The following is a 53,034-nucleotide window of genomic DNA, read 5'->3' as shown; positions in this document are numbered from 1 at the left end:
ATGGCCTCGCCGGAAGCGTTCGGATTGCGCCGCAGCACCACGTTCGAGGAATCGATGTCGCCGAACCCGTCGGCGGCCGTAAGCTCGCGGCAGCCGGCCGGGATGTTGCTGCGCGAGATCGGCGCAATCGCCAACCCGGAGGTGACGGCGAGCCGCAGGCCGCCATTGGTATCGCTGGTGTAGGCGACACGATAGGCGAGACCGCGCTGTTCCAGCGACTTTATAGCGAAATCCTTGCACCAACCGGCACGGTTGTAGAGCGCGATCGGCACCGGCCGCTCCTCATGCATGTGATGCAGCTCCGACGTCACCCATACGGTCGGGTCATGCATCAGCACCTCACCGCCTGACAGATCCTGCCATTCGAACACCACCGCCAGATCGAGCTCGCCGGCGGCGAGCGCCGCGATCTGCGCACCGGAATGCGCGTAGCGGACGGTGATGTCGACCTGAGGATGGCGCTTGGCAAAGGCGCCGAGTGCCCGCGACAGGATCGCGTGGCCATATTCCTCCGGGATACCGATGCGCACCGGCCCGCCAAGCGGCGCCGCGACCATCGATGCCGCCGTCTCGTCGAGCAGTGAAACGATGCGCCTGGCGTTGGCGATGAGTTCGCCGCCGCGCTGCGTCAACGCTACACCGCGCGACCCGCGCTCGAACAGGCTGTCGCCGATCATGCCTTCGAGCCTCTTCATCTGCATCGAGACCGCCGACTGGGTGCGGCCGGCCCGCTCCGCCGCTTTGGTGAAATTGCCGGTGTCGGCGACCGCCACGAAGGTGCGCAACAGGTCGCTGTCGAGATTGGGTCGCATGTGCCCGCCATAAGAAAATCTGATTGCTGGCATCATTCCAATTCGTTTGCAACATGTCAAACGGCGGACGATAGTCGCCTTACCCATTGGATATGCGGCCGCGAAATCGGCTGCGGACCAATCAAAAGTCCTCACTCGTACCCGCTGCCCGAAACGGTGGCGGGTTCTTTTTACCCGGATGCAGGCCTGCTTTCGGCCGCGCACGCGGGAGACAGGAGCGCCTATGCAGAATCGGCTTGTGCTCGGCATCCTCAGCCTCTGTCTCGGCGTGCTGGTCTTTTCGCTGCAGGACCCGCTGGTCAAGGCGGTGTCGAGCCACTATCCGGTCACCGAGGTGATGGCGATCCGCTCGATCGTCGCCCTGCCGATCCTGGTTTTCCTTGTCCACGCCGATGTCGGATTGCAGGCAATCCTGTCGAAGCGGTTCGGCATGCTGACGATGCGCGCCTTCATCCAGTTCACCTCCTATACGGCCTACTACCTGGCAATCGCCGCCCTGCCGCTGGCTGACGCGGTGGCGCTCTATTTCATGGCGCCGCTGTTCATCATGGCGTTGGCCGGCCCCTATCTCGGCGAACGCGTGTCCTGGCAGGCGCTCGCCACCGTCCTGGTCGGCATGCTCGGCGTGCTGGTGATGGTGCGCCCGGGCGCCGGCTTGTTCGACTGGGCAGCGCTGCTGTCGCTAGGTTCGGCTCTGCTCTACGGTTTCTCGCAGCTGATGGCACGCAAGATCGGCGACACCGAATCCTCGACTGTCATGGCTTTCTATCAGAACGGCGCTTATCTGGTCGGCGCCGCATTTGTGGCGGCATTGTTTTGGCTGGCAGGCATTGACCACGCCGTGCATCCGAGTCTCGAATTCCTCGTCCGGCCATGGGTCTGGCCGGCGACGCCGGATCTCCTCAAGATGGGGGCATGCGGCTTCGTTGCCTCGGCCGGCATGATCCTGTTGTCGCAGGCCTACCGGCTGGCGCCCGCCAACAGCGTCGCCACCTTCGAATACACCGGTATCATCTGGTCGCCGCTATGGGGTTTTCTGTTCTTTGCCGAAGTGCCGCGACCAGCGACGGCGGCGGGCGCAGCCCTCATCATCGGCGCCGGCCTGTTTGCCCTCAATGCCAGCCGGCGCCTGAGCGGCGCGCCAGCCATTACGGCGACCTGCGACCCTGCCTGAAGGCGGTCGGCCTTGGGCTTTAGGCGAAGCAGGCGAGCGCCTGTTCGACGCGGGCGCGGATTTCAGCCAGCGTGAACGGCTTTTGCACGACGTCGAGAATAATGCCGTCCAATTCCTCGGCGCGCTCGCGCTGGTCGGCATAGCCGGTCATCAGCATGATCTTCATCGCCGGGAACAGCGCCGCTGCCGCCTTGGCCATCTTGATGCCGTCCATCTCCGGCATGCGGATGTCGGACAGCACAAGGTCATAGCTCCCTTGCGCCGCCCGGATCAGAGAAAGGCCATATGCGCCGTCGGCGGCAACAGTGACATTATGCCCGGCACGTTCGAGCGCACGAGCGGCGAGAGTGCGGACGGATTCATCGTCCTCGACGATCAGGAGCTTTGCCATGGGCAGCATATTTGGCGGGGAAAAGTTGATGTTTCCTGAAGGCGCCAAGGATCGATGAGGCCTTTTCAGAATTCGCTCCGCCGAGTCAGATGGCGTGGTTTTCGAGAACCGGAGCGGAGCGGACGTTCGAGTCCGCGAGCACCGACAGGTGGCCGCCGGAGTAGAACTATCAAAAGGCCTCAGGCGTCGCCCTTGACGATGCCGACGAACGGCAATTCGCGAAACGCGTGGGCGACGTCCATGCCATAACCGACGACGAAATAATCGGGGCAGTCAAAGCCGACATAGTCGGCGTTGAGCGTGGTCTGGCGGCGCATGCGCTTGTCGAGCAGCACGGCGATGGCACAGCTCCTCGCGCCGCGCGACAGCATGAGGTCGCGGGTGAAACTCAGTGTCTTGCCGGATTCCAGAATGTCGTCGATCAAAAGCACATCGCGGCCGGCGACCTCGTTGTCGATGTCGCGCAGCACCCTCACCTCACCGCTGGTCATGCCGGCGCCATAGCTGGAGATGAAGATGAACTCGACCTCCGGCGACAGGCCGACATCGTGCATGGCACGGATAAGATCGGCGGCGAAGATGAACGATCCCTTCAGCACCGAGATTACCAGAAGGTCGTGGTAGTCGTGCCCGGCGATCTCCTTGGCAAGTTCCAGGTTCCGCCGCGCGATGGCGGACGCCGAAAACAGGACTTCGATGTCCTTGCCGCGCACAACTGGCATTGGCTGCCCTTCCAGAAATGATCGCCTTGTAGGCGAAGCCGACCGAAACGGTCTTCAACCTGTTTCTAGGCATGTCGAGCCGGCTGGCAAGGCCAAATCTTTCGCAGGACGCCCGCGAACGGTCGGGTGTCCGCAGCGCGTAGCGGATCGTTTATCTGGTGACCTGTTGATTTTCTGGCGCCGCTCTAACGAACCAGCGCATGGCCGCCCGAAATCCAGAAGGCGGCAAAGGCGGCACCGACGCCGACAATCCAGAAGATCGGCCCACCATGCACCCACAACGGCCGTTCGACGGCGGTTTCGGGCTTGCGCAACATGTCCATGCCTTCGATCGAAGGCATGGACATCATGCGCGCAGGCGGCGGCGCAAAGTCTGGACGTGTAAAATGGCGGGGCAGCACCTCATAATCGGCATCGATAACCTCGGCGGTCAGGTCGCGCATGATGCGTTCCGGCTCGGCGGCCGGATCGGTCATGATTTCGCCGGAAACCGGGCGCGCGGTTCGATCCTCAGCCATCATGGCCCAACACTACCGCACCTGTTCGCTTTTCGTTTCTTTTGGGTAAACGGAAATGGTTAACGCTTCCCCACCGGAACCCCTGTGACTCGCTCGAAAAGCCCCCAAATTAACCGTCGGTTAACCATGCCGGCCGATGGTCTTTCCACAGAAAGGGCTGGCATCTTGCCGCCGAGAATTTCAGGTCGTCGAAAGTGATCCGCTTCGAAAATGTCGGCCTCCGCTATGGCATGGGTCCGGAGATTCTCCGCGACATCTCCTTGCACATTCCGGAGCGCTCCTTTCAGTTCCTGAGCGGACCTTCAGGCGCCGGCAAGACGACGTTGCTGCGGCTTTTGTTCATGTCGCTGAAGCCGACGCGCGGCCTGATCACCATTTTCGGCAAGGACCGCTCGCGCATCTCGCGTACCGAATTGCCGCATCTGAGACGTCGCATCGGCGTGGTGTTCCAGGATTTTCGCCTGCTCGACCATATGACTACCTACGAGAACGTGGCCTTGCCGCTGCGCGTGCGCGGCCGCGAGGAGGCGACCTATCGCACTGACGTCACCGAGCTGCTGAAATGGGTCGGCCTCGGCGAGCGCATGCATGTGCTGCCGCCGGTGCTGTCTGGCGGCGAGAAGCAGCGCGCCGCCATCGCCCGGGCGTTGATCGAGCAGCCCGAGATCCTCCTCGCCGACGAGCCGACCGGCAATGTCGACCCGCCGCTGGCACGACGCTTGCTGCGGTTGTTCATCGAGCTCAACCGGCTGGGCACCGCCGTGGTGATCGCCACACACGACCTCGGCCTGATGGAACAGGTCGACGCACGGCGAATGATCCTGGCCGGCGGAAGGCTGGACATCTATGACTGAGCTCTCCGTCGAACATTTCGAGGGTCAGGACGCCGCGGCGGCAAAGCCCCGCGTCCAGCGCAAAATGGCGCCGATCGTGCCGGCGCAGAACATCGCCGGCCGGGCGCTGGTGCTGGTCATCGCCATCATGACGTTTCTGTCCTGCCTGACGTTTGGCGCCGTCACGCTGGTGCGTGACACCGCCTCCGTCTGGGAGAACCAGATCTCGCGCGAAGCGACAATCCAGATCAAGCCGGTCGACGGCCTCGACATGGAGGCCGCACTTGCGCTGGCCTCGCAGATCGCCGGCGAATTCCCTGGCGTGAAAAGCGCCCGGATCGTCGACCACGAAGCGACGGCCCGGCTGCTCGAGCCTTGGCTGGGCTCGGGCCTGAACATCGATGAGCTGCCGGTGCCGCGCTTGATCATCATCACCATCGACGAGAATAGTCCGCCCGATTTCGCCGCACTGCGCGCGGCGATCACGCCGAAGCTGCCGAGTGCCTCGCTCGACGATCATCGCACCTGGGTCGACCGGCTGGTTGCCATGGCCCGCACCACGGTAACGATCGGTGTCGCAGTGCTGGCGCTGATGCTGTCGGCGACGGTGCTGACCGTTGTGTTCGCAACGCGCGGCGCCATGGCCGGCAATGGCCACATCATCGAGGTGCTGCATTTTGTCGGCGCCGAGGCGCGCTTCATCGCGCGCGAATTCCGCCGGCATTTTCTGGTCACCGGCATGAAGGGCGCCGCGGCAGGCGGCGCCGCGGCGATCCTGGTCTTCATCGTCTTCTCCTGGTGGTCGTCACGCAACATGGCAACGCCGCAGGCCGACCAGGCGACCGCCCTGTTCGGCAATTTCGCCATCGGCTCGGCGGGTTATCTCGGGGTCGCTGTCATGGTGCTGGTGATCGGCGCGCTGACGGCGGCAACCTCCCATTTCACCGTGGTTACCTATCTCAGCGACATCGACATTCGCCAGCCGGACGCCGGCTAAAGGAAAGATCGATCACGGATGGAAACGCATCGTCACGAAAATTGCATTTTTTTCCTACCAAAGGCCGTATTTCGGGATTAACCATTTCATGATGGACGTTCGGGACTCGACCGATACCGCTGGATGCATGCCAGTGCTGGTTGCGCGCCCGCCTGTATTCGCCGAGCCTGATGAATTTGCCAAGCCGGATCAGTTCGCCAAACATGGGCGGCTGCTGGCAGCCCGCTCCTTGCGCATCTCGGCTCTCCTTCTGCTCGCCTTTATGGCGCTGTTTGTCGCCGGCTTCGGCTGGTTCGCCAATACCGTCAGCCGCCTGACTACGCCCGCCAATCCGGCAAGGGCCGACGCTATCATCGTGCTGACCGGCGGCCAGTCGCGCCTCGACGCTGCGATGGGCCTGCTTGCGTTAGGCAAGGGCGAGCGGCTGCTGATCAGCGGCGTCCATCCCTCCGCCAGCCGCCGCCAGCTTCAGGCCGCGACCGGCGGCGACAAGAGGCTGTTTTCCTGCTGCGTCGACATCGACCGCGCCGCGCTCGACACGATCGGCAATGCCGAGGAAAGTGCCAAATGGGTCGAGGACCATGCCTACGGCACGGTCATTCTCGTCACCAATAATTATCATATGCCGCGTAGCTTGCTGGAAATGGGCCGGCTGCTGCACGGCGCCAGGCTCGAGCCCTATCCGGTGGTCAACACCAACCTCGAGAATGGCGGCTGGCTGACCAAGCCGGAAGCGCTGCGCGTGCTGTTCACCGAATACAACAAATACCTGCTGGCGCTGGCGCGCGGCATCATGCCGGTGAAGCAATCGCCCAACGGCGTCACGCTGGCCGACGCCGCGGGCGGAAACTGAACGGCACCGGCACTTTTATTCCCTAGCTCTTATTCCCTGGCTGCTGCATCTGATCGCAAGCGTGCGATCTCCTGTTCGAGCCGTTCGATGCGCTTGTCGCGTTCGCCCAGCGCCGCCGCCACGCCGGCAGCTTCGAAACGCTGCGGGATGTGCTGCGAGCAATTTGAATCCCAAGCCGAAACCGTAAACAGGATAACCTGCTCGGGTCGCGCCTTATAGTCTTGCGGCATCAGCTTTGCCGTCAGCTCGGCATCGCCCTCGACGACGCGCGCCCTGCCCCAGATCTTGATGCGCTGCCGGTGCGCATAATCGATCAGGAATAGGAAAGCCTGTGGGTTGTCGCTGAGGTTGCCCTGGGTGATGAACTGCCTGTTGCCGGAAAAATCGGCAAAGCCGATCGTCCGTTCGTCGAGCACCTTGAGGAAACCGGCAGGCCCGCCGCGATGCTGGATGTAAGGCTGCCCGTCCGCATTGGCGGTCGACAGAAAGACGCTGGTCTGCGCCTCGATGAAGGCGGCGAGATCGGGCGTGATTACCGCCTGCCAGCCGCCACGCTCCTCGACACGGGCATAGGCCTGGCGCGAGCCCTTGCGCGCCTGAATCGCCTTCACCGTCGGGGTGAAAGCAACATCGCTGGTGTGAGCGTTCATGGAAGCCTCCTCAAGCGCCGAGCTGCGCTGCATTGCTAGTAAGGAAATAGGTCCTTCCATCTTCGAGATGCAGATGCCATATCTGCAATCTATCCTTCCGTTTTTCGGGAGGGCAAATTTTCGGGAGAGCTATGGATCGCCTCCAGTCCATGTCGCTTTTCGTTGCCGCGGCGGAGACAGGCAGCCTCTCGGCTGCCGGGCGCCGCTTCGGCATTCCGCTGACGACGGTCAGCCGCAAGGTTTCGGACCTGGAGCGGCATCTGAAGACACGGCTGTTGAACCGCACGGCGCGGCAGCTGTCGCTGACCGATGCGGGCCATGCCTATCTCGCCGCGTGTCGTCGCATTCTCGACGAGGTCGGCGAGGCCGAGCGAATAGCCGCCGGCGAATACAGCGCCCCGACCGGCGAACTGATCGTCACTGCGCCGATCGTCTTCGGCCGCCTGCATGTGCTGCCGGTCATCACCAGCTTCCTCTCCGTCTATCCTGAGGTAGGTGTGCGGCTGACACTCGCCGACCGGATAACCCAGTTGGTCGAAGAGCACATCGACCTCGCCGTCCGCATCGGCGAGCTTGCCGATTCGAGCCTGATCGCCACCCGCCTGGGTTCGATCCGCCGCGTCGTTTGCGCGAGCCCGGCCTATCTCGCCGAGCACGGCACGCCGAAAACGCCGCAGGAGCTTGCAGCACACAGTGCAATCGCCTTTGAAGGGCTCACCGCCGCAGCCTGGAGCTTCGCCACCGGCAAGACCGAAGTCAGCGTGCCGGTCCGCTCCAGGTTACGGGTCAACACGGCTGAGGCAGCGATCGATGCGGCGATTGCCGGCGTCGGCGTGACGAGGCTGCTTTCCTACCAGATCGCCGCCGCAGTCCGGTCGGGTAGGCTGCGCCCGGTGCTTCAAGAGTTTGAGCCAGACCCATGGCCGGTGAGCCTCGTCCATGCCGGCCAGGGGCTACTGCCGGTGAAGCTGCGCGCATTCCTCGACTTCGCCGCCCCGCGCCTGAGACAGCGCCTGCTGCAGGCGGCGTGGCAAACGTGACGAAGACGGCCCATCGCAAGGCCGGGCCGATCGCCCGCCTCGCAGCGTTTCCTTTTTGCCGGCGCTTGGTGTAACCAACGCACACCTCCTCACCGGGCACTTGCTGTATGCTGTATTTCCGCTCGCTGGCGTTCAATCTCGCCTTCTACCTCAATTTGATCGTCCAGATGATCCTCTGGACCCCGTATTATTTCCTGTCGCCACGCCATCGCGCCTGGTTCGTGCCGAAATTCTGGTCGCGCACCAGCATGTGGCTCTACGACAAGATCGCCGGCACCAGAAGTGAGATCACCGGCCAGGAAAACCTGCCTGACGGCTCCTTCATCCTGGCGCCGAAGCACCAGTCCTTCTGGGACACGATCGCTTTCCTGCCTTATCTCGACGATCCCGTTTACATATTGAAACGGGAGCTGACCTGGATCCCGTTCTTCGGCTGGTACATTTTGAAGATGCGGATGATTCCTGTCGACCGCGGCAGCCGCTCGAAGGCATTGAAGACGGTGATCGCCGCGACCAAACAGGAATTGGCGCGCAATCCGCGCCAGCTGATCATCTATCCCGAGGGCACCCGCCGCGCGCCGGGCGACGAACCGGTCTACAAATACGGCATCGTCGAACTCTACGCGCAACTTGGCATTCCGGTGGTGCCGGTCGCTCACGTCGCCGGCCTCTATTGGCCGCGCCGCAAATTCCTGCGCTATCCCGGCACGATCAAGGCGCGCTTCCTGCCACCGATCCCGCCCGGCCTCGGCAAGGACGAATTCATGCAACGGCTGATCGGCGAGACGGAGGCCGCCTGCGACCAGCTCCTCGTCGAAGCGGCGCAGACACCGAACCCGCCGCCGATGCCGCCGACGGCGGTGAAACGGCTTGGTGAGCTGGACGCGAAACCTGAATTGAAAGACTGAGACACCCACCGCGGATGCCAGAAAGGCTCACGGCAAGGCAGCCAGGGCGGCTGTTGCAACCAGCGTCACGGCAAACACCAGATTGATGATCCGCGACGCCAGCGGTTTGCGCAGCAAACGTGCAAAAGCCGCGCCGGCGAGAAGCCACAAGAGATGAATGGCAACAATCATCAAGGCGAGGACCGCCAGCTTGGCTGAAATAGCAAGACCGCCGGCGCCGGAAGACGCGCCGGCAAACACGGCGGCAATCGCCACATAGGCTTTCGGATTGGCAACGGCCAGAAGGAACCCGCCCAGGAAAGTGGGAAGCGCCGCCCCACCAATGCGTGCCGCCAGTGGCGGCGGCGTCGCAATCTTGAACGCCAGATAGAGGATGTAGGCTGCTGACGCGACCGCCAACAGCGCTGCGAGCTTCGGCAGCGCGGTGAGAACGGCCATGATGCCCGTCGCCACGACCAAAAGCACGAGGACCGTCCCGACAACGATTCCCGAGGCATAACGGAGCGAATCGCGCAGGCCGAACGCGGCGCCGATCGCGGTGACACTTATCGTCGCCGGCCCTGGGCTGCCCATAACGATGGCCGATGCCAGCACAAGCGCCAGCAATCGCTCCCATAGCTGCTGATCGAGAAGACCCTGTCCGGCCATGCGGCGTCCCTGCATCCTGTGACGAGGCAGGGACGGTAGGGTAAGGCAGCGGCGCCGGTCTTGAACGATCGTGCGCGGCTATGCGCTGGCCTTGTCGAGCTCGACGATATCGTCCGGACTGAGCTGCAACGATGCGGCACGCACCAGGCTGTCGAGCTGGTCGAGCGTCGTCGCGCTGGCGATCGGAGCGGTGACGCCGGGCCGCGCCATGACCCAGGCAAGCGCCACTTCCGCCGGCTTGGCCGAATGTCTGGCCGACACCGCGTCGAGCGCTGAGAGAATGCGCATGCCGCGCGCGTTGAGATACCCTTTCACACCACTGCCGCGCGGGCTTTTGCCGAGATCGGCTTCGCTCCGGTACTTGCCGCTCAGAAACCCCTTGGCGAGGCTGAAATAGGTGATGACGCCGATGTCCTCGGCCGCGCACAGATCGCGCAGCGGACCATCGAAGGACGAGCGGTCGTAGAGATTGTATTCCGGCTGCAGCACCTCGTAGCGCGGCAGACCGCGCAGGCTTGCTACGTCAAGTGCGGCCCGCAACTGGGCGGCGTCGAGGTTGGAAGCGCCGGCATAACGGATTTTGCCCTTGTCGAGCAGTTTCTGGTAGGCGCCGAACGTTTCCTCATAAGGGGTCGCCGGGTCGGGCCAGTGCGACAGATAGAGATCGACGCTATCGACCTGCAGCCGCTTCAGCGAGGCGTCGATGGCCTTTTCGATGTAGGCGGCGGACAGATCCCTCTTGCCCTGCCCCATATCCGAACCGACCTTGGTGACAACGACAACCTTGTCGCGGTTGCCGCGGCTTTTCATCCATTTGCCGATAATGGTTTCGGATTCGCCGCCCTCGTGGCCGGGAATCCAGCGCGAATAGGAATCGGCCGTGTCGATGGCGTTGAGGCCAGCGTCGACAAAGCGGTCGAGTAGGTCGAACGAGGTTTTCTCATCGGCGGTCCAGCCGAACACATTGCCGCCCAGAACCAATGGCGCGATGGATAGGTCGGTGCGACCGAGACGACGTTTCTGCAAGGCTGATCTCCATGGTGATTCATGCTGGGGCGGGTGGGAGCCGCCGACCGGGCTAACCTATGTCGCACCGTGGCAACGTCAAACGCATAGCCTCTTTTCCAGCCCGCCGCCGCTTCACAAAACCGCGACCCGCCGCGCCGTGTCGGGCTTCAAGACGCTGTCCCGAATTTCCAAACCAGTACCCTCTGAGGAAACAATCTGGCAAGTTTAGCACATAGATTGTCAAATCTGCCAATTCAGACCTTTGCCGGCCGGCCATAGGTTCCGCGGCGCCGACGCAAATCTCGGCCAAGCCGGGACTGTTTGCCCCGGATCGTTTGTTGTGGAGATCGGAATGAAAGCAATTGTATTTGACGCCATCGGCTCGCCGCGCGACGTGCTCTATATGGACGACCTGCCGATGCCGCGGATCGGCGACGGCGAGGTGCTGGTCAGGATGGTCTCGGCCTCGATCAATCCGGGCGACTTCCTGTTTATCCAGAACCTCTATCCCGAACCGAAGAGGCCGCATTTTCCCCGGCAGATCGCGGGAAACCATGGCGCCGGCATCGTCGAAGCCGTTGGCGCGGACGTTTTGCTGGAACCGGGCACGCTTGTCGCATTCAGCTATTATGGCAGTTGGGCCGAGTACGCGGCCATTCCCGCCGAATGGCTGATCCCGTTGCTTGCCGGCTATCCGGTCGAACGCGCCGGGCAGATGGTGAACCCCATTACCGCGTGGGATCTGCTGGTGGATTCCCGTGTGCGGCCTGGCCAGTGGCTGGCTGTCACGGCCGGCTATTCGTCAATTTCGACAATGGTGATGCAGTTCGCCCAACGACGCGGTATCAACGTCATCGCGCTGGTGCGGCGCTCGCACCAAAGCTTCGATCTGAAGACGCTTGGCGCCGCCGCCATTCTTGACCTTTCTGACTTGAAGGCAAGTATCCGGGAAGCGGTGATGGATATCACCGGTGGCGCCGGATTGAACGGGATTATCGACAATGTCGGCGGACCTGTCAGCGGCGAATTGATCCGCACCCTGGCGCTCGGCGGGCAGATGGTGATCAATGGCGGCATGAGTGCCGAGCGCTTCGAACTGCACAATTTCGATGTGTTGCTGAGCGGCGTCGAGATCAGGGCGAATATCTATCGCTATTTCTTTTCGCCGCCGGTCGAAGCCGACCGGCCTGTGCTACGCGAGATCATCGACATCTTCGGCCAGCCCGGCTTCCACGTTCCTGTCGGCGGTCTCCACCCGCTGACCGAGTTCAAGCTGGCCGTGGCAAACAGCCTGGATCGCGCCGATCTTGGCAAACAGATTTTCGGGATGTAGCCCGCATCACGACACCGAAATCATCATCGTCAACGGTAAAAGAAGCTACGTCGCGACCCGTCTTGTCACTTCTTCCAGCCAGTGGTCGCTTATACCCAGTGCTTCGAGGTGCTCCAGCGTGCTGAGCACGTAATCCTCATTCCTCCCCGACTGGCCGACGGCGCCGCGGACGACAGCCGCCGCCTCGGCAGCGTCGAGCGCACCGGCATATTGCTCATGGCTGCGGTCGACAACGTAGGCCACGGCTTCCACCGTCTCGCCCCCATTGGTGCCGCGCCTGTCCGTCTCCTCGTTATCGAGGCGGATGCGGAGCACACGTTCGAGATAGACGTTGGTGACCAGCTCGCGTTCGCGCAGATAGGTGATGACCTCGTTGCGCAGCTCGCCTGGAACCCGGAACGCCAGCCCAATGCAGGAGCCGCCGCGGTCGAGGCCGAGCACCAGGCCCGGCCGTTCGCGCGTGCCGCGATGCACGAAAGAATAGACGCAGAGCGAACGGCGGTAGCCATGCAGGCGGGCGCGCCGCGTCTCGACATGCGCGAATCCCGGCCGCCAGATCAGTGAGCCGTAGCCAAAAACCCAAAAATCGCCCATATCGCCAAGCCTGATTGTGACGACCACCTCACCGGTGGTGTTTCAGTCCGTCTACCTGTTGTTGCCGCAAGCGACAGCCCGCCCCTGCCACCCGCGTTAACGAAAGCCGCAGCATGACGTCAAGTGACGAGCGCCCGCCGCCCAGCCAACGTCGCCGCCTGTTGTGGCTTGCCGCTTTCATTCTCGTGCTGTTCGGCATCTACAGCGCGGGCTGGTTCTACCTGGCGGACCTGGTCGAGAGCGCGACCGACAAGGCGGTCGCCGATCTCGACGACAAAGGCATCAGGGCCGACTGCGCCAATCTCGCGGTCAGCGGCTATCCCTTCAGCTTCACCCTTTCCTGCGACAGCCTGGCTTACGAGGACGACAGCCGCAACGTCGCGGCATCGACAGGCAAGATCAACGCCGCCACGCAGATCACCCGGCTTTTGTCGCCTGCCGCCGAGATCAGGGGGCCGCTCAGGACCTCAGTTCCCGGCATGACCCCGCTCTGGATCGACTGGGATGATCTGCGGGCCGACATGAAGCTGTCCTGGCCGCTGCCGAGGCGCCTCTCGCTGCAGGCAGAAGGCCTGTCCGGCCAGACCGATCCGGCAGACGACACCGATCCCGTCTCGCTGTTCAGCGCCGGAACTGCCATCGGGCAATTGCGCCCAAACGGCCCGGACATCGACTATGCCGGCAATTTCACCGATCTCGAAATCGACGCGGCGGCCATCGACGGGCGCGTCTTGCCGCCGCTCGACGGCAGCGGCGACGTGACGCTGAAGAACGGCGTGACGCTGATCAAGGCAAATCCGAAGAGCCTGCGCGGCCAGGCGGCCGAAATCCACAAGCTCGATCTGTCGTCCGGAACTGCGCGCATCACCGTTTCCGGACCGCTGTCGGTCGATGACGACGGTCTCATAAATGCCGACCTGACGATCAGGCTCAATGATCCAAAGGCCGTGGCGGCAATCCTCGCCACCGCCATCCCCGAGCAGAAGAAACAGATCCAAACCGGCTTTGCCGGACTGGCGCTGCTCGGCAACCAGCCGTCGATGCCGCTGAAGATCGTCAGGGGCAAGGCCTCGCTCGGCTTCATCCCGCTCGGCAAGATCAAGCCGCTCGACTAAAGTATCCGCGTTGGTCAAGGGACAGATGGTGTCCAGGTCCGATTGTCCCTGAGTAGTGCGTTTGCGAGGATGATGAGCTTTCGCATGATGGCTGTGATGGCGAGTTTTGAGGCTTTGCCGTCGGCCGTGAGCTGGTGGTATTTTGCCTTTAGATCGGGATTGAAGCGTTTCTGTGAAACGATGAACCGCTCTAAGCCGGGCCGGTCTGCGATCGGCTTACCGCGGCCTATCCCTTCGGCGGATGTTCGATCGCCTGGCGGCCGAAATCCGGTACGTCGATGTCCTGGCCGGCCTCGATAATCGAGCGGCGGACGGCGCGGGTGCGGGTGAACAGGTCGAACAGTTTTTCGCCGTCGCCCCAGCGGATCGCCCGCTGCAGCGAGGACAGATCCTCGGAAAACCGCGCCAGCATTTCGAGAATGGCGTCCTTGTTGTGCAGGCAGACGTCGCGCCACATGGTCGGGTCGGACGCCGCGAGACGGGTGAAGTCGCGAAAGCCGGAAGCCGAGTATTTGATGACCTCGGACTTGGTCACCGACTCCAGATCGTCGGCGGTACCGACGATGTTGTAAGCGATGATATGCGGCAGGTGCGAAACGATGGCCAGCGTCATGTCGTGATGCTGCGGGTCCATCGTATCGATGTTGGAGCCGCAGCGGCGCCAGAATTCCGAGAGCTTTTCCAGTGCTGCGGGATCGGTGCCGGGCAGCGGCGTGAAAATGCACCAGCGGTTCTCGAACAGTTCGGCAAAACCGGCGTCCGGTCCCGATTTTTCGGTGCCGGCCAAAGGATGGGCAGGGATGAAGTGCACGCCATCAGGCACGTGCGGCTGCATCTGCGCGATCACCGACGCCTTGGTCGAGCCGACATCGGTGAGGATGGCGCCCTTCTTCAGCGCCGGCGCGATCTCTGCGGCGACCGTGCCTGAAGAGCCGACCGGCACCGAAACGATAACCAGATCAGCATCGCGAACCGCCTCTTTCGCATCCGTCGTATAGGTGTCGCCAAGGCCGAGTTGGCTCGCGCGTGCCAGCGTCGCGTCGCTGCGCGTCGAAATCGCGACTTGGCCGGCGAGTCCCTCGCGGCGGATGACGCGGGCCAGCGACGAGCCGATCAGGCCGATGCCGACCAGCGCGATCTTTTCGAACATCGGTGAGGTCATGGTGTTCTAGCTTTTCAGGAATGTCGCGAGTGCTGCGACAACGCCGCGATTGGCCTCTTCGGTGCCGATGCTCATGCGCAGCGCGTTCGGAAAACCGTAGCCGGAAACGCGCCGCAATATGTAGCCGCGCGCACTGAGGTAGTCGTCGGCGGCCGCCGCCGAATGCTTTTTGTCCTCGGGAAAGTGGATGAGGATGAAATTGCCGACGCTCGGCGTCACCCGCAGCCCGAGCCCGCTTAGTTGCTCGCTCAGCCAGGCTAGCCAGGTCTCGTTGTGCGCGACGCTGCGTTCGATATGGGCGCGGTCGTGGATCGCCGCGATGCCGGCCTCGATCGCCGTCGCATTGACGTTGAAAGGCCCGCGCACGCGGTTGATCGCGTCGATGACGTGCATTGGCGCATACATCCAGCCGATCCGCGCCCCGCCCAGGCCTAATTTGGAGAAAGTGCGGGTCATGACCACGTTTTCCGCGCTGCCCACCAACTCGACGCCGGCTTCATAGTCGTTGCGCCGGACATATTCGGCGTAAGCTGCATCCAGCACCAGAAGCACGTTTCGCGGCAGGCCGGCATGCAGGCGGCGCACCTCCTGGAACGGCACGTAGGTGCCGGTTGGATTATTTGGATTGGCAAGGAAGATGATCCGGGTAGCCGGCGTCACCGCGGCGAGGATCGCATCGATGTCGGCGCGTTCATCGGTCTCCTTGACCGTTACCGGGACGGCACCGGCCGACTGTATGTAGATCTTGTAGACCATGAAGCCGTGTTCGGTGATGATGGCTTCGTCGGCGGGTGCGAGATAGGTCTGCGCCAGCAGGCCCAGAATCTCGTCGGAGCCGTTCGAGCAGACGATGTTCGCCGGGTTGAGCCCGTGCACCTCGGCGATCGCTTCCCTCAGGCGCCTGGCGCTGCCGTCGGGATAGACCGCGAGCTTGTCGGCGACCGCGCGCGCGGCCTCTATCGCCTTTGGCGAAGGACCGAGCGGGTTCTCGTTCGCCGACAATTTATGGACCTTGGCGGCACCTTCAGGCGCCGCGCTCTTGCCGGGCACATAGGCTTCGATGTCCATGATGCCGGCGCGGGGCCTTGGACGTGTCTGATCCGGGGTCTGGCTCATTTCATGAAATCCGTCGAGAGTGCCTCCATCGGGAGGCCGCAGCGGAAATACAAGCCGTGGCCCGGAATGTCGAGGGGCGGCAATTCGGGATCAAGAACTTGCCGTTGACGAACCCACGCGCGAGTCATAGAAGAGCATCGACAGTTCCGTGGTGATTTGGCCGGTCGGCTTGCAGCCACGTTAAACAACTTGCTAAAGGGCCGTTTGCATCTTGTAACCGGCTTTGCGAAGGCATGGCCGGTTTTTTGTTGCCCTGACTGGCTGTTGCCCGGACCGGCGGACAACGGAAGGCCGGGCAAGGAGATGTAATGGTCGTTTTGCGCGCTCGAAAAACCAACAACGAGGCCGACCAGCCGTCGAGCCCGGTGTTGCGTTTCGGCGCCGACAAGCCGCTCAAGCTCGACGCCGGCACGCTGCTGTCGCCGTTCCAGATCGCCTACCAGACCTATGGCACGCTCAACGACGCGCGTTCCAACGCCATCCTCGTCTGCCATGCGCTGACCGGCGACCAGCATGTCGCCAACACCAATCCGGTGACCGGCAAGCCGGGCTGGTGGGAGGTGCTGATCGGCCCCGGCAAGATCATCGACACCGACCGTTTCTTCGTCATCTCGTCAAACGTCATCGGCGGCTGCCTCGGCTCCACCGGCCCCGCCTCGACAAGTCCCGCCACAGCCAAGCCTTACGGGCTCGACCTGCCGATCCTCACCATCCGCGACATGGTGCGGGCGCAGTTGATGCTGGTCGAGCATTTCGGCATCGAACAGCTGTTCAGCGTGCTGGGCGGCTCGATGGGCGGCATGCAGGTGCTGCAATGGGCCTCCAGCTATCCCGAGCGCGTCTTCTCGGCGCTGCCGATCGCCACCGGCGCCCGTCATTCCTCGCAGAACATCGCTTTCCACGAGGTCGGCAGGCAGGCAGTGATGGCCGACCCGGACTGGCACGGTGGCAAATATTTCGAGCATGGCAAGCGGCCGGAAAAAGGGCTGGCGGTGGCGCGCATGGCCGCCCACATCACCTATCTGTCGGAAGCAGCGCTGCACCGCAAGTTCGGCCGCAACCTGCAGGACCGCGAAGCGCTGACCTTCGGTTTCGATGCCGACTTCCAGATCGAGAGCTATCTGCGCCATCAGGGCATGACCTTCGTCGATCGCTTCGATGCCAACTCCTATCTCTACATGACGCGGGCGATGGATTATTTCGATCTCGCCGCCGACCATGGCGGCCGGCTGGCCGATGCCTTCGCCGGCACCAAGACGCGCTTCTGCCTGGTTTCGTTCACTAGCGATTGGCTGTTCCCGACCGAGGAGAGCCGCTCGGTCGTGCACGCGCTGAACGCGGCCGGCGCCTCGGTATCGTTCGTCGAGATCGAGACCGACCGCGGCCACGACGCCTTCCTGCTCGACGAACCGGAACTGTTCGCCGCCATCAAGGGCTTCATCGCCTCGGCCGCTCGGGCGAGAGGGCTCGGCGCATGACCCCGAAAAGTTGCGGACCGTTCGGATCAGGACCATGCGCCAGGCATCAGCGCATGACCCCGAAAAGTTGCAGACTTTTCGGATCAGGATCATGCGCCAGGCAAGAGCCGAAGGCATGAGCGTCAACCGCGCCCAGCGCGTCGACCTCGAAGTCGTCGCCGATCTCATCCCGCCGCAGTCGCGGGTGCTGGACGTCGGTTCCGGCGACGGCCTGCTGCTCGAATTGCTGCAGGAGACCAAGAAGGTCGATGGCCGCGGGCTGGAACTGTCGCAGCGCGGCGTCAACGAATGCGTGGCGCGCGGCCTGTCGGTTATTCAAGGCGATGCCGACAAGGATCTCCAATTCTATCCCGACAAGGGTTTCGACTTCGTCGTTCTGTCGCAGACCTTGCAGGCGACCCGCAATCCGAAGCTGGTGCTCGACGAACTGCTCCGGATCGGCAACCGCGCCATCGTCTCATTCCCGAATTTCGGCCACTGGCGGGTGCGCCTTTCGCTGCTCTTCAACGGCCGCATGCCGGTGACCAAGGACCTGCCCTATTCCTGGTACGACACGCCCAACATCCATTTCTGCACCATTCGCGACTTCGTCAATCTGTGCGACGAGCTTGGCGCGACGGTGGAAAAGGCAACCGCGCTCGACGCCAACGGCCAGCGGATCGGCTTCTCGATGCCGTGGTGGTTCTGGAACTTTTTCGGCCAGCAAGCGGTATTTCTGCTGAAACGATAAGAGCCAATCGTGGCAGATCGTCCCCCTATTCAAGCACGTCCGTGGCCTTGTGCGGGTGCTGGACGCCATCAACGAAGACCACGTCGGACCGGGAATTGCCGGTACGCAGCGGCAATATCTCCTGATAGGCGGGCGAGTCGTACCATGCGCGCGCCTGCTGCCTGTCGGGAAATTCGATGATTATGAGATAGCCGGGCCAGGTGTTTTCAACGATTTCCACCTCGCCTCCGTGCACCACGAAGCGGCCGCCAAACGGTTCCAGCGTGGCATCGATCTTGTGCAGGTACTCGACGATCTGCGGTCCCGGCGTGACCTGGCGCATATGGGCGACGGCGTAGGCGGTCATGGCGTATCTCCTTGTGGTCGAAGGCCGGACAACCGGCTTGATGGGAGCAGTTTGCCGAGACGTAATGCGCTGGTCGATTACCCCAGAGGTAATGACACTGAATACAAAAACGAAGCGCGGCTGCCGTCACCTGAAAGATATTTCCGCCTGGCACCGATGATTTCCACCCACCTGCGCTGTCCTTATCGATGAGCGCGCCTGGATGGTCCGGCGGCCGGAAACGAGAGGTGATCCATGGGATCGTTGCAAAATCAGAATGTCGTCGTCGTCGGAGGCAGCCGTGGTGTCGGCCGCTCGATCGCGGAGGCCGCTCTCAAGGAGAAAGCGACGGTGCTGGCCGTTGCCCGCGGAAAACAGGCCCTGGCGCAATTTGCCTGGGAGGTCTCGGGCGTGAAGACGCTCGCGGTCGATGCTACGGTGGACTCCGCCCCGGATAAGGTCTTCGCCGCGCTTGAGCCGGACGTGCTGGTGATCTGCGCAGGTGCGCTGGCGCCTTCTGCGCCGGTGCATGAACAGAACTGGAAGGCGTTCTCGGCAAATTGGGACACGGACGTCAAGGCGTCGTTCCTGTTTTGCCGGGCCGCTCTGCGGCGTCCGCTCAAGCCGGGGACCCGGATCGTTCTGATCTCCAGCGGCGCGGCCTTGACCGGCGGACCACCGAACGCCGGCGGCTATGCCGGCGCAAAACGCATGCAGATGTTCCTGGCCGGTCATAGCCAGAAGGAGGCCGACCGGCTTGGCCTCGGCCTGCGCTTCATGGCGCTCGCGCCGATGCGCATCATGCCGGAAACCGGCGTGGGCAAGGCCGGCGTCGACAGCATAGCGGCCTATATGGGCATCCAGCCGGCGGACTTCATCGCCGCCATGACCGACATGCAAACGCCGGCCGATGTCGGACGGGCGGTGGTCGCACTCGCCACCGGCCAGCCGCAAGGCAGTTCCTTCATGGTGAGCGGTAGCGGGCTTGCCCCGGCCGCCTGAGGGGCGCGTAATGCAACGCTCGCTCGTAACCGCACAAGCCACATGACAGACGCTCAACCACCTCTGGAACCAGCACGCCAGCCGATCCTCGATCGGCTGGCCTTCGAGAAGGTCACGGCCGCGCATCGCCGCGAGCTCAAGCTGCATTGTTATCGCATGATGGGTTCGCTGCACGAGGCCGACGACCTCGTCCAGGACACGTTGCTTCGCGCCTGGCGCGCAAGATCGGAGTTCGACGGGCGAGGTTCGGTTCGCGGTTGGCTCTACATGATCGCGACCAACGCTTGCCTCAACGCCATCAAGGCGAGGTCGAGGGCGCGTCGCATTCTCCGGGAACCCGGACGGCAGCCCTCGCACGGGGCGGCCATAGGCGGGCCGGTAGCCGACATCGCCTGGCTGGAGCCCTACCCCGACGCCGAGCTTCCAGACATTGCCGGCAGCGAGCCAGGTCCGGAAGCCCGTTACGAGAGCCGCGAGGCCGTCCAGCTCGCCTTCGTCGCGGCGATCCAGGATCTGCCGCCCAGGCAGCGCGCCGCGCTGCTGCTTGCCGACGTCCTCGGATGGTCGGCCGTCGAGACGGCGCGTTTGCTGGGCGGATCGACGGCTTCGATCAACAGCGCGTTGCAGCGCGCCCGCGCAACCCTTGCAGCGCGCTATCCTCAGGGACGGCCGGCCAGCCGATCACGGCCCAGCCCCGAAGAAGGCCTGCTGCTCGAACGCTACATGCAGGCTTGGCAGGCCGCCAATCTCGACAGCTTGATCGAGCTGCTGCGTGAGGACGCCATCTATACCATGCCGCCTTGGCGTGAATGGTATCAAGGCCGCGAAGCAATCCGCGGTTTCTTCGAGACCGTCTGGCCGAGGTTTGGCGGCTTTCGCACGCTGGCCACCCGTGCCAATGCCCAGCCGGCGGTCGCGGTTTATTCCCGCAGCCACGACGGCCCTGAATGGCGGGCCCATTCCCTGCATGTGTTCGACGCAGCCGAGGGCGGGATCGCTTCCTTGACGATCTTCATAGGGCCGCTCGGGCCATCTCTGTTCCCGGCCTTCGGCCTGCCACCAGCTTAGCTTACCCCTGGGCCAGCCTTATCGGTCGAGTTCCGGGAAATATGGGTCCGAGAAAAACCTTCGGTCGCGCTCGCCTTGCAGGCAGTCGATCGGTGCGTCGATGCGGATCGTCCTCGGATCCACCTTGGGATACTCGATGCCGCTGACCTCGAGGATCAGTTTGCGGCGAGTGGCGGTGGCGAATTCGGAAGCAGCATAGATCGGCAGCACGAACGAGCCCGGCCCGCCGGTGACGCATTCGGCATAGTACCGGTCGAGATGGCTGAAGGTGGGTGACGGGCTGATCAGGATCGGCAGCCCGTTGATGACGATGCCCTTCGCCAGCGCCGCATCGCGTGCCGTTGTGACCGGCAAGCCGGTGTTGTTTGGGCCGTCCCCCGAGACGTCGATGACGCGGCGTTTGCCGGTGAAGGCCGTGCCGTTGAAAAGCTCGGCACCGAAAGCCACAGCACCGGAAATCGAGGTGCCGCGAAAGCTCCTGAACGGGCGGGCCGCGATCTTGTCGGCGAAAGCGTTGGCGCTCTCCTTGCTGTCGACGACCTGCCAGGCAATGACCGCATCGTCGCGGATGGTGCCGGCCCATTCGAAATAGGCGATGGCGATGCGGCCGAAGGTGCCGGCACGCACGGCGTTGATGAAGTCGGGGTGGCGCAGCGCCGCGACATAGCCGGCGCGCTGCAGGGCAAACTCCCTTTCATCCATCGACTGCGAGATGTCGACGGCCAGCACCAGCTCGACATCGACGGCAATTGCATTGGCCGGTGCGGCCGCAGGTGCCGCCGGGGTGCAGGCAAGGCAGGCGAGCAGGGCGAGAGCGTCAAGCATGGCCGATCGGAACGTTCCCATCTGAAACGATCGCGACAGTTTTTCGCCGCGATCGCGGCGAAATAAAGCTTGCCTTCTATTTCTTTCGGCCAGCCGAAACGACAACCGGGGGCGGTTCGATGGCACCTGCCCTGATACGGGCCGGCTTGAGTGGCGGCTGGCCGGCATCCTTGACGATGGTCAACGCCCGCCGGAAGAAGCGGGCATTGTGCTGGCCGCGGCCGATATTGAGGATCGCGGCGTCGGGAAGGCGCTTCTCCAGCATCGACAGCACTTGCCTCAGCGTTGGGCCGTCGAACGCGTCCAGCGCCTCGTCGATGATCACCCATTTCGGCCGTCGCAAGGCCAGCCTGGCAAAGGCCAGCAGACGCTGCTCGTCGTCGCTGAGCTCACGCTCCCAGCGCGCCGAGCGATCGAGCGAGGACGACAGGCGTTGCAGCCCGACATCGGCCAGCACCTCCGAGATCTCGGCATCGCTCGCCTCCGCCGCGCCGTCTGAATGGTTGAGCACCTCGCGCAGCTTGCCGAGCGGGAAATAGGGGGTACGCGGAACAAAGATCGGCGCTTCTCCGGCCGGCATGCCGATCCGTCCGCTGCCCCATGGCCACAGACCGGCAATGGCCCGGAAGAACAGCGTCTTGCCGGCGCCCGGATCTCCGGTGATCATGACCCGGTCGCCGGCGCGGATTTCGACATGCGGCTCGGCAAGCTTGGTGCATCCCTCCGGCGAGGCGACCTCGAGTTTCTCGAAGGTCAGGCTGCCGTCCGGGTTTTCGCCGAACGAAATGCGCCTTTCCGTATGGTGCAGCGCGTCGGTGTCGCCAAGCGCGATGCGAAAGTCGGCGACCCGCATCAGCGTAGCGCGCCAATCGGCGATGCCGCCGATATTGTTGATGAACCAGCGCAGCGACGAATGGACCTGGTTGAAAGCGCCGACGGCCATCATCAGGCCGCCAAAGCTGATATCGCCGGCGAAATAGACCGGTGAGGCGACCAGGATCGGTGCGACGACAGTGATCCAGCCATAGGTGTCGGTAACCCAGGAAAGATTGATCTGGGCGCTGTAGATGCGCCGCATGGCGCCCAGCACCATGCCGAGATCGAATTCGAGCCGGCGCCTGGCATCGGCCTCGCCGTGCGCCAGCGCGATGGCATCGACATTCTCGTTGACGCGAACCACCGAGGAGCGCAGCTCCGCTTCACGCGTATAGCGATCGTTGTTGAAGCGGATCAACGGTCGCCCGACCAGCCAGCTCAACCAGGAGGCGGTGCCAGCATAAAGGATCGCCGCCCAGACCATGTAGCCGGGTATGGCCAGCAAATGGCCGCCTATGTGGAAGACGAAGCCGGAAGACAGCGACCACAGGACCCCAACGAACGAGGCAAGCAGGATGCAGGACTGCAGCAGGCCGATGCCAAGACCGGTGGAAAGATCGGAGAGATGCCCGGCATCCTGCTGCAGGCGCTGGTCGGGATTGACGCCGATGGCGCCGGCATGGGTCAGCCGGAAGGCACGCGCCGGCCGCATCCATTCGTCGATCAGGTCGAGCGTCAGCGCCTCGCGCAGCTTCAGGCGGAGCATCTGGTCGAGCCAGGTCTGGCCGACATTGAGCACCACAAGCCCGCCGGCGATGCCGGCAAAGACCAGAAGCTGATGCAGGAAAGCCGGCATGTCGCGCCGCGCAAGCGCGTCGTAGAAAGGCTGGTTCCAGCGATTGAGCAGAACCTGCCCGATTGAGCTCGCCACGATGACGGCGACGATGCCGATCGCTGCCCAAAGCAATTGTTTTCGCAATGGCGAGCTGGTCAGTGCCAATTTGATTGTTGCCAGCTGCTCACGCAGGCTGCTGGCTTCGATCGACGTGGCAAGCTTCTGGGCGCTGGCCTCGACATCCGGACGATCATCCATCGGTTAAATCCTTGCATTCGGAGCAATGCCAAACCGGTCATAGGATCGGCCGCACGGCCTTCAATCGGACAGCAAACCTGATATCGTCAGATAGGCGTGAAAAAGCACGTCTCGGATCACGAACGCGTCATCCTGGCGGTGCCGGGTGTTCGGCCCGCGACAGCCGGCCAAGCGTCGGCGCGCCATGCGGCGAGAGAACCGGCACGAAGACGCGGCGGGACGCGCGCTGGGCAACCGGCACGCCTTGATAGAGCCGCTTCTGCGCCTCGACGACAATAACGCCCGAAAAGATCGGCCAGAAGCGCCGGCCGGCGCGTTCCAGCACGTTATGGAACTGCATCATGAAACGTCGCGGCGACGGCGGGAAGAACAGCGCATCGGACCACGCCGCCGGCGTGAAATTCGCTTCGCGCAGCAATTCGGTCAGCTGGCCGCGCGAGAACGGTCGGCCATTGCCGAAAGGCGTATGCTCGAAGCGTGCCCAGACACCGCGCCGGTTGGGCACGACGATGACGACGCGGCCGGCCGGCGACAGCACCCGCCAGATCTCGTTCAGCGTCTCGCGCGGGTTCTCGACATGTTCGAGCGAATGGACGAGCAGCATGCGGTCGATGCAGGAATCGACCAGCGGCAGTTCCTCATCGAAGACCAGCGCGGTCGCCGTCGGCCCGGTCGCCGGCCAGACCACCGCGCCCTGTGTTGCCGGCATGAAGGCAAAGACACGCTCGGCATCGCTGCCGAAGCGTTCCAGCCACGGCAAGGTATAGCCGAGGCCGACCAGCCGCTCGTTGGGCACGACGGCCCATATCGAGGACAGCGCCATGGTGATCGAGCGTTCGGCCAGGCGGCCGAGCGTGGTTGAATAAAACGAACGGAGATCGACAATGTCTGAATGCATGCGCGGAACGGTAGCTTCGAAGCAGTCCAAGTTCAACAAAGGCAGATGACATCGGCTGGCAGGCGCCCTATGTCTGCGGCAATAAAGGGAGAGATGCGATGCCGGTCGAGATCGAACAATTCATGTGCCGCAGCGACAATTTCGGCGTGCTGGTGCATGACCCGAAAAGCGGTCAGACGGCGCTCATCGATGCGCCCGAGGAGGCGCCCATCCTGGCGGCGATCAAGCGCACCGGCTGGACCCCGACGATGATCCTGACCACTCACCACCATCTCGACCACGTCGAGGCCAATCTGGCGCTGAAGGAGCGCTTCAAGCTGCGCATTGTCGGGCCGGAAGCCGAAAAGGCAAAGATTCCCGGCATCGACGAAACTGTCGAGCAAGGCTCGGTCGTCCATCTCGGCGACGAGCGGATCGAGGTCATCGCCACACCCGGCCATACCGCCGGCCATGTCACCTATCATCTGCCGGCGTCGAAAGTGGCTTTCGCCGCCGACACGCTGTTTGCGCTCGGCTGTGGGCGGCTGCTCGAATGCAAGCCGCCGGTGATGTACGAATCCCTGAAGAAGCTCGCGGCGCTGCCGGCCGAGACGGTTATCTATTGCGGCCATGAGTATACGCTGGCCAATGCCCGTTTCGCGCTCACCGTCGACCCGACCAATTCGGCGCTGAAAGAGCGCGCCGCCAAGGTCGAGGCGCTGCGCGCCGACGGCAAACCGACGCTGCCGACGACGATCGGCGAGGAACTGTCGACCAATCCGTTCCTGCGCTGGCACGATCCGGCGATCCGCAGGCATCTCGGCCTGGAGAAGGCCTCGGATGCCGAAGTGTTCGCCGAGATCCGCAAGCGCAAGGACAATTTCTGAGCGGCGCCAGGAGCTAGGGTCATGACCAGTTCCGCCGAAATCATCGCCCTGCTCGGCCTGAAGCCGCATCCGGAAGGCGGCTGGTATGCCGAGACCTTTCGCGACGGCGCGGAAGGCGCCCGCGGCCATTCGACGGCGATCTATTTCCTCCTGGAGAAGGACCAATTGTCGGCCTGGCACCGGGTCAGGGACGCGGCGGAGGTCTGGCACTTCTATGACGGCGCGCCGCTGGCGCTGTCGATACACCGAGAAGGCGGTCCCGTCATCGAGGAGATCCTCGGTACGGCACTTGCCGCGGGCGAGCGGCCGCAGATCGTCGTGCCGGCAGGCTGGTGGCAGTCGGCGCGCAGCCTCGGCGAATGGACCCTGGTCGGCTGCACCGTGGCGCCGGGTTTCGATTTCGCCGCCTTCGAACTCGCCGAACCAGGCTGGCTGCCGGGCACGCCCTAGGCACCTTAGCCCAACAGGAAACCCAGCGTGACCGCCAACTGGCCGACGTAATACAGCACCCAGACTGCATGGCGCACCCAAATGCGGTGCGGCGAGATGGCGGGCAGCAGGAACTTTTCCGCAGCGAGCAGCCCGTCGGACAGCATGAGCAGGACGACGCCGACGACGACCCAGACGCTGTTCAGGGTGAGCGCCGCAATGCCCATGGCAAGCAGTGCCGCGGCATGGATGCCAATCGGCAAACGCAAGGCCGGGCCGATGCGGCGCCAGAGCGCGAAAACCATCGCCAGCGCCAACACGGCCATCGCCAGGGCGATAATTCCTCGCCACGGTTCGGCCGAGAGCAGCCCGAGGCCGCTGCCGGCGCGCAGGAACAGCACGACGTAAAGCACATGCGCGGCAAGAAAACTGGCCGTGCCGCCAAGAAATGCCTTCTCGCCGTCGCGCGACAGGAAGGCGTCGCCGATGGCACTGGCGCCCAGCGCGGCGACGAGCAGCCATGGGCCGCCCTGCTGCGCGACCAGCACCGCCAGCATCGCCACCGCCAATGTCCTTGCCGCCGACCGCGAAAGGCGCGGCGGCATGCCGAGGCTGAACGCGTAAATCACCGCCGCCGCCAGCGAAAACAGCAGCGTCGCATTGGCATTGGCATCGATGCCGCCGGAAAACGGCATCAAGCGTTTGCCTCGCTCGTAGCCCTCTTGCGCAGCAACAGCGATTTCGCCGCCAGTGCCGCGCCGCCGGTGATCAGCACGCAGGCGGCGAGGATGCGCCATGACGGCTCGGCGAAGCCGGCGGCGATCAGCACCAGGGTGGACAGCAGCGGCGCGGCATAGCTCGCCGCCCCCAGCACCTGGATGTTGCCGCGCTTGACGCCGATGTCCCAGGCATAGAACGCCGCCCCCACCGGCATCAGACCGAGGCCGAGCACGGCCAGCCACTGGCCGGCGCCGGCGGGCAGCACCGTCTGTTCAAGCAACAGATGGCAGATGAGCGAAAGGGCCGCGGTGGCGGCGCAGAACCAGGTGACGATGCTGGTCGGCACCGACGGGAAGCGTCGCGACAACAGCGAATAGGACGACCACAGCACCGCGCAGACGCCGGCCATCGCGTAGCCGAAGGCATAACGCGCGTCGAAGGCAAGCCCGCCGCCCTTGGTGACGATCAGGACCGTGCCGGCAAGGCCGAGCAGCGCGCCGGCGACGTGGTTCCAGGCCAGCCGCTCGCCCGGCATCAGCGCCGACCCCAGCACGATCAGCAGCGGCCACAGATAGGCAATCAGGCTGGCCTCGACGGCCGGCGCATTGCGCAGCGCGGTGAAATAGAAGAAGTGGTAGCCGAACAGGCCGGCAATGCCGATCACCCAGACCTGGCGCGGTATCTTCGCGGCCCCGTCGGCTGCCGGCATGAACAGCCGGGCAACCAGCCCGACGCAGGTGCCGATCGTGAAGGTGATTGCTGAAAGCAGGAACGGCGGCACGGCGCCCGAGGCATCCGTAAGCAGCGCCAGCAGCGCCCACATGGCGACCGCGCAGAAGCCGATCAGTGTTGCGCGCGCCATACCCGTCGCCCCCTGCCCATCGTTGGCGGCGCACCATCACGCCTATTCGTTTGCTTCGAACCGCTCTGCGCTGATCGTCAGCGGGCCGATTTGCGTGCTGACCGTGGCGCGGATCGGCGCATATACGCCGCTTTGGCCGACCGGTGCAAACGTCACCATGATGCGGCTGCGTTTCTTCAGGTAGTTCAGCGCCTTGCGGTTCTTGCGGTAACCGGCCACCGGCTCGAAGCCCAGCCTGCAGGTGACCGTATCGCCCTTGTAGCCGGCCACCGAGATCGACCCTTTGGACTCGTAGGTCAGTTTCAGATCGGCACGCATTTCGCCGTCATAGAGCTTCACCGTGCGCCCGCAGACCTGGTCGAGGCTGTCGGCATGGATGACGGTGGCGGCCATCGGATCGAGGACCGATACGAGATGGCTGCCGGCCAGCGGTATCCAATTCTCGGGATTGCGCTTCTTCGGCTCAGGCACGACCTTGGTCGAGGTGACGACGCCGTTGGCAAACTGGATGTCGATCATCGATGCCTTCTTGCCGGACGTGTAGTCGGCGTGGAACGCTTGCGGCTGCAACTGCTTGCCCGAAATCTTGCCCTTCGACGAGATCGTGCCTCGCGTGTCGTCGAACAAAGTGGCGAGCCCGGCGGCGGAAACGCTGCCCTCGATCGAATAGGTGTCGCCCTCGTAATGGCTGGAGAATTTCGCCTTGGCCACGGAGAGGCCGAGGAACGACACCGAATATTCGCCCGTGAAGGATTGCGGCTCAGCGGCCGAAACCGTCGTCGAAAGCGCGACGGCCATCAGCACGACCAGGGCATGGAGGAAAGAACGAGGCATGGCGGGTCCTTGATTGTCGACCGGACGGGGCGGCTCCGGTCTGGCATGTCCCTGTGCGACCGCTTATAGGCTGAATTCCGGCCTTAATGTGAAAGGCGCCGTCGGCAGGCAACGTTGGGGCTGGTCGACAGCCAAAATAAAAAACCCGCCTCGGCGGGCGGGTCGTTGGAGCCAATTAGCACCATACCGAAATTAGTAGCATAGCTGCCGGCACAAAGCAAGAACAAAATGTGGCCACCTGGAAAATCGCTACAGGTTTGCGCAGCCCCTCATCGCCCTGCCGGGCACTTCTCCCCGTATAGGGACGGGGAGAAGGTCGCCTTGCAAAGGGTTTCGCCAATTTGCGAAGTTGCAGAAGCGCCGAGCCTGCGGCCAAGCCCCTTCTCCCCGTCACTATACGGGGAGAAGGTGCCGGCAGGCGGATGAGGGGCAGCGCCGGCATCGGTCATCTTTTGATTGATTCCCTTGGCACTAACCAACCCCAAGCTTGACGCCTCGGCGAAATGCAACTATGGAACGCCAACTTTTTCCATAAGGCCGCCTGACCGAAACCGCGCGCCACCCGGCGCGGGTCGAATGTTTGGCCAGGACCGAGAACCGAAGGTTAGAACCATGTCCCGCACCTGCGAACTCACTGCCAAGGCAGTCATGTCCGGCAACAATGTGAGCCACGCCAACAACAAGACCAAGCGTCGCTTCCTGCCCAATCTCGTCAATGTGACGCTGATCTCGGAAGCGCTGAACCAGAACGTGCGCCTGCGCATTTCGGCCAACGCGCTGCGTTCGGTCGAGCATCGCGGCGGCCTCGACGCCTTCCTGGCCAAGGCCGATGCCAAGGAATTGTCGCAGCGCGCCCGCCTGTTGAAGAAGCAGATCGCCAAGAAGCTCGCCGAGCAGCCGGCCGCCTGAGTTTTTCGGCGGCAGCCGCCTTCCAGGGCGCGGTCCGAACTCCGGATCGCGTTCCGCTGGTTCCATTACCCAGGATAAAAAAATGATTTTCCTCTCGCGGTACCTGCCCTTCGTGGCGGCCATGGCGCTCGTCGTCGTGGCCTCGAACATCCTCGTGCAGTTCCCGATGCAAGGCGCAATCGGCGGGCTGTCGCTGGCCGACATCCTGACCTGGGGCGCCTTCACCTATCCGTTCTCCTTCCTGGTCACCGATCTCGCCAACCGCCGCTATGGGCCGGCGGTGGCGCGCAGGATCGTCTTTGTCGGCTTCATGACAGCGGTGATCTGCTCGATCGTCATCCCACCGCTGCTGTTTCGCCACGGCCTGATCGAATTCGAGACCGCCGCCGACCGGCTGGTGCGCATTGCCGCGGCGTCGGGTGCCGCCTTCCTCACCGCGCAGTTGCTCGACGTCACCGTGTTCAACCGGCTGCGCCGGCAGAGCTGGTGGCGCGCACCGATCGTCGGCACGCTGGTCGGCTCCGTTTTCGATACGGTGGTGTTTTTCACCGTCGCCTTCGCGGCGGCGTTCGCCTTCGCCGGGCCCAACGACGGCTTTGCGCTGGAAACCGCGCCGCTGATGGGCGTGCTGCCGGTCGAGACGATGCGCTGGGTCTCCTGGGCGCTCGGCGATCTCAGCGTCAAGCTGATCATAGCGGTGGTGGCGCTGATCCCCTACCGGCTGCTTGCCGCCCGCTGGAGCCAGCCGGCACTGGCAGCATGATCCCGAAAAGTGGGAACCGGTTTTCGGACAAGATCATGCTCAAAGACTATCGAGCATGATCCCCTGGCTTCAACTGGACTCGGCAAAAACGCCTGACGGCGGACAGGAACTCCGCCTGAAGCGGCGCGGCGGCGAATTCTCGATCATGCTTGGCGCGAACGAGCTGATGAACAGCCGGCTCAGCGGTTCCGAAGAGGCGCTGGCGAAACTGTCCTGCCAAAGGATTGCCGGCCGCCGGACCCCAAACATCCTGATCGGCGGCCTCGGCATGGGCTTTACCTTGCGCGCGGCGCTGGCCGAGCTTGCCGACGACGCCCAGGTCACCGTTGCCGAACTGGTGCCGGCGGTCGTGATTTGGGCGCGCGGCCCGATGGCCGAGCTGTTCGGCGGCTGCCTTGACGACCCGCGCGTCAGCATTCGTGAGGCCGATGTCGGTCAGCTCATCCGATCGCAAGCTTCGGCCTGGGACGCGATCCTGCTCGATGTCGACAACGGCCCCGAGGGCATCGTCTACAAGGCCAACGATGCGCTCTACAGCGCAGCCGGCCTGATCAGCGCGAGAGCAGCTCTCAAGCCCGGCGGTGTGCTGGCGGTCTGGTCGCAGGGCCCTGACGCAGGTTTCACCCGAAGGCTCAAGCAGGCCGGCTTCACGGTCGAGGAGGTCAAGATGCGGGCCCACGGCAAGCGCGGCGCCCGGCACGTCGTCTGGATCGCGAGCAAAGGGCAATAGGCCCCTCGCAATCCGGGCGGGCCTTGTGGACGCCGCCCGGTACACCGACGAACCTCTACCTCGCCTTCTGAAGCTCGGCGGCGAGCGCCTGCAGCAGCCCGCGCGTGCCCTCCTCGCGCCCTTGCGCTGAATCGACACCATCGAAGAAGGCACCCTGTTCGGTATAGGTCAGGCGGGTGCCCTCGCCGGAGGGTGCAAGCTCGACCGTGGTGAGCGACGCCGACAGCGGCTGCGCCCCGACCGCCATCCGGTATGAAAATACGATGCGCCGCTCAGGGACGATATCCTGGAACTGCGCATCGAGCCTGATTTCCGGGCCGCCCTGATAGCTGAACCGCGAAACCTCGCCGCCGCCGACATGGAAATCGAAGGTGAATTCGGCGATGGTGAAGCCGTCGCCTTCGACACGCCAGCGCCGCACCGTCGCCTTATCGGCAAAGGCGAGGAAGACGCGTTCGGGCGATTGCGGATAGGTCCGCTCGATCGTGAAGGTCGAATGGATGACGGAGTGCTGGTCGTTCACGGGGGCAATCTGGTTCATTTCTTTTCGTCCTTTTCCTGGTCGTGGAGTGTTGCGTTCGGTTGGTCAGTCTCCGCCAGGATCTGGCCGAGACGGTCGAGCTGGCGTTCGGCCGGCGTACGGTGCGCGGCGATCCAGTCGGCGAGCGGGGCGAGCCCGCCGGGCTCGATCCGGCAGGTGCGCACGCGTCCGACCTTCTCGCTGCGGATCAGCCCGCACGCTTCCAGCGCCTGAAGATGCTGGAGCACAGCGGCGAAGGTCATGCCGAACGGCTCCGCCAACTGGCTGACGGTGGCCGGCCCGCGGCTCAGCCTTTCCAGGATTGCCCGGCGCGTCGGCTCGGCAAGAGCCCGCAGGATGCTGTCGATCTCGGAATACTTAAGCATGGACTTGAGTATTTCGCCGATGACACAAATTGTCAAGTCACGACTAAAGTATTTTTGCAGATGGTGAGAGCCGGCTGGAAAACCCGCGACGCGGGTCATTGCCAGGGGAAATTGCAAGGGAAATTGCCTGCGCTGCAAAACGGCGCGGAAACGCCAGCGATGCTGTCAGCCAGCAGGCCGGTCGCGCGTCAATCCTCGTGCAGCACAAATTCCAGGTAAAGATTGCGCTGGAGGATCGAGTGGTTGTCGTCGGACATCAGCGACACGATCAGCGCGCCATCGTCGCGGGTCCAGACGTCGAGCGCTTCCATGTTGTCGATCTGGTAGCCCATGTCGGCTTCGAGCAGCACCGGCCCGTCGGCGACGGCGCCCTTCTCGACGCTTTCGCCATAGATGCGCCGCAGCCGCATCTTGACGCCGCCGGCCATCGAAAAACTGCGCTCCAGAAGCAACAGGTCGCCGTCCGGCAGGAAGGCGCCGTCGGTGATGTCGAAATCGCCATTGCGCTTGATGGTGAAGACGCCCTTGCGCGGCCCTTCGATGATCGCGGCAAAGATGTTGCCGGTCTTGTCGAGGCTCTTTTCCGACACCACGACCAGTCCGCCCGCGTGCTGCCCGTTGAGATTGGCGCGGGTGACGGTCTCAAAGCCGCGATTGCGGCGAAGTTCCCAGGCCGGAATCAGGAAATCCAATTGCCTGAACGGCGCCTTCATGCCGTCCGGATCGATCTTGAACTCGGCGATACGGTGATCGCGCTCGAAACCAACTGTGGCAATGCCGTCCTTGACCGCGAGGCCTTCGGCATCGACCGCCCATTTCTCGTCGATCGGCTGGCCGGCCGCATCGACCATCTGCTGCATGCGAAAATTCTGGATGCCGGAAGGCCGCTTGTCGGCATCGTGGACGAGGGTGCCGAAGAACCAGAAACCGGTGTCGGCAACGCCGATGAAATCGCTGCCTGGCTTGAGGAACCGAAGCGCCGACAGCGCGCCGAAATCGCGCGTCGGCGAGGTCATTTCGAGCCCGCCGACGAATTCGAGCGGCCCGAACTGTTTTTCGTCATTGCCGATGCGAAACTGGGTTATGGGCCGTGCCGAGATTTCGGCCGGCTCGACCGAGGCCGGCCCGGCAGCGACAGCCGGCGCCAAACTGACGCCCAACAACGCAATGGCGGCCAAAAGCTTCTGCCAAAAGCCGCCGCGGGAAAAAATCATCCGGCGCGCCGCATGCCGCCGCGCCGCGTGTCGCGCACGGTTTCCTCGGCGAACAGCGAGGCCAGCTGCTCGGTCATGGCGCCGGCCAGTTCTTCGGCATCGACGATGGTGACGGCGCGGCGATAGTAGCGGGTGACGTCGTGGCCAATGCCGATGGCCAAAAGCTCGACCGGCGAGCGCGTCTCGATGAGCTCGATGATGGCGCGCAGATGCCGCTCGAGATAATTGCCCGGATTGACCGACAGCGTCGAATCATCGACCGGCGCGCCGTCCGAGATCATCATCAGGATCTTGCGCTGCTCCGGCCGCGCGATCAGCCGGTTGTGCGCCCACAGCAGCGCCTCGCCGTCGATGTTTTCCTTGAGCAGGCCCTCGCGCATCATCAGGCCGAGGTTGCGGCGCGCCCGACGCCACGGATGGTCGGCGGATTTGTATATGATGTGGCGCAGATCGTTGAGCCGGCCGGGGTTCGGCGGCTTGCCTTCCTTCAGCCATTTCTCGCGCGCCTGTCCGCCCTTCCAGGCGCGGGTGGTGAAGCCGAGGATTTCGACCGAGACGCCGCAGCGTTCCAGCGTGCGCGCCAGGATGTCGGCGCAGGTCGCGGCGACGGTGATCGGCCGGCCGCGCATCGAACCCGAATTATCGAGCACCAGCGACACCACCGTGTCGCGGAATTTGGTATCGCGCTCCTGCTTGAAGGACAGAGGCTGCATCGGGTCGATGACGACGCGCACCAGCCGTGCCGGATCGAGATAGCCTTCTTCGAGGTCGAAATCCCAGGAGCGGTTCTGCTGCGCCATCAGGCGGCGCTGCAGCCGGTTGGCCAGCCGCCCGACGACGCCGGAAAGGTTGGCGAGCTGCTTGTCGAGGAAGGCGCGCAGCCGGTCGAGTTCCTCCTCCTCGCACAGTTCCTCCGCACCAACGGTCTCGTCGAAGGCCGTGGTGAAGACCTTGTAATCGATCTCTTTCGGCAGATTGGTGAAGGGGTTGTCGTTGCGGCGCGCCTCGCCGGGCGTCTCCGCATCGGCGTCGTCATCGTCGGAGAGATCCTCGGCGGTAGCGTCGGAGGCTTCCGTCTCGGCCGATTGCTCGTCGTCCGACGATGCCTCGGTATCCTCGGACTGCGACTGCTCGGAGCCGGAATCGTCTTCGCCGCCCTCCTCGCTCTGCTCCTCGCCTTGCGGTTGGTTTTCGTCGTTGTCCTCGGAGTCTTCCGTCTCCTGGTCATCGCCGAGCTCCTCGGCCATTTCCATGGAGGCGAGCATCTCGCGCACCACGCGGGCGAACGCCTGCTGGTCATCGAGCTTTGCCGACAGCCCGTCGAGATCGGCGCTGGCTTTTTCCTCGACCCAGGGCCGCCAGAGATCGACCAGCCGTTCGCCGCTTTTCGGCACAGTGCGGCCGGTCAGCTTTTCGCGCACCATCAGCGCCAGCGCTTCCTCGATCGGCGCGTCGGCCTTGTCCTTGACGTCGACGAGGTTGGTCCTGGCGTATTTGTCCTCCAGCATCGAGCCGATATTGTCGGCGACGCCCTGCATGGCGCGGCTGCCGATCGCCTCCACCCGGGCCTGCTCGACCGCGTCGTAGATGGCGCGGGCCTGCTTGCCTTCCGGCGCCAGCCTGGTGTGGATGCGCGCATCGTGGCAGGCGCGCTTCAGCGCCATGGAATCGCCGAGCCCGCGGGTGATGGCGATGTCCGCCTTCGATGCCTTCTTCGGCAATTCCGGCAGCCGGGCGCGGCTGCCGGCCAGCGCCGGCCGGTCCTTGGCGAAGCCGACCTCGAGATCCTTGTCGCCGGCGATGGCGCGCATGCAGACGGTGACGGCGCGCTTGAAGCTGTCGTTCTCAGCGCCGGTCTTGGATTTGTTTCGCGTGTTGTCGCCCGGACCCGCCATCGAGACTCTGCTTAGCCCAGCACCACATTGGCAGCCGATTCCGGCAGATCTTCGCCGAAGGCGCGCTGATAGAACTCGGCGACCAGCGAGCGTTCCAGCTCGTCGCATTTGTTGAGGAAGGTCAGCCGGAACGCCATGCCGATATTGCCGAAGATTTCGGCATTCTCGGCCCAGGTGATAACCGTGCGCGGGCTCATAACCGTCGACAAATCGCCGTTGATGAAGGCCGAGCGCGTCATGTCGGCGACGCGGACCATCTTGTTGACGATCTCCTTGCCCTTGCCGTCGCGGTAGTGCTTGGCCTTGGCCAGCACGATGTTCACTTCATTGTCGTGCGGCAGGTAATTCAGCGTGGTGACGATCGACCAGCGGTCCATCTGCGCCTGGTTGATCTGCTGGGTGCCGTGGTAGAGGCCGGTGGTGTCGCCCAGCCCAACCGTGTTGGCGGTCGAAAACAGCCGGAAGGCCGGGTGCGGGCGGATGACCCGGCTCTGGTCGAGCAGCGTCAGCCGGCCCGACGATTCCAGCACGCGCTGGATGACGAACATCACGTCCGGGCGGCCGGCATCGTACTCGTCGAAGCACAGCGCGACATTGTGCTGATAGGCCCAGGGCAGGATGCCGTCGCGGAATTCGGTGATCTGCAGCCCGTCCTTGACCACGATGGCGTCCTTGCCGACGAGGTCGATACGGCTGACATGGCTGTCGAGGTTGACGCGCACGCAAGGCCAGTTGAGCCGGGCGGCGACCTGCTCGATATGCGTCGACTTGCCGGTGCCGTGATAGCCCGACACCATGACCCGGCGATTGTAGGCAAAGCCGGCGAGGATCGCCATGGTCGTGTTCTTGTCGAACAGGTAGTCCGGGTCGATGTCGGGGACATGCTCGCTCGTCACCGCATAGGCCGGCACCACCATCTTGGAGTCGAAGCCGAATGTCTCCTTCACCGACACCGTGGTGTCGGGCAGGTTGGCGATGTCGCGATCGACCTTGTTCATCTCTATCAACGTCTCCACAAGCGAAACGCCGCGTTTCGCCGGCAATCGATTTTGTTCGGGGGCGGTCTTAGAGCCTTTTCCAACCTTATGAAAGTTGGAAAGCGACACGAACCGTATGGTCGCTCAGCACAAACCTGCCTGCTTGAGCACGCGATACGCCTGGAGCACATCGCGGAACCGGTCTTCCGAACCTCTGTCGCCGCCATTCGCATCCGGGTGGTGGCGTTTCACAAGTTCCTTATAGCGCGCCTTGATATCCTTGCCAGTTGCCTTTGTATCAAGGCCAAGCGTTTCCAGTGCCTTGGCCTCAAGCGGCTTGGCCTTGCGCTCGCGTGCTTCGCGCGGGTCTTTCGGGCCTTTGAACAGGTCGAACGGATCGCGCATGCGATTGTAGTAGCCGGCGCGGCCGGAGCGCGCCTGGGCGAAGTCTGGCGAGGAGCGTGTCGAGGCGCCGTTGACGCCCATTTTCCAGGTCGGCCGGTGGCCGGTCATGGCTTCCTTCTGGAAGCGGGCGATCTCGGTATCGGGAACGCCCGAGAAATAATTGAAGCCCTTGTTGTACTCGCGCACGTGATCGAAGCAGAACTGGAAATACTCGCCTTCCTTCATCCGTCCGACCGGGGCACGGTGGGTACCGGCCTCCTTGCAGCCATCCCACTGGCAGATCGGCGAACGCGACTTCAGCTCCGCGTCCTTCTCCGGGCGGATGCGAATCTTCTCGAAATATTTTGGGTACGGCTTCATCTCACCCATTTATGGGCTGTTCGCGGATGCGAAACAAGAATTGACATTTTCGCGATGATCGCCCTAACCGCTGAATCGCGGCATAAAACCGGCGAATTGCGAATTTTGTGCGATGACATAGATGTGGTGAAGGGAAGCGGCGATGTCCATACAGGCAACGATGGAAGATAAGCTGAAAAAGGCGTTTTCGCCGGAACGGCTGGCCGTCATCAACGAAAGCCATCTCCATGCCGGGCATCATCATGTGGATTCTGGCCATCACGCCACCTTCGACGGCGCCGGCGAGACGCATTTCCGCGTCCGCATCGTCGCGCCAGCCTTTGCCGGCATGAGCCGCGTCGAGCGTCACCGTGCAGTCAACGATCTCCTGGCCGAAGAGTTGAAATCCGGCGTCCACGCCCTGGCGATCGAGCCGGCAGCGCCCGGTGAAACGACGCGCTGGTGACTCAGCCGAGGCTCGCCCTCAGAAAAGCCATCACCGCAGCTGTCAATGCATCGCCTTCGGTGCCGAAGTCGCGATTGATCGACATGTGCGAATAGGCGCTGCCGTCGAACAGCGTGACCCTGGTTCCGGTGGCGCGCAGACGCCCGGCGAAGGCCTGCGCGTCCGCCGCGCGGGCTTTCGCGCGCGAATGGGCGATGAAGGTCGGCGGGTGCTTGCGGCCTTCCACATAGGTGACAGGCGACAGCGCGCGCCACTGCGCCGGATCGGGAAAGGCGCGGGCATAGACCCCTGCCATGCCGCCGCTTCTGGCCAGCGCCTCCAGATCGTAGGCCCTGGTGTCGTCGAGAACCAGCGCCGCGACGCCGGGCAGGCCGCCGCGCAGCCCGGTCAATGCGACGAGATGGCAGCCGGCCGAATGGCCCATGGCGACGATCCGGTCCGGATCGCCGCCATGGCTGGCCATGTTGGCGCGGACGTAACGATAGGCCAGTTCGACATCCGCCGCCTGGGTGGCGACGTCGGCTTCAGGCAGCATCCGGTAGTCGATCGAGACGAAGCAGAAGCCATTGTCGAGCAGGAAACCAGGCTTGGAGTTGATATTGTTGCGGTTGCCGACCCGCCAGGCGCCGCCATGGACGAAGAAGACGACCGGCAGGCCGCTTGCGCCATCGCGGGAATAGATATCGAGCTTGGCCGGCCCATAATCGAAGGTTTCGGGCGACGGCGAACGCAGCCGCAATGCCGCCGCCTGTCCCGGCAGCAGCGCCGCCATCGACGCCAGAAGCAGGCTTCGCCGATCGATCGTCATCAACTCCTGACTGCCCACGGCTGCCATAAGGTGCGCACTGTCATTCTCCAAGCATCGCCGGCTTGATCCTCAGCCGCGCGATACGGTTCTTGTCGCGCTTCATGACGACGAAGCGCTTGCCGTGAAACGTAAAGGCCTGCTTTTCGTCCGGGATCGACTGCGCCTCGTGGATGACAAGGCCGGCGATGGTGGTGGCTTCCTCGTCCGGCAGGTTCCAGTCGAGCGCCCGGTTAAGGTCGCGGATCGGCACCGTGCCGTCGACGACGACGGAGCCGTCGGCCTCCTGCTTGACGCCCTGGATGTCGATGTCGTGCTCGTCGGCGATCTCGCCGACGATCTCCTCGATGATGTCTTCCAGCGTCACCAGCCCTTCGACCTCGCCATATTCGTCGACGACGATGGCGAAATGCGCCTTGCGGCGCAGGAAGGCATTGAGCTGCTCCTGAAGCGTCGTGGTGTCGGGCACGAACCACGGTTTCGACGCGATCTTCATCACGTCGATCCTGGAAAAATCGTTGCCGACCTCGTTCAGCGCGCGCAGCAGATCCTTCGCGTGCAGCACGCCGACAATGTTGTCGAGCGAACCCTTCCACAACGGCATGCGGGTGTGCGGGCTCTGCAGGATCTCGCGAACCACCGCTTCGGGCGGGTCGTCGGCGTTGACGGAGCGCATATTCGTGCGGTGGACCATGACGTCCGACACTTCGAGCTCCTCGAGGTCGAACAGGCCGCCGATGCGGGCGCGGTCCTCGCGCACCACCTGGCCGTCGCGGCGGAAATCGTCGACGGCGCCGCGCAGTTCCTCGCGCGCCGAGCGCTGCGGCTCGATGCGTTGCAGCTCGTAGCCGAAGGCGGCGAGCAGGCGCCGGCGCAAGACGAAGCCCAGCAGGCCGAGGCCGGCGAGCACGGCAGCCGCGATCCAGCCGGCCTGGCTCATCCCGGGCGGCTTTCCTGCCGACCCGGATGGTTCTCCCGGAGGAACGCCAGCACTTCCGAGGCCGGCACATCCCGGGCGATAAAGGCCTGGCCGATGCCGCGCGTCAGGATGAAGGTCAGCTCGCCGCGCGACACCTTCTTGTCCTGGGTGATGAAGGAGAACAGCGTCTCGGCGTCGGGCAGTTCGCCTGGAATGTCGGCCATGCGCCAGGGCAGACCGACGGCGCGAAGATGCGCCTCGACACGCGCCGCGTCGTCGGGGCTCGCCAAATTGAGCCTTGACGAAAAGCGGTGCGCCAGCGCCATGCCGATGGCGACGCCCTCGCCATGCACGAGCCTTGCGCCGTCATAGCCGGTCGCCGCCTCCAGCGCATGACCGAAGGTGTGGCCGAGATTGAGCAACGCGCGGTCGCCGGTCTCGAACTCGTCGCGGGCAACGACGTCGGCCTTGGCACGACAGGCCTCGGCGATGGCCGCAGCCCGCTCCGGCCCGCCGACAAACACTTGACGCCAGTTTTCTTCCAGCCAGGAGAAAAACTCGGGCCGGTCGATCAGCCCGTATTTGGCCAGTTCGGCATAGCCGGCGCGAAACTCGCGGATCGGCAGCGTGTCGAGCACTTCGGTGTCGGCCAGCACCAGCCTCGGCTGGTGGAATACCCCGACCAGGTTCTTGCCGCGCTTGCTGTTGATGCCGGTCTTGCCGCCGACGGAGGAATCGACCTGCGCCAGCAGCGAGGTCGGAACCTGTACGAAGTTCATGCCGCGCCGCGCGATGCCGGCGGCAAAGCCGGCGAGGTCGCCGACGACGCCGCCGCCGAGCGCGATGACGACGTCGCCGCGCTCCAGCTTGGCGGCCAGCACGCCGTCGACCACCTCTTCGAGATGCGCAAAGCTCTTGGTCTTTTCGCCTGGCGGCAACGTGATGACGGCATGTTGGATGCCACCGCTTGCCAGGCCGGCCGCAAGCGTCGCGAGATGCGCGGCCGCGACGTTTTCGTCGGTGACGACCGCCGCCCGCGTCCCCGGCAGACGGCGCGAAATCTCGGCGCCGGCGCGTGACAGCAGGCCGGGACCGATCAAAATATCGTAGGCACGCTCGCCAAGCCCGACTTCGACAGAGACCGTTGCATCAGCGCTCACGACCGCACCTCGTCAATATCGGCAACGCCGAGATGGCCGCGCAGCGCGTCCACCACTTCGGCGGCAATGATCTCCTTGCGGTCGTCGCGGGTCGGCACGATGACATCGGCCGCGGCATAAACCGGGTAGCGTTCCGCCATCAGCCGTTCCAGCACGGCGCGCGGATCGGCGCTTTTCAGCAGCGGCCGGTTCTGTTTCTTGGAAACGCGCTCCATCAACAGGTCGATCTCGGCTTTCAGCCAAACCGAAACGCCATGGCTGGCGATCGCCTCGCGCGTCTGCGCGTTCATGAAGGCGCCGCCGCCGGTCGACAGCACCTGCGGCCCGTGCTCCAGCACACGCAGGATGACGCGCTGCTCCAGTGCCCGGAACTCCGCCTCGCCATAGCGCTCGAACAGGTCCGGGACGCTCATGCGCGAAACAGTTTCGATCTCCTGGTCGCTGTCGATGAAGGGCAGTGCCAGCATCGCCGCCACCTTGCGGCCGATCGCCGTCTTGCCGGCGCCCATCAGCCCGACAAAGACGATGGAACGGCCGCCCAGCCGGCCGAGCAGCGCGGCATGGCTCTCGCCCGGAGGATTTGCTGGTAGCGCGTTCATGCTTCTAGGGCCTCTTTGGCGGCGTATCGACATCAAAAGCCTGTTTGCGTCAAGCGCGGCGCAACCGGGACTATGGGCTTCACCCTTGAATTGGCCGGATTGGCGTCTCATAAGGGCACAGGGTTGGAAATGCAGAATAAGACGACGGGCGAAAATTAATGCCAACACTGTTTCGCTTTGTCGTGACGCTCGCGATTCTGGCCGGCATTGTCTATGGCGCGATGTTCGCCTTGGTCATGTTCGTCGAGCCGAGGAAGGCGGAAATGAGCGTGCGTATCCCTCCAGAAAAGCTCAATCCCAAAAAATGAACAGCGCCGCCCGCATCGAAGCCTTCCTGGAGATGATGAGCGCCGAGCGCGGCGCGGCCGAAAACACGCTTTCCTCCTATCGCCGCGACCTCGAAGACGCTTCCGCCGGGATCGGCGGTGGGCTTGCCGCTGCCACCAGTGCCGACATCCGTGCCTATCTCGACGACATCGCCGCGCGCGGCTTTGCCGCCACCTCGCAGGCGCGCAAATTGTCGGCGATCCGGCAGTTCTTCAAGTTCCTCTATGCCGAAGGCCTGCGGGGTGACGATCCGACCGGCACGCTGGACAGTCCGAAGAAGGGCCGGCCGCTGCCTAAGACGATGAGCGAGGCCGATACCGGCCGGCTGCTCGACCGCGCGGCGCAGGAGGCGATGGACCCCTCCATGCATGACGGCGACAGGCTGGCGGCGCTGCGCCTGCACGCACTGGTCGAGGTGCTCTACGCCACCGGCTTGCGCGTTTCGGAGCTGGTCGGCCTTCCCGTGACGGTGGCACAGCGCGACGACCGCTTCTTCATGGTGCGCGGCAAGGGCAACAAGGAGCGCATGGTGCCGCTGTCGGCCAAGGCGCGCGCGGCGATGCGGACATGGCTTGCCGCACGGGCAACGGTGCCGGCTTTTGCCGACAGCCCGTTCCTGTTTCCGGCCGCCGCCGACAGCGGCTATCTCTCGAGACAGGTCTTTGCCCGCGAGCTGAAAGGGCTTGCCGCGCGGGCCGGCATTGCCACGGCGAAGATATCGCCGCATGTGCTGCGCCATGCTTTCGCCAGCCATCTGCTGCAGAACGGCGCCGATCTCAGGGCCGTGCAGCAGCTGCTCGGCCATGCCGATATTTCAACGACGCAGATATACACGCATGTGCTGGAGGAGCGGCTGGTGCGTCTGGTCAACGATCATCATCCGCTTGCCGACTAGGCGTCATGTCGCTATGTGAGAACGACGTTCCACCGCGCCCAGCCTGCATTTTCAGGCTTGCGTCAGTCATTGCCTTCCGACTTGCCGGTCCGCCCAAGAATGTACAATTACCTCGATTTCGAAAAGCCTGTGCAGGATCTCGAAGGCAAGATCCTTGAGCTGAAGAAGCTTGCCGAGAACGGCGAGGCGGTCGATGTCGGCGATGAGATCGCCCGTCTCGAAAAGCGCTCGCGCGATGCGCTGCGCGACGCCTACAAGGCGCTGACGCCATGGCAGAAGGTGCAGGTGGCGCGCCATCCGGACAGGCCGCATTGCATCGACTACATCAAGGGTCTGCTTACCGATTTCACGCCGCTCGCCGGCGACCGCAATTTCGGCGAGGACCAGGCGATCGTCGGCGGCTTCGCCCGCTTCCGTGGCGAGCCGGTGGCAATCATCGGCCAGGAGAAGGGTTCCGATACGACAAGCCGGCTGAAGCATAATTTCGGCTCGGTGCGGCCGGAGGGCTACCGCAAGGCGGTGCGGTTGATGGAACTCGCCGACCGCTTCCAAATCCCGCTGCTGACGCTGGTCGACACGGCCGGCGCCTATCCGGGCGTCAACGCCGAAGAGCGCGGCCAGGCGGAAGCCATCGCCCGCTCGACCTCGGCCTGCCTTGGCCTGAAGGTGCCGTCGATCTCGGTGGTGATCGGCGAAGGCGGCTCGGGCGGCGCCATAGCGATCGCCACCGCCAACCGCGTCTACATGCTCGAACACGCCATCTATTCGGTGATCTCGCCGGAAGGCGCCGCCTCGATCCTGTGGCGCGACACCACGCGGTCCAAGGACGCTGCGACCAACATGAAGATCACGGCGCAGGATCTGTTGGAGCTGAAGATCATCGACGCCATCGTCGCCGAGCCGCTCGGCGGTGCCCATCGCGCCCCCGAAACGGTGATTGCCGCCACCGGCGACCTCATCGCCAGGACGATGAAGGAATTCTCCGGCGCCAACACCGACTTCCGCGAGCATCGCCGCGAGAAATACCTGGCGATGGGCCGCAATCTGTAACGTCCGGCAGGCACGCGGCCCGAAATGTGGCGGCGTGAACCAGTTTTGCCACAAAAATGCCGCCGCATTCGGCTCAGTGGGGTTGCCGTAAGGGGACGCGCCAGCATGATTGCGGTAAGGAATTTTCAAGGTTAACGGGCTTAGGGTCCGTCAGTGGTCAGTTTAGCAGCCGCGGCATCCGCGGCGCAGAGATGAAGACGATAGCCATATCCATGTTTGCCAAGCTTGCCCGCACCGGAGTTCTGATCGCTGCGATCGGCGTCGCCGGCTGCAATGACGCTTCGATGAAGGATTTTGCGCCGCAAGCCAACAAGCCGCTGCCGGACAAGATCCTGGCCGAGATGAAAGCCAAGGGCATGGTCCGCACCTCCTCGGTGATGGCCCGCATCTTCAAGGAAGAAGGCAAGCTCGAAATCTGGAAGGCCAAGACCAACGGCCGCTACGACCTGGTCGCCAGCTACGACATCTGCAAATGGTCGGGCAAGCTCGGGCCGAAGTTCACCGAAGGCGACCGCCAGGCGCCGGAAGGCTTTTACACGGTCCGCCCGGCACAGATGAACCCGCGGTCGAATTACCACCTGTCCTTCAACATCGGCTACCCGAACGCCTATGACCGCGCCAATGGCCGCACTGGTTCCAACCTGATGGTCCATGGCGCCTGCTCGTCGTCTGGCTGCTATTCGATGACCGACGCGCAGATCGAGCAGATCTACGCCTTCGGCCGCGACGCCTTCCAGGGCGGCCAGACCGAGTTCCAGATCCAGGCTTTTCCGTTCCGCATGACCGCAGCCAACATGGCGCGCTATCGCAACGATCCGAACTACGAATTCTGGAAGATGCTGAAGGTCGGCTACGACAATTTCGAGGTTACCAAGGTGCCGCCGAAAGTCGACGTCTGCGAGAAGCGCTACGTGTTCAACCAGGTTGCGGCCGACGGCTCGACCTTCAATCCGATCGGCGCTTGCCCTCCGACCACCCAGCCCGATTCGCTGAAGAGCGCCATCAACGCCTATCAAAGCACCTATGAGGCGGCCTTCAACGGCGCCGTCAAGGCCAGCGTGCCGGCACCCAAGCCGACCATCGCCGGGATCAAGGAAGCCAGCATCGTTTCCGACTGGTCGAAACGGCGTGCGCGCGGCGAACGCGTTCCGATCGAGCCGCCCTCGCTCAACCCGGACGGCACGGTGGCCGAAACGGCGCGCATGGGCCGCATCGATTCGCCGGCGGGCCGCAAGATGGCGGCGCTCGACGCCGAAAAGGCCGCCAAGCAGAAGGCCGAGGAACAGCGGCTTGCCGCGATAGAAGCGGCGAAGGCCGCGAAAGCGGCAGCCAAGGCACAGGCCTTGGCCGAGAAGAAAGCTGCCAAAGCCCAGGCGCTCGCCGAAAAGGAAGCTGCCAAGACCGCCGCCGAGGTGCCTGTCGCCACCGCCACCGTAGCGCCATCGGAGGCCGCCCCGGCAGTCGAAACGCAGGCTGCGGACGCCGAAAGCACGGCGACAAGGTTGAAGAAAAAGCTGCTCGGCATGTTTGGCGGCTGAACTTCATGCTTGAGCAAGAAGATGGGGGCCAAGAACACAGGCCCTCAACCAGCCCCGCCGCCGTCTACGACCTCAAAGGCCTGAACTGCCCGTTGCCCGTGCTCAAGGCAAAAAAGCGCCTGGCCGCAATGCAGCCGGGCAGCCGGCTGTGGCTCGAAACCACCGACCCGCTCGCCGTCATCGACATTCCCGCCTTCTGCGCCGAGAGCGGCCATCGGCTGGTCGAAACGACGGCGATGGCAGGCGGCCACCGCTTCCTGGTCGAGCGCGGCGGCTGAACGCGTAATCTCCCCCCTTGAGGGGGAGATGGCCGGCAGGCCAGAGGGGGTTGCCGCGCGTCAAGCGCCAACCTTTTCTTTCGTCCCACAGGGCGTCGCGCCAGCCGAGGCGACCCCCTCTGTCGCCTTCGGCGACATCTCCCCCTCAAGGGGGGAGATCACGATCCGGCAATAGCCAGCGGGTTGCTTTCCAGTGCTGCGCGATCCGGCGTGTCGATCGACGGCCGGTTGGTGAAGGCGGCGAACAGCCGCCGGACATAGTCTTCGGGCATGTCGAGCGTGATCAGCACCAGTCTGGTGCCGCGCTGGCTGTCCGGCCAGGCCGGCAGTTGCACCGGCGGATGCAGGATCTTCTGCACGCCATGGATAACCAGCGGCCGCGACGGGTCTTCTGCAAGCTCGATGACGCCTTTCATCCGCAAAAGGCGCTCGCCATGCGCCGAGCGCAACAGATCGAGGAACATCTCGATTGCCGAAAACGGCACCGGCCCGTCATGAACCAGCGAATACGAACGCACGCGGGAATCGTGCCTGTGGTCATGGTGATCATGGTCGGCATGGTCATGCCCGTCGTGATCATGCCCGCCGTGGTCATGCCCGCCGTGGTCATGGTCGTGGCCGGCTTGTTCGCCGAGCCAACGCTGCACATCGACGGATTTGGTGGCCGGATTGTAGAGGCCGCTATCGAACAGGGTCGCGGTGCTTGCCTCGCCGGCGTCGAGCACCACGGCGCCCGGGTTGAGCTGCCTGAGCCGCGCCCGCAACGCCTCGACATCGCCTGCATCCGTGGTCAGGTCGGCCTTGCTGAGCACGATGCGATCGGCGACGGCCACCTGCTTCACCGCCTCGACATGCGCATCGAGCGTCGCATTGCCGTTGACGGCATCGACCAGGGTGATGACGCCGTCGAGCCGGAAGGCCTGGACCAGGGCCGGGTGTGCCATGATCGACTGCAGTACGGGGGCGGGATCGGCGAGCCCGGTGGTTTCGACGATGACGCGGGCAAGCCGGTCGATGCGGCCGGTCTGCAGCCGGTCGACGAGGTCGGCCAGCGTGTCGACCAGCTCGCCGCGCACCGTGCAGCAGAGGCAGCCGTCGGAGAGCTGGATGATGCCGTCGGAGGCCTGCTCGACCAGGAGATGGTCGATCGCCACCTCGCCGAACTCGTTGATGATGACGGCGGTGTCGGCGAGCGCCGGATCCCGGAGCAGCCGGTTGAGCAGCGTCGTCTTGCCGGCACCGAGAAAGCCGGTGAGCACCGAAACGGGGATCGGGAAGCCGGCCATGCGGCTAGTTCAGCGCCTTGGCCGGCTGCTGGACCTGCGCGGCGGTGGCGGATCCGGCCACAACTGGCTCGGCGCCGGCCGGCGGCGCCCGGTCCGGCCGCCATGTCGGCAGCGGCACGTCGGCATATTCCTGCCCGGAGGCGTCGAGCATCGCCTTCGGCTTCGGTCCCGTGGCGCCGCCGAGGCCGACGGCGATCAGCGTCGGTACATGGTCGAGCTTTTCCTGATAGGGCGATTTCGGCACGTCCTTGCCCTTGTCGCCGACGGCGGGTGCGGTTTCCGACTGCTCCTCGACCGGCTTCTTCTTGCAGATTTCGTCATTCATGTCGTTGGCCGACATGGTGTCGCCATAGGCGGGCAGCGCCGCGACCGTCAGCCAGCTCGGCGCCGGCGTTGCAAAGCCCTGGTCGAGCAATTTTGCCGCCGCCTCGGCGCGGGTAATGGCCGATTGCTCGCCGAGCACTACGGCGACCAGGGTGCGGCCGTTGCGGGTCGCCGAGCCGATCATGTTGAAGCCGGACGAGCAGACGAAACCCGTCTTCATGCCGTCGGCACCCGGATAGCGGCCGATCAGCAGGTTGTAGTTGGAGATCGCCTTCTTACCGACGGCAAGGCCTTCGATCGAGAACCAGGGGGCATATTGCGGAAATTCCTTGCGAATCGCCATCACCAGCAAAGCGAGATCGCGCGCTGTCGTATACTGGTCCGGCGAATAGAGCCCGTTCGGATTGACGAAACGGGACCCGCTCATGCCGAGCCTCTGCGCTTCGGCGTTCATGCGTTCGGCGAAAGCCGCTTGCGAACCGCCGATATTCTCGCCGACCGCCATGGCGATATCGTTGGCCGATTTGACCAGCATCATCTTCAGCGCATTGTCCAACCGCATCACCGAGCCCGGCTTGAAGCCCATCTTGCTCGGCGGCTCGCCGGCAGAATGTTTCGTTACCTTGATCGGCGAATCGAGCTGGACCTCGCCCGCGGCAATCGCCCGAAACGCCACATAGGCGGTCATCAGTTTGGTCAGCGAAGCCGGGTACCAGCGCCTGAACGCCTCCTGGTGCTGCAGGATCTCGCCGCTGTTCAGGTCGAACAGGATTGTCGGATTGGCCAAGGCAGGCCCGGCCAGCGACGCAAGCACCACCGTGCCCGCCACCAACAGTTTGAGGAAATGCCTGTAGCGCATCATGAAAACCGAAATAGCCTCTTGCCGCAGTCCCACCTGGCTCCGTAAGATTTCGTTACACGATCGCCAGGATAATGGTCCGGCCCTCTGTTCCCGGACCACAGTCGCGGTGCTATTTACTCTATGTGACGTCAACATGGCAAAGTGCTGCCGATCACAATGTGGAAGCAGCAGCACAATGCAAAGCAGCGTGCATGGTTGCAAGGCAGCAGGCACAATTGCAAAGCAGCAGGCCAAGACCGCCTGCTCCAACAGCGAAATGGAACCATCATGCCGATCCTGAACCGAGCCGCCGAAATGCAGGACGAGGTGGCCGGCTGGCGCCGCCATTTGCACCAGACGCCGGAGCTGAATTTCGACGTCTTCAAGACCGCCGCTTTCGTCACCGAGAAGCTGAAGGCTTTCGGCTGCGACGATATCGTGACGGGTTTGGGCAAGACCGGCGTCGTCGGCATCATCCGCGGCCGCCACGGCGAAGGCTCGACCATCGGCCTGCGCGCCGACATGGACGCGCTGCCGCTCAACGAGATCACCGGCAAATCCTATGCCTCGACCGTCCCCGGCAAGATGCACGCCTGCGGCCATGACGGCCACACCGCGATGCTGTTGGGTGCCGCCAAATACCTCGCCGAAACACGCAATTTCGCCGGTTCCGTTGCGGTCATCTTCCAGCCGGCCGAAGAGGGCGGCGGCGGCGGCAACGAGATGGTCAAGGACGGCATGATGGAGCGCTTCGGCATCTCCAAGGTGTTCGGCATGCATAACATGCCGGGCCTGCCGGTCGGCCAGTTCGCCATCAGGCCGGGTCCGATCATGGCGGCGACTGCCGAATTCACCATCACCGTCAAGGGCCGGGGCGGCCACGCGGCGATGCCGCACGGCACCATCGATCCGATCGTCATCACCAGCCAGCTTGTCGGCGCATTGCAGACGATCGCCTCGCGCAGCACCGATCCGGTCGAGGCGGTGGTCGTCTCGGTGACGAAATTCCACGCCGGCGACGCCTATAACGTCATTCCCGAGACCGCCGAGATCGCCGGCACCGTACGCACGCTGAAGAAGGAGGTCGCCAAGAAGGCCGAAGAGCGCATCCGCGCGCTTTGCCAAGGCCTGGGCGCTGCCTTCGGCGCGACAATCGAGGTTGATTACAATGCCAATTACCCCGTCACCTTCAACCATCCGGAAGAGACGGTCTTTGCCAGCGACATCGCGGCCGACGTCGCCGGCGACAGCCATGTGCACCGCGCGATCCAGCCGGTGATGGGCGGCGAGGATTTCTCCTACATGCTTGAAGCGCGGCCGGGCGCCTTCATCTTCATCGGCAATGGCGATACCGCCGGCCTGCACAACCCAGCCTACGACTTCAACGACGAGGTCATCCCGCACGGCATGAGCTATTGGGTGAAGCTGGCGGAAACAGCGCTGGCGGCGTAGCCATTCGGCATCGGCGGTGCAGCAACCGCCGCACCTCTGGGCGGCAAAACCGGGCAGGACATGTTCTGCTGGTCACTTCCGGCCGGACGACTTCCGGGCAAGGCCGAAGGCAATGCCCAGAGCAATACCTATACCGATGCCCGTAACAATGTTGTCCAACACGACGCCGATAGCCACGCCGATCACGACGCCGAGTGTGAGGTGTTTGGCATCCATTATGCCCGGTCATGTAGCGTGGAAGGGAAGAGCCGCAACCGCTACGGTCCGCTCTTCGGATCCTCGACCTCCAGCGCCTCCATTACCGGCGCTAGCTCATTGTCGTCGGCAGGTTGCGGCTCTTCGCCTGTCCTCGCCTTCGTCAGGGCTGCCTCGATCGCCTCCTGGATATTGCCGAGTTCGTCTTCGCGAACCTCGTGGCCATAGCCGGCAGCATCGGCATCCTGCTCGAATTGCTGCGCCAGGACGGCGACGCTCACCTCGCTCTCGGCCGGCAGATTGCCGACATTCTCCTGCAGCCAGGTTTCAAAGAACTCTTTGGTGGCGCTCATGCGGTGTCTCCTTCGGGACACTAAAGCGCGCCGGCATCCCGAAAGTTCCGCTATCTGAGCCGTCTTTGCGCCCGTTGCCGGCTGCCCCGCAATTCAGCGCGGCCAGGCGGCGTCGGCGCCGCCTGGCTCGGCTGCTTACTGGCTGACAGCAGTCGTCGGTTCGCACGACACGTTCGGGTTCATATCGGCGAACGCGCCGGTCGGGTTGCCCTTCCAGGCCCAGACATGCAGCTCGTAGAACGGACCGAGGCCATAGCGATTGGGCGCGCTGTTGAAGTTGAACAGATGTCCATCGAGCGAGGCCGGGCCTTTCGAGGTGATGTATTCGACCGCGATCAGTTTTAGCGTGCCGTCGGCCATCGGCTCGTACATGACGGCTTCAGGCTTGGCGACATCGACCGCGTCGTCCTTGAGGTAGCCGGGATTGACGTAATGGATGCCCATGGCGCCGCCGGTGATGCCGCTGGCGCAGGGGATCGGCGCATAGCCCTCGGCGGTCGCCGCCGCCACATTCTCGAAGCGGCTGTTGGCGGCGCGTACCTTGTCGGCCAGCGGATTGGGACCGGACGCGGGCGCTGCCTGATGCGCCTGCGCCAACGCAGTGCAGGCCGACAGCAGCGCCGCGGCAGCGAGAACTCTATTGCGAAAGTTGATTGTCATAGTCATTCCATTCTTCTTGAAAAGCACAGCCCGGCCGGCCGCCGGAGGTAAGGAGGTCCGGCAGGTGGGCGCTGTGGCTGTTGTTGCTGGGAGATCCCTGTCCCGATGCGACGAATGCCGATCATCCCTTCGGCAGATACGGGATGGTTCCGGCCAGATCGGAATTGTCGATCAGCTGGAAACGGCTGTCGCTGCCGCCCTGACGGGCCGAAACGAAGGGTGCGTAGGCAGGATCGTCGGTGAAGGCGCGCGCCGCTGCCTCGGTCGGGAACGCCATCAAGGCGATCAGCGTCGTGTCGAGCGGCTTGCCTTCGAGCGTCTTCACATTGCCGCTGCGCGACAGATATCTGCCGCCGTGCTTGTGAACGAGGTCGTGGACCGACGCGGCATAGGCCGGCATCCACTTCGGGTCCCTCACCTTGATGTCTGCGATAACGTAAGCGGTCATGGGTCATGTCTCCTGGTCGTGCACAGGGGTATCCCGTGCAGCGGCAGAGGGGTCGCATGGCAAGGGTCGCGCCAGCCAGTCCCCGATCTGTACTGGTGTGGCGAATCCGAAATTCGCATTCACTTTGGAGCTACGCAGCGAGCGAATTTCGGATTCAAAAGCCACACCAGCAAGTGCTTGGATTTCCAGTGTGGTTTTGGATTTGAAGTTCCTAACGCTGATGCCACCCAGAAAGCAGGAACTTCGATTCCACCGCACTGGGCCGGTACAGTTTCTGTACTCGCCGTGCCGCCGGAGAAGGCCTATGATCCCGGCTGAGTTTGAGGGGAAGGCAACATCATGACCCAATCCGGATACAAACAGTTCTGCCCGTTATCGATGGCTGCCGAGGTGCTGTGCACCCGCTGGACCATGGTTCTGCTTCGCGAATTGGTGGCGGGCTCGACCCGTTTCAACGATCTGCGCCGCGGCGTCCCCAAAATGTCGCCGACCCTTCTGTCGCAAAGGCTCAAGGAGCTCGAACTGGCCGGGATCGTCGAGCGCAAGGAGGTGCGCGGCGAGAAAGGCATCTTCGAATACCGGATGACCGAGGCAGGCAGGGATTTGCGGTCCGTCGTCGAGGCGATGGGCTTTTGGGGGCAGAAATGGGTCGAGTCGCGGCTGTCGCTGAAGAACCTCGATCCGTCGCTGCTGATGTGGGACATGCGGCGCAATCTCAACGCGTCGCCGCTGCCCGACGGGCGCACGGTGATACAATTTCTGTATCAGGAGCTCCCCGCCTCCAAACGGTCATGGTGGCTGATCGTCGAGAAGCACGGCGAGGTCGACCTCTGCTGGTACGACCCGGGCTTCGATGTCGATCTCTACGTCTCGACCGACCTGCACACCATGACCGAAATCTGGATGGGGCTGATCACCGTCGAGAAGGCAGGGCCGAAAGTCATCTTGACGGGAGACCAGGATATCGCCCGTAAAATGCAGACCTGGCTGGGCCTGAGCCCGTTCGCGGTCGAACCCAAACGAGCGGCCTAGCTGCCTCTTGGCGAAACGATCCGAAGCGGTTATGTGTCGGGCGCGATGGTCCCGTAGCTCAGTAGGATAGAGCGGCAGATTCCTAATCTGTAGGTCACAGGTTCGATTCCTGTCGGGATCACCATGTTTTTCAAGTACTTAGCGAACCGCCGCCGTACTTTTTTTGCAGGATTTTTGCGAAATAAGTACGGCGAATTTCGCAGACCTTCAGACTTTGGGCACACATATTCCAAGGGCGAAGCGGCCCAAAACCGCTGCGAAGCGCGGCGCTACGATGCCTAAATCGAGGTAGGTAATCGTTGTTCCCAATCAACTTGCCCGTTTTTCAGCGTCGACGTCTCCGCATCATAGGGGGAATGGACGCGCCCGGTCTGGCGGCTAGAGGAACGGAACGCTATCATTTTATTATATTAGTAATGACGCATGAAATGGCCTACTATTCGCTCTACCCGGCAGCGCCACTGGCAGCCGGTAGGCCCGGCGGCCCGCAGGTAACCCCGATCGGCCGTCGGCCCGTCTCCATGAAAGTTACGCGCGGTGGCGACCAACGTGAGACGAGATCGAACCAACAACCCCGCAACCGGCATCAAGGGCAAGCGCCACGGGCCGCCGGCCAACGACGAAGCAGGATATTTCGAGTTCTGCCCCGTATGTGGCCAGACGTTCGACAAGCGAAACCTTGGCGAGGTGCTGCATCACTGTCTCCCCGACCATGAGCCGTTGAACTCGATGAATAGGTGACTAGCGTTCGAACAGATGGTTTCGCTCATCCAAGATCGTGATCGGTCCCAACCAGACGATCTCAAAAGTGATTGCGGATGTGGTCGTTAAAGTAGCGGGCTTGGCGAAGGCCGCTTTGAACCCGGCAAAGGTCTCCGGTGGTACCCGGAACCATTGCACATTGGGCGGAATTGGCTGAAAGTGATCGAACCACAGGGCGGGGTGTCGGACGGCCACGCATCCAGGTGGCCGAGGCGCGGGTCGATCGGCGGGACAGGGGGAGAAATGCACCCTTGGACGAAGGCTGAGCTTGCGGAGATCACCGGAGGCATATGGGAAGGCGACCTGCCGGAAGGCTGGACGACCGACTGCATAGCCTTCTGCGACGCACTGATCGGCCCCGGCGCGCTCGTCATCCCGCGCGTTGGCACCTACCGTTACGGCGTACACCCCAGGAAGATCAGGCGCTTCAGGCGACAGGGGCTCGCGCTCCTCGCGGACCGAGAGTACCGGCCCAACTTCGAAGACTTGCCGTTGCTCCGGGTGGCTTCGGTCCGCGTCGCCATGAAGTATCTCGCCGAGCGAGCGCGGTCTGCTTACGGCGGACGCCTGATCGCGGTTGGCGGCAGCGTCGGCAAGACGAGCACCACGGCGATGATCAACGTCATTCTCACCGCAGCTGGCTATCCACCGTTTCCGGGCGAAAACTTCAATACCGTCTCCGGCGTGCTCGGCCTGATCGCCAACCTTTCCCCTGATGGCATCCACGCTGTCGAGGTGTCGATTGGCTTTTTTCGGCGGCTCCTTGAGGTATCTGCGCTCAAGCCGCATGTCGCTCTTATCATGACGATCGGCGACGCCCATCTCGAAGAGTACGGCTCGCGTGAGGCCATCGCCAAGTTGAAAGCCCGCCTGTACGATGTCGCTGAGGGCGGCACATCGATCGTCCCTCGGGATTCCGAGCATTTCGAATATCTCCGAGCCCGCGCGCTGTCGTTCGGGGCGAAGGTCGTGTCCTTCGGTGAACATGCTAAGGCCGACTACCGGCTCGTGGACTATTCGCACGAAGATCAACTGGTGCGTGCGGTCCTGAAGGGCCGGGATTTCGCCTACAAGCTAGGTAATCCAGGGCGGCACATGGCAGTCAACAGCCTCAGCGCGCTGGCGGCTGTCGATTCGCTCGGCCTTGATCTGGGAGCTGCGACCAACGCGCTCGGGGAGGTGCAGGCCATCCACGGACGTGGCGAAGTCATACGCATCGCCCTCGCGTCCGGCGAGGTCCATGTCGTCGATGAGGCCTACAACGCGAATCCGACATCGGTGGCCGCCGTGCTGGCGGCACTCGCTGAGGGGAAGCGCGCAAGTGGGGGCCGAAAGCTTGCCCTTCTTGGCGACATGCGGGAACTCGGGCCACGATCGGCCGAATTTCACGCCGGTCTGGCGGAACCCGTTCTCGCGGCCGATCTGGATATGGTGATGACGGTTGGGACGCAGATGACATATCTCCGTCGTGCCCTGCCGGAGTACCTCCTCGGCCCACACTTCGCGACAGCAGACGATGTGTTGCCCGAGCTCGCCACTATCCTGCGCGCGAAGGACCTCCTTCTTGTGAAAGCTTCGAACGCCATGGGCCTGGATGAAGTGTAAGCGCTGTTGTGGGACCACCTTTCGGGAGTGGTCGCGATCTGTGAGGTTGCCGATCCTGTATTGGGATCGGAGATCGGCTTG

The 53,034-nt window shown here is 63.6% G+C and carries 59 protein-coding genes, 1 tRNA gene, 1 pseudogene and 1 riboswitch (1 of these 62 only partly in view); of the genes and pseudogenes, 27 read left to right on the top strand and 34 right to left on the bottom strand.

The window, feature by feature from the left end:
* Positions 1–812, bottom strand: partial view of a LysR substrate-binding domain-containing protein gene (locus NKJ20_RS09730; protein ID WP_023677927.1) — the 5' portion only. Its footprint begins 46 nt before the window's first position; 812 of the gene's 858 nt are visible here — the first part of the coding sequence; its start codon is at positions 810–812; its stop codon lies off the left edge, out of view.
* Positions 813–1,035: 223 nt separating this feature from the next.
* Between NKJ20_RS09730 and NKJ20_RS09725 the strand changes: the two genes are divergently transcribed.
* Positions 1,036–1,986: a DMT family transporter gene (locus NKJ20_RS09725; RefSeq protein ID WP_352743777.1), complete on the top strand. Its 951-nt coding sequence runs from the start codon at positions 1,036–1,038 to the stop codon at positions 1,984–1,986.
* 19 nt (positions 1,987–2,005) lie between these two features.
* Here NKJ20_RS09725 and NKJ20_RS09720 read toward each other — a convergent pair whose 3' ends face one another.
* The 3 genes from NKJ20_RS09720 to NKJ20_RS09710 form a co-directional block, all read right to left on the bottom strand.
* Positions 2,006–2,377 (bottom strand): response regulator, encoded by a 372-nt coding sequence (locus NKJ20_RS09720; RefSeq protein WP_352743775.1) that lies wholly within the window; start codon positions 2,375–2,377, stop codon positions 2,006–2,008.
* Between the two features lie 179 nt (positions 2,378–2,556).
* Positions 2,557–3,099 carry a hypoxanthine phosphoribosyltransferase gene (gene hpt, locus NKJ20_RS09715; protein ID WP_352743774.1) on the bottom strand — a complete coding sequence of 181 codons (543 nt, stop codon included), beginning with the start codon at positions 3,097–3,099 and terminating at the stop codon, positions 2,557–2,559.
* Between the two features lie 185 nt (positions 3,100–3,284).
* Positions 3,285–3,575 carry a hypothetical protein gene (locus NKJ20_RS09710; RefSeq protein ID WP_352743772.1) on the bottom strand — a complete coding sequence of 97 codons (291 nt, stop codon included), beginning with the start codon at positions 3,573–3,575 and terminating at the stop codon, positions 3,285–3,287.
* A gap of 236 nt (positions 3,576–3,811) precedes the next feature.
* Between NKJ20_RS09710 and ftsE the strand changes: the two genes are divergently transcribed.
* The 3 genes from ftsE (at position 3,812) to NKJ20_RS09695 (ending at position 6,300) form a co-directional block, all read left to right on the top strand.
* Positions 3,812–4,471 carry a cell division ATP-binding protein FtsE gene (gene ftsE, locus NKJ20_RS09705; protein WP_023677923.1) on the top strand — a complete coding sequence of 220 codons (660 nt, stop codon included), beginning with the start codon at positions 3,812–3,814 and terminating at the stop codon, positions 4,469–4,471.
* Positions 4,464–5,447: a cell division protein FtsX gene (locus NKJ20_RS09700; protein WP_352743770.1), complete on the top strand. Its 984-nt coding sequence runs from the start codon at positions 4,464–4,466 to the stop codon at positions 5,445–5,447. The genes ftsE and NKJ20_RS09700 overlap by 8 nt, the downstream gene beginning before the upstream one ends.
* 262 nt (positions 5,448–5,709) lie before the next feature.
* On the top strand, positions 5,710–6,300 hold the full coding sequence (locus NKJ20_RS09695) for a YdcF family protein (protein WP_502898855.1): 591 nt from the start codon (positions 5,710–5,712) through the stop codon (positions 6,298–6,300).
* Between the two features lie 29 nt (positions 6,301–6,329).
* Here the strand turns inward: NKJ20_RS09695 and NKJ20_RS09690 are convergent, their stop codons facing one another.
* Positions 6,330–6,950: a pyridoxamine 5'-phosphate oxidase family protein gene (locus NKJ20_RS09690; RefSeq protein WP_352743768.1), complete on the bottom strand. Its 621-nt coding sequence runs from the start codon at positions 6,948–6,950 to the stop codon at positions 6,330–6,332.
* A 131-nt stretch (positions 6,951–7,081) separates the two neighbouring features.
* Between NKJ20_RS09690 and NKJ20_RS09685 the strand changes: the two genes are divergently transcribed.
* The gene (locus NKJ20_RS09685) at positions 7,082–7,990 is read left to right on the top strand and encodes a LysR family transcriptional regulator (protein ID WP_352743766.1); all 909 of its coding nucleotides are present in this window, start codon (positions 7,082–7,084) and stop codon (positions 7,988–7,990) included.
* A gap of 107 nt (positions 7,991–8,097) precedes the next feature.
* A complete protein-coding gene (locus NKJ20_RS09680) occupies positions 8,098–8,898 on the top strand; it encodes a lysophospholipid acyltransferase family protein (RefSeq protein WP_352452463.1) in 801 nt (266 codons plus the stop codon).
* Between the two features lie 27 nt (positions 8,899–8,925).
* On the opposite strand, the gene NKJ20_RS09675 is transcribed toward NKJ20_RS09680, so the two are convergent.
* Together NKJ20_RS09675 and NKJ20_RS09670 are read right to left on the bottom strand one after the other, a co-directional pair.
* Positions 8,926–9,546 carry a LysE family translocator gene (locus tag NKJ20_RS09675; protein ID WP_352743764.1) on the bottom strand — a complete coding sequence of 207 codons (621 nt, stop codon included), beginning with the start codon at positions 9,544–9,546 and terminating at the stop codon, positions 8,926–8,928.
* A 78-nt stretch (positions 9,547–9,624) separates the two neighbouring features.
* On the bottom strand, positions 9,625–10,572 hold the full coding sequence (locus NKJ20_RS09670; RefSeq protein ID WP_352743762.1) for an aldo/keto reductase: 948 nt from the start codon (positions 10,570–10,572) through the stop codon (positions 9,625–9,627).
* A gap of 334 nt (positions 10,573–10,906) precedes the next feature.
* On the opposite strand from NKJ20_RS09670, the gene NKJ20_RS09665 reads away from it, so the two are divergent.
* Complete coding sequence (locus NKJ20_RS09665; RefSeq protein ID WP_352743760.1) at positions 10,907–11,887, top strand: quinone oxidoreductase family protein; 981 nt, start codon at positions 10,907–10,909, stop codon at positions 11,885–11,887.
* Between the two features lie 45 nt (positions 11,888–11,932).
* Here NKJ20_RS09665 and NKJ20_RS09660 read toward each other — a convergent pair whose 3' ends face one another.
* Entirely contained in the window at positions 11,933–12,481 is a 549-nt protein-coding gene (locus tag NKJ20_RS09660; protein ID WP_352743758.1) for a gamma-glutamylcyclotransferase, read from the bottom strand.
* Between the two features lie 113 nt (positions 12,482–12,594).
* Here NKJ20_RS09660 and NKJ20_RS09655 point away from each other — a divergent pair, with 113 nt between their 5' ends.
* Positions 12,595–13,596, top strand: coding sequence for a DUF2125 domain-containing protein (locus NKJ20_RS09655; protein WP_352743756.1), 1,002 nt, complete (start codon positions 12,595–12,597; stop codon positions 13,594–13,596).
* A gap of 14 nt (positions 13,597–13,610) precedes the next feature.
* Here the strand turns inward: NKJ20_RS09655 and NKJ20_RS09650 are convergent.
* The 3 genes and pseudogenes from NKJ20_RS09650 to hisC all read right to left on the bottom strand — a co-directional run.
* Positions 13,611–13,766, bottom strand: a pseudogene (locus tag NKJ20_RS09650) (IS110 family transposase); the annotation flags it as partial.
* A gap of 56 nt (positions 13,767–13,822) precedes the next feature.
* Positions 13,823–14,758 carry a prephenate/arogenate dehydrogenase family protein gene (locus tag NKJ20_RS09645; RefSeq protein WP_352743754.1) on the bottom strand — a complete coding sequence of 312 codons (936 nt, stop codon included), beginning with the start codon at positions 14,756–14,758 and terminating at the stop codon, positions 13,823–13,825.
* A gap of 6 nt (positions 14,759–14,764) precedes the next feature.
* Positions 14,765–15,874 (bottom strand): histidinol-phosphate transaminase, encoded by a 1,110-nt coding sequence (hisC, locus tag NKJ20_RS09640; RefSeq protein ID WP_352743752.1) that lies wholly within the window; start codon positions 15,872–15,874, stop codon positions 14,765–14,767.
* 138 nt (positions 15,875–16,012) lie between these two features.
* A riboswitch (SAM riboswitch) is annotated at positions 16,013–16,090 on the top strand.
* Positions 16,091–16,182: 92 nt separating this feature from the next.
* Here hisC and metX point away from each other — a divergent pair.
* Both metX and metW read left to right on the top strand, forming a co-directional pair.
* A complete protein-coding gene (gene metX / locus NKJ20_RS09635; RefSeq protein WP_352743751.1) occupies positions 16,183–17,352 on the top strand; it encodes a homoserine O-acetyltransferase MetX in 1,170 nt (389 codons plus the stop codon).
* Positions 17,353–17,467: 115 nt separating this feature from the next.
* Positions 17,468–18,082: a methionine biosynthesis protein MetW gene (metW, locus tag NKJ20_RS09630; RefSeq protein WP_352471435.1), complete on the top strand. Its 615-nt coding sequence runs from the start codon at positions 17,468–17,470 to the stop codon at positions 18,080–18,082.
* A 25-nt stretch (positions 18,083–18,107) separates the two neighbouring features.
* Here metW and NKJ20_RS09625 read toward each other — a convergent pair whose 3' ends face one another.
* Positions 18,108–18,428 carry a DUF1330 domain-containing protein gene (locus tag NKJ20_RS09625; RefSeq protein ID WP_352743750.1) on the bottom strand — a complete coding sequence of 107 codons (321 nt, stop codon included), beginning with the start codon at positions 18,426–18,428 and terminating at the stop codon, positions 18,108–18,110.
* A gap of 234 nt (positions 18,429–18,662) precedes the next feature.
* Between NKJ20_RS09625 and NKJ20_RS09620 the strand changes: the two genes are divergently transcribed.
* Both NKJ20_RS09620 and NKJ20_RS09615 read left to right on the top strand, forming a co-directional pair.
* Complete coding sequence (locus NKJ20_RS09620; protein WP_352452472.1) at positions 18,663–19,409, top strand: SDR family NAD(P)-dependent oxidoreductase; 747 nt, start codon at positions 18,663–18,665, stop codon at positions 19,407–19,409.
* Positions 19,410–19,451: 42 nt separating this feature from the next.
* Entirely contained in the window at positions 19,452–20,477 is a 1,026-nt protein-coding gene (locus NKJ20_RS09615; RefSeq protein ID WP_352743748.1) for an RNA polymerase subunit sigma-70, read from the top strand.
* 18 nt (positions 20,478–20,495) lie between these two features.
* Here the strand turns inward: NKJ20_RS09615 and NKJ20_RS09610 are convergent, their stop codons facing one another.
* The 3 genes from NKJ20_RS09610 to NKJ20_RS09600 form a co-directional block, all read right to left on the bottom strand.
* The gene (locus NKJ20_RS09610; RefSeq protein WP_023677905.1) at positions 20,496–21,302 is read right to left on the bottom strand and encodes a DUF1194 domain-containing protein; all 807 of its coding nucleotides are present in this window, start codon (positions 21,300–21,302) and stop codon (positions 20,496–20,498) included.
* 76 nt (positions 21,303–21,378) lie between these two features.
* Positions 21,379–23,211 carry an ABC transporter ATP-binding protein/permease gene (locus NKJ20_RS09605; protein WP_352743746.1) on the bottom strand — a complete coding sequence of 611 codons (1,833 nt, stop codon included), beginning with the start codon at positions 23,209–23,211 and terminating at the stop codon, positions 21,379–21,381.
* A 127-nt stretch (positions 23,212–23,338) separates the two neighbouring features.
* Positions 23,339–24,109 (bottom strand): class I SAM-dependent methyltransferase, encoded by a 771-nt coding sequence (locus tag NKJ20_RS09600; RefSeq protein ID WP_352451212.1) that lies wholly within the window; start codon positions 24,107–24,109, stop codon positions 23,339–23,341.
* A 98-nt stretch (positions 24,110–24,207) separates the two neighbouring features.
* Here NKJ20_RS09600 and gloB point away from each other — a divergent pair, with 98 nt between their 5' ends.
* Complete coding sequence (gene gloB / locus NKJ20_RS09595; RefSeq protein WP_352451211.1) at positions 24,208–24,975, top strand: hydroxyacylglutathione hydrolase; 768 nt, start codon at positions 24,208–24,210, stop codon at positions 24,973–24,975.
* Between the two features lie 21 nt (positions 24,976–24,996).
* Positions 24,997–25,425, top strand: coding sequence for a cupin domain-containing protein (locus NKJ20_RS09590; RefSeq protein ID WP_352451210.1), 429 nt, complete (start codon positions 24,997–24,999; stop codon positions 25,423–25,425).
* 5 nt (positions 25,426–25,430) lie between these two features.
* Here the strand turns inward: NKJ20_RS09590 and NKJ20_RS09585 are convergent, their stop codons facing one another.
* From NKJ20_RS09585 to NKJ20_RS09575, 3 genes are read right to left on the bottom strand one after another with little or no spacing between them, the layout of a single operon-like run.
* Positions 25,431–26,099 (bottom strand): lysoplasmalogenase family protein, encoded by a 669-nt coding sequence (locus NKJ20_RS09585; protein ID WP_352743744.1) that lies wholly within the window; start codon positions 26,097–26,099, stop codon positions 25,431–25,433.
* On the bottom strand, positions 26,099–26,986 hold the full coding sequence (gene yddG / locus NKJ20_RS09580) for an aromatic amino acid exporter YddG (protein WP_352451208.1): 888 nt from the start codon (positions 26,984–26,986) through the stop codon (positions 26,099–26,101). Before yddG ends, NKJ20_RS09585 begins: the two co-directional genes overlap by 1 nt.
* Positions 26,987–27,028: 42 nt before the next feature.
* Positions 27,029–27,820, bottom strand: a complete 792-nt coding sequence (locus NKJ20_RS09575) for a DUF3108 domain-containing protein (protein ID WP_352451207.1) — start codon at positions 27,818–27,820, stop codon at positions 27,029–27,031.
* Between the two features lie 612 nt (positions 27,821–28,432).
* Here NKJ20_RS09575 and rpmB point away from each other — a divergent pair.
* The 3 genes from rpmB to NKJ20_RS09560 all read left to right on the top strand — a co-directional run bounded on the left by rpmB (position 28,433) and on the right by NKJ20_RS09560 (position 30,222).
* Positions 28,433–28,729, top strand: a complete 297-nt coding sequence (gene rpmB / locus NKJ20_RS09570; RefSeq protein WP_006328411.1) for a 50S ribosomal protein L28 — start codon at positions 28,433–28,435, stop codon at positions 28,727–28,729.
* Between the two features lie 82 nt (positions 28,730–28,811).
* Positions 28,812–29,492 (top strand): queuosine precursor transporter, encoded by a 681-nt coding sequence (locus tag NKJ20_RS09565; RefSeq protein ID WP_352451206.1) that lies wholly within the window; start codon positions 28,812–28,814, stop codon positions 29,490–29,492.
* A gap of 55 nt (positions 29,493–29,547) precedes the next feature.
* Positions 29,548–30,222, top strand: a complete 675-nt coding sequence (locus NKJ20_RS09560; protein WP_352743742.1) for a polyamine aminopropyltransferase — start codon at positions 29,548–29,550, stop codon at positions 30,220–30,222.
* A gap of 55 nt (positions 30,223–30,277) precedes the next feature.
* On the opposite strand, the gene NKJ20_RS09555 is transcribed toward NKJ20_RS09560, so the two are convergent.
* The 6 genes from NKJ20_RS09555 to NKJ20_RS09530 all read right to left on the bottom strand — a co-directional run bounded on the left by NKJ20_RS09555 (position 30,278) and on the right by NKJ20_RS09530 (position 35,988).
* Positions 30,278–30,763: an SRPBCC family protein gene (locus NKJ20_RS09555; protein ID WP_352743740.1), complete on the bottom strand. Its 486-nt coding sequence runs from the start codon at positions 30,761–30,763 to the stop codon at positions 30,278–30,280.
* Positions 30,760–31,128: an ArsR/SmtB family transcription factor gene (locus tag NKJ20_RS09550; protein WP_352743883.1), complete on the bottom strand. Its 369-nt coding sequence runs from the start codon at positions 31,126–31,128 to the stop codon at positions 30,760–30,762. The genes NKJ20_RS09555 and NKJ20_RS09550 overlap by 4 nt, the downstream gene beginning before the upstream one ends.
* A gap of 188 nt (positions 31,129–31,316) precedes the next feature.
* A complete protein-coding gene (locus tag NKJ20_RS09545) occupies positions 31,317–32,342 on the bottom strand; it encodes an esterase-like activity of phytase family protein (RefSeq protein WP_352743738.1) in 1,026 nt (341 codons plus the stop codon).
* Positions 32,339–34,237, bottom strand: a complete 1,899-nt coding sequence (gene cobT, locus NKJ20_RS09540; protein ID WP_352743737.1) for a cobaltochelatase subunit CobT — start codon at positions 34,235–34,237, stop codon at positions 32,339–32,341. The genes NKJ20_RS09545 and cobT overlap by 4 nt, the downstream gene beginning before the upstream one ends.
* An 11-nt stretch (positions 34,238–34,248) precedes the next feature.
* Positions 34,249–35,235 (bottom strand): cobaltochelatase subunit CobS, encoded by a 987-nt coding sequence (gene cobS / locus NKJ20_RS09535; RefSeq protein ID WP_352451201.1) that lies wholly within the window; start codon positions 35,233–35,235, stop codon positions 34,249–34,251.
* Positions 35,236–35,358: 123 nt separating this feature from the next.
* A complete protein-coding gene (locus NKJ20_RS09530) occupies positions 35,359–35,988 on the bottom strand; it encodes a J domain-containing protein (protein WP_036238769.1) in 630 nt (209 codons plus the stop codon).
* A gap of 133 nt (positions 35,989–36,121) precedes the next feature.
* Here NKJ20_RS09530 and NKJ20_RS09525 point away from each other — a divergent pair, with 133 nt between their 5' ends.
* Entirely contained in the window at positions 36,122–36,424 is a 303-nt protein-coding gene (locus NKJ20_RS09525; RefSeq protein ID WP_352451200.1) for a BolA family protein, read from the top strand.
* A gap of 1 nt (position 36,425) precedes the next feature.
* On the opposite strand, the gene NKJ20_RS09520 is transcribed toward NKJ20_RS09525, so the two are convergent.
* From NKJ20_RS09520 to NKJ20_RS09505, 4 genes are read right to left on the bottom strand one after another with little or no spacing between them, the layout of a single operon-like run.
* A complete protein-coding gene (locus tag NKJ20_RS09520) occupies positions 36,426–37,232 on the bottom strand; it encodes an alpha/beta hydrolase (protein ID WP_352743735.1) in 807 nt (268 codons plus the stop codon).
* A gap of 40 nt (positions 37,233–37,272) precedes the next feature.
* Positions 37,273–38,169, bottom strand: a complete 897-nt coding sequence (locus tag NKJ20_RS09515; protein WP_023677887.1) for an HlyC/CorC family transporter — start codon at positions 38,167–38,169, stop codon at positions 37,273–37,275.
* A complete protein-coding gene (gene aroB, locus NKJ20_RS09510) occupies positions 38,166–39,308 on the bottom strand; it encodes a 3-dehydroquinate synthase (RefSeq protein WP_352743734.1) in 1,143 nt (380 codons plus the stop codon). Before aroB ends, NKJ20_RS09515 begins: the two co-directional genes overlap by 4 nt.
* On the bottom strand, positions 39,305–39,907 hold the full coding sequence (locus tag NKJ20_RS09505; protein WP_352451197.1) for a shikimate kinase: 603 nt from the start codon (positions 39,905–39,907) through the stop codon (positions 39,305–39,307). The genes aroB and NKJ20_RS09505 overlap by 4 nt, the downstream gene beginning before the upstream one ends.
* A gap of 158 nt (positions 39,908–40,065) precedes the next feature.
* On the opposite strand from NKJ20_RS09505, the gene NKJ20_RS09500 reads away from it, so the two are divergent.
* The 5 genes from NKJ20_RS09500 to NKJ20_RS09480 all read left to right on the top strand — a co-directional run bounded on the left by NKJ20_RS09500 (position 40,066) and on the right by NKJ20_RS09480 (position 43,995).
* Entirely contained in the window at positions 40,066–40,215 is a 150-nt protein-coding gene (locus NKJ20_RS09500; protein WP_023677884.1) for a hypothetical protein, read from the top strand.
* Positions 40,212–41,129 (top strand): site-specific tyrosine recombinase XerD, encoded by a 918-nt coding sequence (locus NKJ20_RS09495; protein WP_352451196.1) that lies wholly within the window; start codon positions 40,212–40,214, stop codon positions 41,127–41,129. Before NKJ20_RS09500 ends, NKJ20_RS09495 begins: the two co-directional genes overlap by 4 nt.
* A gap of 99 nt (positions 41,130–41,228) precedes the next feature.
* A complete protein-coding gene (locus NKJ20_RS09490; protein ID WP_352451195.1) occupies positions 41,229–42,179 on the top strand; it encodes an acetyl-CoA carboxylase carboxyltransferase subunit alpha in 951 nt (316 codons plus the stop codon).
* A gap of 212 nt (positions 42,180–42,391) precedes the next feature.
* On the top strand, positions 42,392–43,717 hold the full coding sequence (locus NKJ20_RS09485) for a L,D-transpeptidase family protein (protein ID WP_352743881.1): 1,326 nt from the start codon (positions 42,392–42,394) through the stop codon (positions 43,715–43,717).
* 5 nt (positions 43,718–43,722) lie between these two features.
* Complete coding sequence (locus NKJ20_RS09480; protein ID WP_352743732.1) at positions 43,723–43,995, top strand: sulfurtransferase TusA family protein; 273 nt, start codon at positions 43,723–43,725, stop codon at positions 43,993–43,995.
* Positions 43,996–44,153: 158 nt separating this feature from the next.
* On the opposite strand, the gene NKJ20_RS09475 is transcribed toward NKJ20_RS09480, so the two are convergent.
* Both NKJ20_RS09475 and NKJ20_RS09470 read right to left on the bottom strand, forming a co-directional pair.
* Complete coding sequence (locus tag NKJ20_RS09475) at positions 44,154–45,281, bottom strand: CobW family GTP-binding protein (protein WP_352743731.1); 1,128 nt, start codon at positions 45,279–45,281, stop codon at positions 44,154–44,156.
* A 4-nt stretch (positions 45,282–45,285) separates the two neighbouring features.
* The gene (locus NKJ20_RS09470; protein WP_352743879.1) at positions 45,286–46,464 is read right to left on the bottom strand and encodes a D-alanyl-D-alanine carboxypeptidase family protein; all 1,179 of its coding nucleotides are present in this window, start codon (positions 46,462–46,464) and stop codon (positions 45,286–45,288) included.
* 270 nt (positions 46,465–46,734) lie between these two features.
* On the opposite strand from NKJ20_RS09470, the gene NKJ20_RS09465 reads away from it, so the two are divergent.
* The gene (locus NKJ20_RS09465; protein WP_352451192.1) at positions 46,735–47,898 is read left to right on the top strand and encodes a M20 aminoacylase family protein; all 1,164 of its coding nucleotides are present in this window, start codon (positions 46,735–46,737) and stop codon (positions 47,896–47,898) included.
* Positions 47,899–47,970: 72 nt separating this feature from the next.
* Here NKJ20_RS09465 and NKJ20_RS09460 read toward each other — a convergent pair whose 3' ends face one another.
* The 4 genes from NKJ20_RS09460 to NKJ20_RS09445 all read right to left on the bottom strand — a co-directional run bounded on the left by NKJ20_RS09460 (position 47,971) and on the right by NKJ20_RS09445 (position 49,554).
* The gene (locus NKJ20_RS09460; protein WP_352743730.1) at positions 47,971–48,114 is read right to left on the bottom strand and encodes a glycine zipper domain-containing protein; all 144 of its coding nucleotides are present in this window, start codon (positions 48,112–48,114) and stop codon (positions 47,971–47,973) included.
* A gap of 41 nt (positions 48,115–48,155) precedes the next feature.
* Positions 48,156–48,446: a hypothetical protein gene (locus NKJ20_RS09455; protein WP_352743729.1), complete on the bottom strand. Its 291-nt coding sequence runs from the start codon at positions 48,444–48,446 to the stop codon at positions 48,156–48,158.
* A 135-nt stretch (positions 48,447–48,581) separates the two neighbouring features.
* The gene (locus NKJ20_RS09450; RefSeq protein WP_352451190.1) at positions 48,582–49,112 is read right to left on the bottom strand and encodes a hypothetical protein; all 531 of its coding nucleotides are present in this window, start codon (positions 49,110–49,112) and stop codon (positions 48,582–48,584) included.
* Positions 49,113–49,227: 115 nt separating this feature from the next.
* Positions 49,228–49,554 carry a DUF1330 domain-containing protein gene (locus NKJ20_RS09445; RefSeq protein WP_023677873.1) on the bottom strand — a complete coding sequence of 109 codons (327 nt, stop codon included), beginning with the start codon at positions 49,552–49,554 and terminating at the stop codon, positions 49,228–49,230.
* A gap of 339 nt (positions 49,555–49,893) precedes the next feature.
* On the opposite strand from NKJ20_RS09445, the gene NKJ20_RS09440 reads away from it, so the two are divergent.
* The 3 genes from NKJ20_RS09440 to NKJ20_RS09430 all read left to right on the top strand — a co-directional run bounded on the left by NKJ20_RS09440 (position 49,894) and on the right by NKJ20_RS09430 (position 52,953).
* A complete protein-coding gene (locus NKJ20_RS09440; protein ID WP_352457625.1) occupies positions 49,894–50,586 on the top strand; it encodes a winged helix-turn-helix transcriptional regulator in 693 nt (230 codons plus the stop codon).
* Positions 50,587–50,633: 47 nt separating this feature from the next.
* Positions 50,634–50,710 (top strand) — tRNA-Arg (locus NKJ20_RS09435).
* Positions 50,711–51,591: 881 nt separating this feature from the next.
* Positions 51,592–52,953: a UDP-N-acetylmuramoyl-tripeptide--D-alanyl-D-alanine ligase gene (locus tag NKJ20_RS09430; RefSeq protein ID WP_352743727.1), complete on the top strand. Its 1,362-nt coding sequence runs from the start codon at positions 51,592–51,594 to the stop codon at positions 52,951–52,953.
* The last annotated feature ends 81 nt before the right edge of the window (positions 52,954–53,034 follow it).

Origin of the sequence: Mesorhizobium sp. M0185 (assembly GCF_040322175.1) — a bacterium.
In the GTDB taxonomy this organism is placed as follows: domain Bacteria; phylum Pseudomonadota; class Alphaproteobacteria; order Rhizobiales; family Rhizobiaceae; genus Mesorhizobium.
Note: the sequence above shows the minus strand (reverse complement) of the source record. Positions and strands in the feature narration are given on the sequence as shown.

Bases quoted from the DNA above. Each gene is read 5' to 3' on its own strand.
- NKJ20_RS09725 (WP_352743777.1), top strand. From the start codon at position 1,036: ATGCAGAATCGGCTTGTGCTCGGCATCCTCAGCCTCTGTCTCGGCGTG.
- NKJ20_RS09720 (WP_352743775.1), bottom strand. From the start codon at position 2,377: ATGGCAAAGCTCCTGATCGTCGAGGACGATGAATCCGTCCGCACTCTC.
- hpt (WP_352743774.1), bottom strand. From the start codon at position 3,099: ATGCCAGTTGTGCGCGGCAAGGACATCGAAGTCCTGTTTTCGGCGTCC.
- NKJ20_RS09710 (WP_352743772.1), bottom strand. From the start codon at position 3,575: ATGACCGATCCGGCCGCCGAGCCGGAACGCATCATGCGCGACCTGACC.
- NKJ20_RS09700 (WP_352743770.1), top strand. From the start codon at position 4,464: ATGACTGAGCTCTCCGTCGAACATTTCGAGGGTCAGGACGCCGCGGCG.
- NKJ20_RS09695 (WP_502898855.1), top strand. From the start codon at position 5,710: ATGGCGCTGTTTGTCGCCGGCTTCGGCTGGTTCGCCAATACCGTCAGC.
- NKJ20_RS09690 (WP_352743768.1), bottom strand. From the start codon at position 6,950: ATGAACGCTCACACCAGCGATGTTGCTTTCACCCCGACGGTGAAGGCG.
- NKJ20_RS09685 (WP_352743766.1), top strand. From the start codon at position 7,082: ATGGATCGCCTCCAGTCCATGTCGCTTTTCGTTGCCGCGGCGGAGACA.
- NKJ20_RS09680 (WP_352452463.1), top strand. From the start codon at position 8,098: ATGCTGTATTTCCGCTCGCTGGCGTTCAATCTCGCCTTCTACCTCAAT.
- NKJ20_RS09675 (WP_352743764.1), bottom strand. From the start codon at position 9,546: ATGGCCGGACAGGGTCTTCTCGATCAGCAGCTATGGGAGCGATTGCTG.
- NKJ20_RS09665 (WP_352743760.1), top strand. From the start codon at position 10,907: ATGAAAGCAATTGTATTTGACGCCATCGGCTCGCCGCGCGACGTGCTC.
- NKJ20_RS09660 (WP_352743758.1), bottom strand. From the start codon at position 12,481: ATGGGCGATTTTTGGGTTTTTGGCTACGGCTCACTGATCTGGCGGCCG.
- NKJ20_RS09655 (WP_352743756.1), top strand. From the start codon at position 12,595: ATGACGTCAAGTGACGAGCGCCCGCCGCCCAGCCAACGTCGCCGCCTG.
- NKJ20_RS09645 (WP_352743754.1), bottom strand. From the start codon at position 14,758: ATGACCTCACCGATGTTCGAAAAGATCGCGCTGGTCGGCATCGGCCTG.
- hisC (WP_352743752.1), bottom strand. From the start codon at position 15,874: ATGAGCCAGACCCCGGATCAGACACGTCCAAGGCCCCGCGCCGGCATC.
- metX (WP_352743751.1), top strand. From the start codon at position 16,183: ATGGTCGTTTTGCGCGCTCGAAAAACCAACAACGAGGCCGACCAGCCG.
- metW (WP_352471435.1), top strand. From the start codon at position 17,468: ATGAGCGTCAACCGCGCCCAGCGCGTCGACCTCGAAGTCGTCGCCGAT.
- NKJ20_RS09625 (WP_352743750.1), bottom strand. From the start codon at position 18,428: ATGACCGCCTACGCCGTCGCCCATATGCGCCAGGTCACGCCGGGACCG.
- NKJ20_RS09620 (WP_352452472.1), top strand. From the start codon at position 18,663: ATGGGATCGTTGCAAAATCAGAATGTCGTCGTCGTCGGAGGCAGCCGT.
- NKJ20_RS09615 (WP_352743748.1), top strand. From the start codon at position 19,452: ATGACAGACGCTCAACCACCTCTGGAACCAGCACGCCAGCCGATCCTC.
- NKJ20_RS09610 (WP_023677905.1), bottom strand. From the start codon at position 21,302: ATGCTTGACGCTCTCGCCCTGCTCGCCTGCCTTGCCTGCACCCCGGCG.
- NKJ20_RS09605 (WP_352743746.1), bottom strand. From the start codon at position 23,211: ATGGATGATCGTCCGGATGTCGAGGCCAGCGCCCAGAAGCTTGCCACG.
- NKJ20_RS09600 (WP_352451212.1), bottom strand. From the start codon at position 24,109: ATGCATTCAGACATTGTCGATCTCCGTTCGTTTTATTCAACCACGCTC.
- gloB (WP_352451211.1), top strand. From the start codon at position 24,208: ATGCCGGTCGAGATCGAACAATTCATGTGCCGCAGCGACAATTTCGGC.
- NKJ20_RS09590 (WP_352451210.1), top strand. From the start codon at position 24,997: ATGACCAGTTCCGCCGAAATCATCGCCCTGCTCGGCCTGAAGCCGCAT.
- NKJ20_RS09585 (WP_352743744.1), bottom strand. From the start codon at position 26,099: ATGCCGTTTTCCGGCGGCATCGATGCCAATGCCAATGCGACGCTGCTG.
- yddG (WP_352451208.1), bottom strand. From the start codon at position 26,986: ATGGCGCGCGCAACACTGATCGGCTTCTGCGCGGTCGCCATGTGGGCG.
- NKJ20_RS09575 (WP_352451207.1), bottom strand. From the start codon at position 27,820: ATGCCTCGTTCTTTCCTCCATGCCCTGGTCGTGCTGATGGCCGTCGCG.
- rpmB (WP_006328411.1), top strand. From the start codon at position 28,433: ATGTCCCGCACCTGCGAACTCACTGCCAAGGCAGTCATGTCCGGCAAC.
- NKJ20_RS09565 (WP_352451206.1), top strand. From the start codon at position 28,812: ATGATTTTCCTCTCGCGGTACCTGCCCTTCGTGGCGGCCATGGCGCTC.
- NKJ20_RS09560 (WP_352743742.1), top strand. From the start codon at position 29,548: ATGATCCCCTGGCTTCAACTGGACTCGGCAAAAACGCCTGACGGCGGA.
- NKJ20_RS09555 (WP_352743740.1), bottom strand. From the start codon at position 30,763: ATGAACCAGATTGCCCCCGTGAACGACCAGCACTCCGTCATCCATTCG.
- NKJ20_RS09550 (WP_352743883.1), bottom strand. From the start codon at position 31,128: ATGCTTAAGTATTCCGAGATCGACAGCATCCTGCGGGCTCTTGCCGAG.
- NKJ20_RS09545 (WP_352743738.1), bottom strand. From the start codon at position 32,342: ATGATTTTTTCCCGCGGCGGCTTTTGGCAGAAGCTTTTGGCCGCCATT.
- cobT (WP_352743737.1), bottom strand. From the start codon at position 34,237: ATGGCGGGTCCGGGCGACAACACGCGAAACAAATCCAAGACCGGCGCT.
- cobS (WP_352451201.1), bottom strand. From the start codon at position 35,235: ATGAACAAGGTCGATCGCGACATCGCCAACCTGCCCGACACCACGGTG.
- NKJ20_RS09530 (WP_036238769.1), bottom strand. From the start codon at position 35,988: ATGGGTGAGATGAAGCCGTACCCAAAATATTTCGAGAAGATTCGCATC.
- NKJ20_RS09525 (WP_352451200.1), top strand. From the start codon at position 36,122: ATGTCCATACAGGCAACGATGGAAGATAAGCTGAAAAAGGCGTTTTCG.
- NKJ20_RS09520 (WP_352743735.1), bottom strand. From the start codon at position 37,232: ATGACGATCGATCGGCGAAGCCTGCTTCTGGCGTCGATGGCGGCGCTG.
- NKJ20_RS09515 (WP_023677887.1), bottom strand. From the start codon at position 38,169: ATGAGCCAGGCCGGCTGGATCGCGGCTGCCGTGCTCGCCGGCCTCGGC.
- NKJ20_RS09505 (WP_352451197.1), bottom strand. From the start codon at position 39,907: ATGAACGCGCTACCAGCAAATCCTCCGGGCGAGAGCCATGCCGCGCTG.
- NKJ20_RS09500 (WP_023677884.1), top strand. From the start codon at position 40,066: ATGCCAACACTGTTTCGCTTTGTCGTGACGCTCGCGATTCTGGCCGGC.
- NKJ20_RS09495 (WP_352451196.1), top strand. From the start codon at position 40,212: ATGAACAGCGCCGCCCGCATCGAAGCCTTCCTGGAGATGATGAGCGCC.
- NKJ20_RS09490 (WP_352451195.1), top strand. From the start codon at position 41,229: ATGTACAATTACCTCGATTTCGAAAAGCCTGTGCAGGATCTCGAAGGC.
- NKJ20_RS09485 (WP_352743881.1), top strand. From the start codon at position 42,392: ATGTTTGCCAAGCTTGCCCGCACCGGAGTTCTGATCGCTGCGATCGGC.
- NKJ20_RS09480 (WP_352743732.1), top strand. From the start codon at position 43,723: ATGCTTGAGCAAGAAGATGGGGGCCAAGAACACAGGCCCTCAACCAGC.
- NKJ20_RS09475 (WP_352743731.1), bottom strand. From the start codon at position 45,281: ATGGCCGGCTTCCCGATCCCCGTTTCGGTGCTCACCGGCTTTCTCGGT.
- NKJ20_RS09470 (WP_352743879.1), bottom strand. From the start codon at position 46,464: ATGCGCTACAGGCATTTCCTCAAACTGTTGGTGGCGGGCACGGTGGTG.
- NKJ20_RS09465 (WP_352451192.1), top strand. From the start codon at position 46,735: ATGCCGATCCTGAACCGAGCCGCCGAAATGCAGGACGAGGTGGCCGGC.
- NKJ20_RS09460 (WP_352743730.1), bottom strand. From the start codon at position 48,114: ATGGATGCCAAACACCTCACACTCGGCGTCGTGATCGGCGTGGCTATC.
- NKJ20_RS09455 (WP_352743729.1), bottom strand. From the start codon at position 48,446: ATGAGCGCCACCAAAGAGTTCTTTGAAACCTGGCTGCAGGAGAATGTC.
- NKJ20_RS09450 (WP_352451190.1), bottom strand. From the start codon at position 49,112: ATGACTATGACAATCAACTTTCGCAATAGAGTTCTCGCTGCCGCGGCG.
- NKJ20_RS09445 (WP_023677873.1), bottom strand. From the start codon at position 49,554: ATGACCGCTTACGTTATCGCAGACATCAAGGTGAGGGACCCGAAGTGG.
- NKJ20_RS09440 (WP_352457625.1), top strand. From the start codon at position 49,894: ATGACCCAATCCGGATACAAACAGTTCTGCCCGTTATCGATGGCTGCC.
- NKJ20_RS09430 (WP_352743727.1), top strand. From the start codon at position 51,592: ATGCACCCTTGGACGAAGGCTGAGCTTGCGGAGATCACCGGAGGCATA.